This is a genomic window from Deefgea sp. CFH1-16, assembly GCF_016881365.1.
GTDB lineage: Bacteria > Pseudomonadota > Gammaproteobacteria > Burkholderiales > Chitinibacteraceae > Deefgea.
Window position 1 is genome coordinate 2,335,407 of record NZ_WLYT01000001.1, and the last position, 56,544, is coordinate 2,391,950.

The 56,544-nt window shown below is 49.0% G+C and carries 56 protein-coding genes, 5 tRNA genes and 4 pseudogenes (1 of these 65 cut by a window edge); 36 read left to right on the plus strand and 29 right to left on the minus strand.

What is annotated here, in order from left to right:
* Positions 1-203: 203 nt before the first annotated feature.
* From GKO28_RS12755 to GKO28_RS12785, 7 genes are all read left to right on the plus strand, one after another.
* Complete coding sequence (locus GKO28_RS12755; protein ID WP_182076511.1) at positions 204-1,430, plus strand: aspartate kinase; 1,227 nt, start codon at positions 204-206, stop codon at positions 1,428-1,430.
* 179 nt (positions 1,431-1,609) lie between these two features.
* A tRNA-Ser gene (locus GKO28_RS12760) sits at positions 1,610-1,701 on the plus strand.
* A 20-nt stretch (positions 1,702-1,721) separates the two neighbouring features.
* A tRNA-Arg gene (locus GKO28_RS12765) sits at positions 1,722-1,798 on the plus strand.
* 23 nt (positions 1,799-1,821) lie between these two features.
* Positions 1,822-1,897 (plus strand) — tRNA-Glu (locus GKO28_RS12770).
* A gap of 39 nt (positions 1,898-1,936) precedes the next feature.
* Positions 1,937-2,013, plus strand: a tRNA-Arg gene (locus GKO28_RS12775).
* A 68-nt stretch (positions 2,014-2,081) separates the two neighbouring features.
* A tRNA-Glu gene (locus tag GKO28_RS12780) sits at positions 2,082-2,156 on the plus strand.
* A gap of 281 nt (positions 2,157-2,437) precedes the next feature.
* Positions 2,438-2,761 (plus strand): hypothetical protein, encoded by a 324-nt coding sequence (locus tag GKO28_RS12785; protein ID WP_182076512.1) that lies wholly within the window; start codon positions 2,438-2,440, stop codon positions 2,759-2,761.
* Between the two features lie 126 nt (positions 2,762-2,887).
* Here GKO28_RS12785 and GKO28_RS12790 read toward each other — a convergent pair whose 3' ends face one another.
* The 10 genes and pseudogenes from GKO28_RS12790 to GKO28_RS12820 form a co-directional block, all read right to left on the minus strand.
* Positions 2,888-3,532 carry an NAD(P)H-binding protein gene (locus tag GKO28_RS12790; RefSeq protein ID WP_182076513.1) on the minus strand — a complete coding sequence of 215 codons (645 nt, stop codon included), beginning with the start codon at positions 3,530-3,532 and terminating at the stop codon, positions 2,888-2,890.
* Positions 3,529-4,053, minus strand: a complete 525-nt coding sequence (gene hutX, locus GKO28_RS22330; protein WP_307839010.1) for a heme utilization cystosolic carrier protein HutX — start codon at positions 4,051-4,053, stop codon at positions 3,529-3,531. The genes GKO28_RS12790 and hutX overlap by 4 nt, the downstream gene beginning before the upstream one ends.
* A gap of 17 nt (positions 4,054-4,070) precedes the next feature.
* Complete coding sequence (gene hutW / locus GKO28_RS12795; protein ID WP_307839011.1) at positions 4,071-5,336, minus strand: heme anaerobic degradation radical SAM methyltransferase ChuW/HutW; 1,266 nt, start codon at positions 5,334-5,336, stop codon at positions 4,071-4,073.
* A 227-nt stretch (positions 5,337-5,563) separates the two neighbouring features.
* Positions 5,564-6,352 carry a heme ABC transporter ATP-binding protein gene (locus GKO28_RS12800; protein ID WP_182076514.1) on the minus strand — a complete coding sequence of 263 codons (789 nt, stop codon included), beginning with the start codon at positions 6,350-6,352 and terminating at the stop codon, positions 5,564-5,566.
* Between the two features lie 8 nt (positions 6,353-6,360).
* Positions 6,361-6,867 (minus strand): iron ABC transporter permease, encoded by a 507-nt coding sequence (locus GKO28_RS20090; RefSeq protein WP_247646534.1) that lies wholly within the window; start codon positions 6,865-6,867, stop codon positions 6,361-6,363.
* A complete protein-coding gene (locus GKO28_RS20095) occupies positions 6,839-7,369 on the minus strand; it encodes an iron ABC transporter permease (protein WP_247646535.1) in 531 nt (176 codons plus the stop codon). Before GKO28_RS20095 ends, GKO28_RS20090 begins: the two co-directional genes overlap by 29 nt.
* A complete protein-coding gene (locus tag GKO28_RS12810; RefSeq protein WP_182076515.1) occupies positions 7,369-8,208 on the minus strand; it encodes a hemin ABC transporter substrate-binding protein in 840 nt (279 codons plus the stop codon). The genes GKO28_RS20095 and GKO28_RS12810 overlap by 1 nt, the downstream gene beginning before the upstream one ends.
* A 93-nt stretch (positions 8,209-8,301) precedes the next feature.
* Positions 8,302-8,762: pseudogene (locus GKO28_RS20105) on the minus strand (ChuX/HutX family heme-like substrate-binding protein).
* On the minus strand, positions 8,686-9,351 hold the full coding sequence (locus GKO28_RS20110; protein ID WP_247646536.1) for a ChuX/HutX family heme-like substrate-binding protein: 666 nt from the start codon (positions 9,349-9,351) through the stop codon (positions 8,686-8,688). The pseudogene GKO28_RS20105 and the gene GKO28_RS20110 overlap by 77 nt, the downstream one beginning before the upstream one ends.
* Positions 9,352-9,429: 78 nt before the next feature.
* On the minus strand, positions 9,430-11,580 hold the full coding sequence (locus GKO28_RS12820) for a TonB-dependent hemoglobin/transferrin/lactoferrin family receptor (protein WP_182076516.1): 2,151 nt from the start codon (positions 11,578-11,580) through the stop codon (positions 9,430-9,432).
* Between the two features lie 187 nt (positions 11,581-11,767).
* Here GKO28_RS12820 and GKO28_RS12825 point away from each other — a divergent pair, with 187 nt between their 5' ends.
* Positions 11,768-12,556 carry a ChaN family lipoprotein gene (locus GKO28_RS12825; protein ID WP_182076517.1) on the plus strand — a complete coding sequence of 263 codons (789 nt, stop codon included), beginning with the start codon at positions 11,768-11,770 and terminating at the stop codon, positions 12,554-12,556.
* A 98-nt stretch (positions 12,557-12,654) separates the two neighbouring features.
* On the opposite strand, the gene GKO28_RS12830 is transcribed toward GKO28_RS12825, so the two are convergent.
* Entirely contained in the window at positions 12,655-12,978 is a 324-nt protein-coding gene (locus GKO28_RS12830; RefSeq protein WP_182076518.1) for a hypothetical protein, read from the minus strand.
* A gap of 79 nt (positions 12,979-13,057) precedes the next feature.
* Here GKO28_RS12830 and msrB point away from each other — a divergent pair, with 79 nt between their 5' ends.
* A complete protein-coding gene (gene msrB / locus GKO28_RS12835) occupies positions 13,058-13,450 on the plus strand; it encodes a peptide-methionine (R)-S-oxide reductase MsrB (RefSeq protein WP_182076519.1) in 393 nt (130 codons plus the stop codon).
* A 143-nt stretch (positions 13,451-13,593) separates the two neighbouring features.
* On the opposite strand, the gene GKO28_RS12840 is transcribed toward msrB, so the two are convergent.
* A complete protein-coding gene (locus GKO28_RS12840; RefSeq protein ID WP_182076520.1) occupies positions 13,594-14,385 on the minus strand; it encodes a type 1 glutamine amidotransferase in 792 nt (263 codons plus the stop codon).
* A 305-nt stretch (positions 14,386-14,690) separates the two neighbouring features.
* Here GKO28_RS12840 and kdpF point away from each other — a divergent pair, with 305 nt between their 5' ends.
* From kdpF to GKO28_RS12875, 9 genes are all read left to right on the plus strand, one after another.
* Entirely contained in the window at positions 14,691-14,780 is a 90-nt protein-coding gene (kdpF, locus tag GKO28_RS12845) for a K(+)-transporting ATPase subunit F (protein WP_182076521.1), read from the plus strand.
* On the plus strand, positions 14,781-16,598 hold the full coding sequence (kdpA, locus tag GKO28_RS12850) for a potassium-transporting ATPase subunit KdpA (protein WP_182076522.1): 1,818 nt from the start codon (positions 14,781-14,783) through the stop codon (positions 16,596-16,598).
* A gap of 93 nt (positions 16,599-16,691) precedes the next feature.
* Positions 16,692-18,752, plus strand: a complete 2,061-nt coding sequence (gene kdpB, locus GKO28_RS12855) for a potassium-transporting ATPase subunit KdpB (RefSeq protein ID WP_182076523.1) — start codon at positions 16,692-16,694, stop codon at positions 18,750-18,752.
* A gap of 341 nt (positions 18,753-19,093) precedes the next feature.
* Positions 19,094-19,696: a potassium-transporting ATPase subunit KdpC gene (kdpC, locus tag GKO28_RS12860; RefSeq protein WP_374220729.1), complete on the plus strand. Its 603-nt coding sequence runs from the start codon at positions 19,094-19,096 to the stop codon at positions 19,694-19,696.
* Between the two features lie 74 nt (positions 19,697-19,770).
* Positions 19,771-20,442, plus strand: coding sequence for a hypothetical protein (locus tag GKO28_RS20115; protein ID WP_247646537.1), 672 nt, complete (start codon positions 19,771-19,773; stop codon positions 20,440-20,442).
* Complete coding sequence (locus tag GKO28_RS21600; RefSeq protein ID WP_307839013.1) at positions 20,378-21,199, plus strand: DUF4118 domain-containing protein; 822 nt, start codon at positions 20,378-20,380, stop codon at positions 21,197-21,199. Before GKO28_RS20115 ends, GKO28_RS21600 begins: the two co-directional genes overlap by 65 nt.
* Entirely contained in the window at positions 21,174-22,466 is a 1,293-nt protein-coding gene (locus GKO28_RS21605) for an ATP-binding protein (protein ID WP_282099300.1), read from the plus strand. Before GKO28_RS21600 ends, GKO28_RS21605 begins: the two co-directional genes overlap by 26 nt.
* Positions 22,463-23,158, plus strand: coding sequence for a two-component system response regulator KdpE (gene kdpE / locus GKO28_RS12870; RefSeq protein ID WP_182076525.1), 696 nt, complete (start codon positions 22,463-22,465; stop codon positions 23,156-23,158). Before GKO28_RS21605 ends, kdpE begins: the two co-directional genes overlap by 4 nt.
* A 277-nt stretch (positions 23,159-23,435) precedes the next feature.
* Positions 23,436-24,068 (plus strand): hypothetical protein, encoded by a 633-nt coding sequence (locus tag GKO28_RS12875; protein WP_182076526.1) that lies wholly within the window; start codon positions 23,436-23,438, stop codon positions 24,066-24,068.
* Between the two features lie 128 nt (positions 24,069-24,196).
* Here the strand turns inward: GKO28_RS12875 and aroA are convergent, their stop codons facing one another.
* The 6 genes and pseudogenes from aroA to GKO28_RS12905 all read right to left on the minus strand — a co-directional run bounded on the left by aroA (position 24,197) and on the right by GKO28_RS12905 (position 29,191).
* Complete coding sequence (aroA, locus tag GKO28_RS12880) at positions 24,197-25,486, minus strand: 3-phosphoshikimate 1-carboxyvinyltransferase (protein WP_182076527.1); 1,290 nt, start codon at positions 25,484-25,486, stop codon at positions 24,197-24,199.
* Positions 25,487-25,714: 228 nt separating this feature from the next.
* Complete coding sequence (waaF, locus tag GKO28_RS12885) at positions 25,715-26,725, minus strand: lipopolysaccharide heptosyltransferase II (RefSeq protein WP_203564317.1); 1,011 nt, start codon at positions 26,723-26,725, stop codon at positions 25,715-25,717.
* A 234-nt stretch (positions 26,726-26,959) separates the two neighbouring features.
* Entirely contained in the window at positions 26,960-27,157 is a 198-nt protein-coding gene (locus GKO28_RS12890) for a zinc-finger domain-containing protein (RefSeq protein ID WP_182076528.1), read from the minus strand.
* A gap of 169 nt (positions 27,158-27,326) precedes the next feature.
* Positions 27,327-28,248 (minus strand): annotated as a pseudogene (locus GKO28_RS22920) (branched-chain amino acid transaminase).
* 237 nt (positions 28,249-28,485) lie between these two features.
* Entirely contained in the window at positions 28,486-28,863 is a 378-nt protein-coding gene (locus tag GKO28_RS12900; RefSeq protein WP_182076529.1) for a hypothetical protein, read from the minus strand.
* Between the two features lie 79 nt (positions 28,864-28,942).
* Positions 28,943-29,191 carry a hypothetical protein gene (locus GKO28_RS12905; protein WP_173533408.1) on the minus strand — a complete coding sequence of 83 codons (249 nt, stop codon included), beginning with the start codon at positions 29,189-29,191 and terminating at the stop codon, positions 28,943-28,945.
* 457 nt (positions 29,192-29,648) lie between these two features.
* On the opposite strand from GKO28_RS12905, the gene GKO28_RS12910 reads away from it, so the two are divergent.
* Positions 29,649-30,572 (plus strand): Asd/ArgC dimerization domain-containing protein, encoded by a 924-nt coding sequence (locus tag GKO28_RS12910; RefSeq protein WP_173533409.1) that lies wholly within the window; start codon positions 29,649-29,651, stop codon positions 30,570-30,572.
* Between the two features lie 184 nt (positions 30,573-30,756).
* Here the strand turns inward: GKO28_RS12910 and GKO28_RS22335 are convergent, their stop codons facing one another.
* Together GKO28_RS22335 and GKO28_RS20145 are read right to left on the minus strand one after the other, a co-directional pair.
* On the minus strand, positions 30,757-31,704 hold the full coding sequence (locus GKO28_RS22335; protein ID WP_307839015.1) for a hypothetical protein: 948 nt from the start codon (positions 31,702-31,704) through the stop codon (positions 30,757-30,759).
* Entirely contained in the window at positions 31,667-32,116 is a 450-nt protein-coding gene (locus GKO28_RS20145) for a TRAM domain-containing protein (protein WP_247646540.1), read from the minus strand. The genes GKO28_RS22335 and GKO28_RS20145 overlap by 38 nt, the downstream gene beginning before the upstream one ends.
* 104 nt (positions 32,117-32,220) lie before the next feature.
* On the opposite strand from GKO28_RS20145, the gene GKO28_RS12920 reads away from it, so the two are divergent.
* On the plus strand, positions 32,221-34,803 hold the full coding sequence (locus tag GKO28_RS12920; protein ID WP_182076530.1) for an ATP-binding protein: 2,583 nt from the start codon (positions 32,221-32,223) through the stop codon (positions 34,801-34,803).
* Positions 34,804-34,861: 58 nt separating this feature from the next.
* Here the strand turns inward: GKO28_RS12920 and cysB are convergent, their stop codons facing one another.
* On the minus strand, positions 34,862-35,800 hold the full coding sequence (gene cysB / locus GKO28_RS12925; RefSeq protein WP_182076531.1) for an HTH-type transcriptional regulator CysB: 939 nt from the start codon (positions 35,798-35,800) through the stop codon (positions 34,862-34,864).
* Between the two features lie 139 nt (positions 35,801-35,939).
* On the opposite strand from cysB, the gene GKO28_RS12930 reads away from it, so the two are divergent.
* From GKO28_RS12930 to GKO28_RS12965, 8 genes are all read left to right on the plus strand, one after another.
* Entirely contained in the window at positions 35,940-36,725 is a 786-nt protein-coding gene (locus tag GKO28_RS12930) for a sulfite exporter TauE/SafE family protein (RefSeq protein ID WP_182076532.1), read from the plus strand.
* Between the two features lie 14 nt (positions 36,726-36,739).
* On the plus strand, positions 36,740-37,444 hold the full coding sequence (locus GKO28_RS12935; protein WP_182076533.1) for a phosphoadenylyl-sulfate reductase: 705 nt from the start codon (positions 36,740-36,742) through the stop codon (positions 37,442-37,444).
* Between the two features lie 308 nt (positions 37,445-37,752).
* On the plus strand, positions 37,753-38,631 hold the full coding sequence (locus GKO28_RS12940; RefSeq protein WP_182076534.1) for a BadF/BadG/BcrA/BcrD ATPase family protein: 879 nt from the start codon (positions 37,753-37,755) through the stop codon (positions 38,629-38,631).
* Between the two features lie 14 nt (positions 38,632-38,645).
* On the plus strand, positions 38,646-39,386 hold the full coding sequence (locus GKO28_RS12945; protein ID WP_182076535.1) for a GntR family transcriptional regulator: 741 nt from the start codon (positions 38,646-38,648) through the stop codon (positions 39,384-39,386).
* 702 nt (positions 39,387-40,088) lie between these two features.
* Positions 40,089-41,333 (plus strand): ABC transporter substrate-binding protein, encoded by a 1,245-nt coding sequence (locus GKO28_RS12950; protein ID WP_182076536.1) that lies wholly within the window; start codon positions 40,089-40,091, stop codon positions 41,331-41,333.
* 364 nt (positions 41,334-41,697) lie between these two features.
* Entirely contained in the window at positions 41,698-42,576 is an 879-nt protein-coding gene (locus GKO28_RS12955; protein WP_307839016.1) for a sugar ABC transporter permease, read from the plus strand.
* Positions 42,577-42,597: 21 nt separating this feature from the next.
* Entirely contained in the window at positions 42,598-43,530 is a 933-nt protein-coding gene (locus GKO28_RS12960; protein WP_182076537.1) for a carbohydrate ABC transporter permease, read from the plus strand.
* A gap of 58 nt (positions 43,531-43,588) precedes the next feature.
* Entirely contained in the window at positions 43,589-44,692 is a 1,104-nt protein-coding gene (locus GKO28_RS12965) for an ABC transporter ATP-binding protein (protein WP_182076538.1), read from the plus strand.
* A gap of 82 nt (positions 44,693-44,774) precedes the next feature.
* Here the strand turns inward: GKO28_RS12965 and GKO28_RS12970 are convergent, their stop codons facing one another.
* From GKO28_RS12970 to GKO28_RS12985, 4 genes are all read right to left on the minus strand, one after another.
* Positions 44,775-45,812 carry an NADP(H)-dependent aldo-keto reductase gene (locus tag GKO28_RS12970; protein ID WP_182076539.1) on the minus strand — a complete coding sequence of 346 codons (1,038 nt, stop codon included), beginning with the start codon at positions 45,810-45,812 and terminating at the stop codon, positions 44,775-44,777.
* A 4-nt stretch (positions 45,813-45,816) separates the two neighbouring features.
* On the minus strand, positions 45,817-46,152 hold the full coding sequence (locus GKO28_RS12975; RefSeq protein ID WP_182076540.1) for a TraB/GumN family protein: 336 nt from the start codon (positions 46,150-46,152) through the stop codon (positions 45,817-45,819).
* Positions 46,133-46,720, minus strand: coding sequence for a TraB/GumN family protein (locus GKO28_RS12980; RefSeq protein ID WP_203564141.1), 588 nt, complete (start codon positions 46,718-46,720; stop codon positions 46,133-46,135). Before GKO28_RS12980 ends, GKO28_RS12975 begins: the two co-directional genes overlap by 20 nt.
* 75 nt (positions 46,721-46,795) lie before the next feature.
* A complete protein-coding gene (locus tag GKO28_RS12985) occupies positions 46,796-47,320 on the minus strand; it encodes a hypothetical protein (RefSeq protein WP_182076542.1) in 525 nt (174 codons plus the stop codon).
* Between the two features lie 300 nt (positions 47,321-47,620).
* On the opposite strand from GKO28_RS12985, the gene GKO28_RS12990 reads away from it, so the two are divergent.
* The 8 genes and pseudogenes from GKO28_RS12990 to GKO28_RS13020 all read left to right on the plus strand — a co-directional run.
* Positions 47,621-48,274 carry a sulfate ABC transporter substrate-binding protein gene (locus GKO28_RS12990; protein WP_307839017.1) on the plus strand — a complete coding sequence of 218 codons (654 nt, stop codon included), beginning with the start codon at positions 47,621-47,623 and terminating at the stop codon, positions 48,272-48,274.
* Entirely contained in the window at positions 48,156-48,623 is a 468-nt protein-coding gene (locus tag GKO28_RS22340; protein WP_307839018.1) for a sulfate ABC transporter substrate-binding protein, read from the plus strand. Before GKO28_RS12990 ends, GKO28_RS22340 begins: the two co-directional genes overlap by 119 nt.
* Positions 48,624-48,833: 210 nt before the next feature.
* Positions 48,834-49,847 carry a sulfate ABC transporter substrate-binding protein gene (locus GKO28_RS12995; RefSeq protein ID WP_182076543.1) on the plus strand — a complete coding sequence of 338 codons (1,014 nt, stop codon included), beginning with the start codon at positions 48,834-48,836 and terminating at the stop codon, positions 49,845-49,847.
* A 301-nt stretch (positions 49,848-50,148) separates the two neighbouring features.
* A complete protein-coding gene (gene cysT, locus GKO28_RS13000; protein WP_182076544.1) occupies positions 50,149-50,973 on the plus strand; it encodes a sulfate ABC transporter permease subunit CysT in 825 nt (274 codons plus the stop codon).
* Between the two features lie 14 nt (positions 50,974-50,987).
* A complete protein-coding gene (gene cysW / locus GKO28_RS13005; RefSeq protein WP_182076545.1) occupies positions 50,988-51,857 on the plus strand; it encodes a sulfate ABC transporter permease subunit CysW in 870 nt (289 codons plus the stop codon).
* Positions 51,858-52,008: 151 nt separating this feature from the next.
* Positions 52,009-53,050, plus strand: a pseudogene (locus GKO28_RS13010) (sulfate/molybdate ABC transporter ATP-binding protein).
* 345 nt (positions 53,051-53,395) lie between these two features.
* The gene (locus GKO28_RS13015) at positions 53,396-53,824 is read left to right on the plus strand and encodes a hypothetical protein (RefSeq protein WP_182076546.1); all 429 of its coding nucleotides are present in this window, start codon (positions 53,396-53,398) and stop codon (positions 53,822-53,824) included.
* A gap of 49 nt (positions 53,825-53,873) precedes the next feature.
* Positions 53,874-54,164, plus strand: a pseudogene (locus GKO28_RS13020) (hypothetical protein); the annotation flags it as partial.
* A gap of 669 nt (positions 54,165-54,833) precedes the next feature.
* On the opposite strand, the gene GKO28_RS21610 reads toward GKO28_RS13020, so the two are convergent.
* From GKO28_RS21610 to GKO28_RS13035, 4 genes are all read right to left on the minus strand, one after another.
* Positions 54,834-55,340, minus strand: coding sequence for an ammonium transporter (locus GKO28_RS21610; protein ID WP_282099301.1), 507 nt, complete (start codon positions 55,338-55,340; stop codon positions 54,834-54,836).
* Entirely contained in the window at positions 55,261-56,031 is a 771-nt protein-coding gene (locus GKO28_RS21615; RefSeq protein ID WP_282099302.1) for an ammonium transporter, read from the minus strand. Before GKO28_RS21615 ends, GKO28_RS21610 begins: the two co-directional genes overlap by 80 nt.
* Before the next feature lie 171 nt (positions 56,032-56,202).
* Positions 56,203-56,418, minus strand: a complete 216-nt coding sequence (locus GKO28_RS22925; RefSeq protein WP_182077484.1) for a DUF3025 domain-containing protein — start codon at positions 56,416-56,418, stop codon at positions 56,203-56,205.
* Positions 56,396-56,544, minus strand: the end of a protein-coding gene (locus GKO28_RS13035) for a DUF3025 domain-containing protein (RefSeq protein ID WP_182076547.1). Its footprint extends 445 nt past the window's final position; the window shows 149 of its 594 coding nt (coding positions 446-594); its start codon lies beyond the right edge, outside the window; the stop codon is at positions 56,396-56,398. The genes GKO28_RS22925 and GKO28_RS13035 overlap by 23 nt, the downstream gene beginning before the upstream one ends.

Here is a 56,544-nt window from a genome sequence, read left to right on the forward strand (position 1 = left end):
AATAGGCGCTACCGCGAATTTAATATTTTTGCATTCTATTTTTAGTGACTGTTGTAATTAGAGCTATTTATATATTTTATTTCTGTCGCAGTTTCTCGTTTTAAATAAATTCTTCATAAATCAATTCAATTGCCACTCCCCAAGCAGGGGGGCTTCCTTTACAATTAGTCTGTTTCTTTTAATCCCGCCCTGCAGGTTGAATCATGGCATTGATCGTCCAGAAATACGGTGGCACATCGGTGGGTACGACCGACCGAATTAAAAATGTGGCTCGCCGCGTCGCCAAACATAAAGCACAAGGTCACGATATTGTTGTCGTGCTGTCTGCCATGTCTGGTGAAACCAATCGTTTGATTGGCCTCGCTAAAGAAATGCAAGTCAATCCTGATCCGCGTGAGCTCGATGTGATCGTCTCGACCGGTGAGCAGGTCACCATTGGCTTGCTGGTCATGGCTTTGAAAGACATCGGCATCGATGCGATTTCATATACTGGTGCCCAAGTGAAAATCTTGACCGATAGCGCGCATACCAAAGCACGTATTCAGCATATTGATGATGCCAATATGCGTGCTGATTTAAGTGCCGGTAAAGTGGTCGTGGTTGCAGGCTTTCAAGGTGTTGATCCTGATGGCAACATCACGACTTTGGGTCGTGGTGGTTCAGACACCACCGGTGTGGCTTTAGCTGCGGCATTAAAAGCCGATGAGTGCCAAATCTATACTGACGTGGATGGGGTTTACACCACCGACCCACGCGTGGTGCCAGAAGCGAAAAAGCTAACAACGATTACTTTTGAAGAAATGCTGGAAATGGCCAGCTTAGGTTCAAAAGTATTGCAAATTCGCTCTGTTGAATTTGCTGGTAAATATAATGTGAAATTGCGTGTGTTGTCTTCCTTCCAAGAAGAAGGAGAGGGCACGCTGATTACCTTCGAGGAAGACTCTACCGTGGAAAAACCAGTCATCTCCGGCATCGCCTTTAATCGTGACGAAGCCCGTGTCAACGTTATTGGTGTTCCTGATAAGCCCGGTATCGCTTACCAAATTTTGGGCCCAGTGGCCGATGCTAATATTGATGTCGACATGATTATCCAAAATGTCGGTCAAGACGGCACAACCGATTTCTCGTTCACGGTGCCTAAAGGTGAGCTAGCGCGCACGATTAAGGTTCTGGAAGGCGTGCAAAGCCATATCGGTGGTCAATCGGTATCGGGCGACGACAAAATCTGTAAAGTGTCTATCGTTGGTGTGGGCATGCGCTCACACGTTGGAGTGGCCTCAACCATGTTCCGTACATTGGCTGAAGAAGGCATCAATATTCAAATGATTTCGACCTCTGAAATCAAAATTTCTGTCGTTTTGGACGAGAAATACTTGGAATTGGCCGTTCGTGTATTGCATAAGGCGTTTGGTTTAGACCGTACGGTGTAATTTAAGCACTGATTTAGTGTTGCTTTTGGCTGCGCCATTTAAAAGTGTCGTTTCAGGCTAAAAAATACACTTGTTGTAAAATCAGTAGCTTACGTAGTTAATCGACATTTCATCAGAAATTTTCAAGTAGAAGTGTTGACGGAGGCCGATAGTGTGTATATTATTCGGTCTCCCTGAACGGAGATGTGGATGAGTGGCTGAAATCACCGCCCTGCTAAGGCGACATACGGGGTAACCTGTATCGAGGGTTCGAATCCCTCCGTCTCCGCCAGGATCTTTAAGTTGTACAGTGCGCCCGTAGCTCAGTTGGATAGAGTATCTGGCTACGAACCAGAGGGTCGGGCGTTCGAATCGCTCCGGGCGCACCAACACTTAAAGCGTTTTACCGAGAGTCTCCATCGTCTAGAGGCCTAGGACACTGCCCTTTCACGGCGGCGACCGGGGTTCGAATCCCCGTGGAGACGCCAACTGTCGAGTTGATGAGTTTTAAAAGTTTGAAATACAGTGCGCCCGTAGCTCAGTTGGATAGAGTATCTGGCTACGAACCAGAGGGTCGGGCGTTCGAATCGCTCCGGGCGCACCAATTTCTTACTATTGCATTAAATGCATTTTTGATCAAATTTTTTAACTTTGAACTTAAATTGCAACACAGTCCCTATAGTTTAGCGGTTAGAACACTGCCCTTTCACGGCGGCGGCCGGGGTTCGATTCCCCGTGGGGACGCCAGAATTCGAATAGAAAACGACTTAAGCGCGAGCTAAGTCGTTTTTTATTGCCTGTCACTTTGATCACCCGATGATTTCGCGCTCAGACAGAGTGAATCGATGTCTTTTGCCCGCTTTGCCTACCAATCCAATCAATTCAATCAATTCAAGCCGTGTACTCGCAAGGCAAATCTTACAATTTGATGATTTTTTGCGACGCTACGTGCTCATTCAGTCTCGTTACGCTGTCAGCTGAGTTTAAATCAGGTACATTACGCTTAAATCAAGAATAAGGATGAGACAGTGAAAAAAAATAATCTAGTGCTGGCAAGTTTGCTGTGTTTGAGTTTGATGGCTTGTGGTGAAAAGCCTGTTGCGACGCCAATTGACGCCAATTCGGTTGATCCAAAATATCAAAATCCATTATTGAATATCGATCCCGCCCAATTTAGTGCGGTGCTTGGTGAGTGTGGCAAAGTGCTCTACGCCGCTTCAGCACCGACCGATGAGACTTGTCGCAACGACGTGAAAGCCAGAGCCGCTAAGCAAGGCATTATGCTCACTGATACGCATTTGAATGAGCCTTTGGTGCATGACCGTTATCAATACAGCACGCGCGCGCAGTAAGTTTAGTGCGTACATTATTTCTCGAATTGAAAAAAGGGTGCAGTTCTGTATGAACTACACCCTTTTTTAATGCCTAAGCTCAACGCTGCGGCGAAAACGCTCGATCAGCAGCCATCCCTTAGCGGGTTATTTTTTTCCTAAAACGGTGATAATTTTTCGGCTGTTATCTGTACGTAAAGCCAGCGCTAGCAAGGCTTGCGCCGCGTCGGCGCGTGGCAAATAATCGCAGCTGTTTTGTGCGTTTGTCGCGTCATCTTCAATCACATAGTGGCCAGTGGCTACTTGATGCGTGAGCCCACCTGGGCGAACAATTAGCCAATCTAACTGGCTGCGACGTAAATGCTGTTCGGCGCGGGTTTTCGCTTGCAGCGCTTCGCCCAATGCTGCTTGCGCTGTTGGTGATAAACGTGACCATTGTTCATCGCAGCCCAAAGACGTCAGCAACACAAACCGACATGGATGACTAGCTTGCTGCGCGGCATCAATGGCGTTGAGATTGCCAATGTCGTCAACACGGCGGCCTTCAGCGTTTTTGCCGCCAAGTAGACTAATTAATAAAGGCGCCGCCGCCGCTGCAATGGCGTTTTGGCAGTCATTTAAATTAAACGCATCGCCGTGCAAAATGGTCACGCCGGCAGCAGCCAGTGCTTGGGTATCGCGACCAGCGCGTACCATGCAGGCAACGCGCAAGCCTTGGCGGCGGGCGTGTTGCACTAAATGCCAGCCAGTATTGGCCGCGCCACCAAAAATTAATAGGTCGTGTTGCTTCATTGCGCCTCGCTCTGCTGCGCGGCAAATTGGCGTAATGCATCGAGTTGATCTTGGCGCAACTCGCCAGCTTCATTACGACCAACAAAGATTTTAAACATTGGGTCGCCACTTAAATTGCAAAAAATCAGGCAAGCGGTTGGCTTATTCATAAATGGGCGCTCAATCCAATAGATGGCGCTGCATTGGCTAAAGCGTAAATGGCCGTGTAAACCGGTGCTGCCTTGCCAGTTATAAAACCCGTGACTGACTTCGCCGTAGGGGAGTGGGCCGGTAAATTCTAAAATCGCATCATTGCTATTACTGATCACCGTCAGGCTGCTGTGCCAAGCATGCATCATGTCCAATAGCGGGACAAACTGGCTGCCAGCCATTTTTTGCCACAGGGTGTTAGGTAGGCATTCGATCACGGTTTGTAGCGGGCACGCGAGGCTATCGGCCAATTGCTCTAAAACAATCCCTGGGTTTTTAGCCAGGCGGCTTTGTAGGGCGGTGATTTGTTCGGCATTTAAAGTGGGGTTCATGGTGGCTCCAGACAGCATTAAAGTAATACAGCAAGTTCGCGGGTGAGTGTTGGCGACCAGAATCGGCCAGCAATACTCAGTGCGGCGTGTTGATCATCGATATTGAGTAAGCCTGCGACTTGCCAATCATTGATTTTTTCTAGCGCAGCGGGGTAGGCGGCGAGTCGTTCGAGTGACAACACGCCACGATCAAGTTCGCCCTGAATCTGGCCGAAAATGCGTTTTTTATCGCTCACGCCGGCGATATAGCTCAAAGGTTTGCTGGTGCTGGCCAAGTAGGCAGTTAATTCGCCCTGCACTTGATAGCTCAAGCCCGAGTGGCAGCCACCCGCGCCCGAGCCAAAGGCGAGGCAGTCGTGACCGGTTTTAATCGCGTTGTTGTAGCGGTTGCGCTCGTTTTTTTGCGGATTGGCAAAATGACTATTACTCACTTGCACCCAACCGGCCGCTTGCATTTTATGCACGGCGTAGGCGTATTGACGCGCTTGTGTGGCCAAATCAGGCAAAGGCTTGAGCGCGCCTTTTGCTATCATGCGATTGATCGGCAAAGACGGAAAAGCGTTAAACGCATAAATATCCAGTCCTGAAAGCCCTAATGACAATGCCACATCCAAATCGTGCGTCCATTTCTCATCATCTTGGCCCGGTAGGCCAAGCATTAAATCGGCCACAATCACGGCATCACAGTCTTGGCATAAAGCGCGCAAATAATCCGCAGCCGCTTCACCGCTATGGTGGCGGCCTAAACGGCGGCGCAGTTGGCTATCAAAACTTTGCACGCCAATCGAGATCCGATTGGCGCCCGCCGCGAGGCAAGCGTTGACTTTGTCTCGATCAAAATGCGAAATCCGCCCTTCGATGGTGATTTCGCAATCATCAGTCAGTGGCAAATACTGTCGAGCGGCGCTTAATAGCCGCGTTAAATCGTTGGCGGATAATGCCGTTGGCGTGCCACCGCCAAAATACAGCGCTTGAATACTACCGCCAGCAGGGCGAGTGCTGGCATCTTGAGCCAGCTCGGCAATCAGGCGGTCGGTATACGGCGTGCCGTGTTTTTCTTGCCATGCATTGCGATAAAAACCGCAGAACACACAATGATTGGCACAAAATGGGATATGAAAATAGGCCAAAGCGCCGTCGCTAATGGCCGCTTGCGTGAGCGTGGCTTGCATCTGCGGCCATTGCTCAGCAGGAATCGGATTGGCACCCCACATCGGCATCAGTGCTTTGCGCTCTGTAAAAGCGTCGGGTAATACATCGTTGTTGCAGGTGAATGGCTTCATGGTTTTGGGTTTAAATGTTAATGATATTCATTATCATTTGAATTGGGTTAAATTTTTTGATTTAAATCAATTCAAATCCGATCGAGGCTGAACAATAGTGATCAACTGACTTGCGATTGTGGCAAGGCACTACTTGCTGGTTACGCTGGGTTTGGTGATCCAACGCGCTGGATGTACCGCCTCAACGAGGCGTCACGCCGTCCTTAGTGAGGTGGCGATCGGGTAGCTTAACCGTCAAATAACACCAAAGGCCGCTGTGGGTCTTGCGGATGAGCGATCACGGTGGCTGCGAGTTGATACGTTTGCTGTAAATGTTCAGGAGTTAAAACATCTTGGGGTATACCGCTGGCAATGATGTCGCCCTTGGCCAGCATGGCAATACGGCTACAGTAGCGTGCGGCCAAATTCACATCATGTAACACCGCAACCACGGCAATACCGGCCTGACGGGTGAGTTTTTGCGCCGCAGCCAAGAGGCCATGTTGATGCAATGGATCTAAACTCGATGTTGGCTCGTCCAGCAATACACAGCGATATTCTCCCGCTTGTTGCGCTGCCAAGGCTTGCACCAACACACGGGCAAATTGCACGCGCTGCTGCTCGCCACCAGATAAAGTCGGGTAGCGCCGCCCAGTGAGGTGGCTAACATCAGCCCATTGCTGCGCCGCATGCGCCACCTCGGCCACCGCACTGGGTGATAATTCGGCAAACGGATACGCGCCCATGGCAATCACTTCATCGACCGATAAATTAAACCCCAGCCCGGGATTTTGCGGCAAAACGGCACGAACACGCGCCAATTGCTGGCTGCCGAACTCACGGACATCTTGCCCGGCCCAACGTACATGGCCGTGCTGGGGCGTCAGCTCGCCCGAAAGTAAGGACAGCAGTGTGGATTTTCCTGCGCCATTGGCGCCCAAAATCGCGGTGAATTCGCCGGCAGGAACCGCCAATGACACCTGATTTAAAATCGGCCGATGGCAGCGTGCAAAAGAAACTTGATCGAGAGTTAACATAAATCAGCTTAAGACGTGCGGCTAAGTAATAGCCAAAGAAAAAACGGCCCGCCAATCAAGCTCGTGACGACGCCAATAGGGAGCTCGGCCGGTGCCACGGCGATGCGGGCGATATAGTCGGCGAGCACTAAAGCGATGGCACCGAGTAACAATGAAGCCGGTAATAAGCGCCGATGATCGGCACCCAACAGCATGCGCGCGCAATGCGGCACCACCAAGCCAACAAAACCAATGCCACCGGTGGCGGCGACTAAAGGGCCAATTAATAGCGCCACCAAAACAATCAATTTACGGCGCAGGCCTTTGATTGCAAAACCCAAATGCAAGGCTTCGCGCTCACCGAGCAGTAGCGCATTCATGGCGCGCCAATAGCGCATAATCCAGATTGAAATCAGCAATAAAAAGGGCGCAAGCATCGCCAAGCGTTGCCAGCTGGCGCCAGCTAAACTACCCATATTCCAAAAAGTCAGGCTACGTAATTGATTGTCATCGGCCAGATAAGTAAATAGCCCCATCAAGCTGCCCACAAATGGCGTTAATCGCAATCCCCGCGAGTAATAAACCGGCCATGCCGGCGTAACGCCGACCAAGGTGATACGCCAAAGCGGTGGCTAAAATACTGCCCAAAAAAGCCGCAGGCGCTAAAATCGCAAAACTACCCCCTCCCAGTACAATCGCACAGACCGCACCCAGAGAAGCGCCGGACGATATACCTATTAATCCCGGTTCAGCCAATGGATTGCGAAACAGCGCTTGCATGGTCGCCCCCGCGAGCGCCAAAACGCCGCCGGCTAAAGCGGCAAATAGCACGCGTGGCAAACGGATTTCGAGCAACACATCGCGCCAAAACTGCTGCTCATCGTTCAATTTTTGCGCCGTACTGAACAACAAACTCGGGATGGCATTGAGGGGAATTTGCACCGTACCGTGGCTAGCGGTAAAGATGAGCAAGGCGAGTAACACACCGACGGCCAACAGCCAGTGAATTGAATTGGCAAACTGAAGTCGACAGCACATTAATATTTCGCCGTGCTAATGAGTTGACGTAACGCTTCTGGCAGGCGCGGGCCAAAGCCAAGCAGTAATAAATCATCCATCACAATCACGCGTTTATTTTTGGCTGCAGGCGATTGCGCCAAGCCGGGGCGCGCCAATAAACCGGCCATTCCGCCCATGCTGCTTAAGGTGCTGGTGGTGGTGATAATCACGTCGGGGCGCAGCGCCGCCATGCCTTCGCGTGACAATGGCTTATAGCCTTGTTGCTGCGCTAACACATTGTGTAAACCGGCCAATTGCATCATCGCATCGGCGCTGGTGTTTTTGCCGGCGCCTTCAGGCTCGCCACTGCGGCTCATCAGCATTAACGCGCTGCTGGTGATTGTGCTGGCCGTCGGCTGCAATGCTTTGACTTCTTGGCTGATTTTATTGGCCAATTGCTCGCCTTGTTGCGGCTGATTGAGTGCCGCAGCGACCCCGCGAATGCGTTGCGATAAGGCCGACAGATTGGCTTGGCCGGGCAAAATAATCACTTTGATGCCCATTTTGCGTAGCTGGGCTAAGGCTTGTGGTGGCCCAGCTTGATCGGTCGCCAACACCATATCGGCCTTGCTGGCCAATATGCCTTCAACCGAAAACTGCCGGTAATAACCGACTTTAGGCAGTTGATTGGCCGCTGCTGGATACACACTGGATTGATCGACTGCGACCAAATGCTGCTCGGCGTTCAGTGCGTAAATAATTTCAGTCAGCGGGCCACCTAAACTCACCACGCGGGGTGGTTTAGCCAGAGCCAGCGCGCTGAAACTCGCAATAAAAAAGAGCAGCAAAAGGGAGGTCAAAGAATAATAAATACGCATGATATATCCAGCAGTAAACGAGTTATGGACTCAAGCTCGCTGGGTTTGGCTTGCCATAACGTGGCAGCTCAAACCCAAGTTCAGAACAGCAATTTATTGCGCTAAAGGCGTGTGGCATAAGTTTTCTAGCAAGGTGCGCCAAGCCGCCAGCTCCGGCACGCCCGGTTTTCGCACACCAAAGAACTGCACGATTAATTCTTCGCTTTCGCTATACACCTCAAGCGAAGTGACCCAACCATCGACGGTGGTTTATTCACTACCCAGCACGAAGCAATGGCGGTGGTATTGAGGTGCAGATTAAATTTCTCATCCAAAATATTGAACCAAGGGCCGGTGCGCAGCAGCTTTTTGACTGGGCCAGAGTGAATCTGCACCATGCCGCGATTGCCAACAAAACACATAATAATCGCCAACTCTGAATCGGCCGCTTGTTGCAGCATGGTTTCAACGGCATCAATCGCTACCGCTTGGGCTAAATCAGCACCCGCTGCACGTAAAGCACCTAAACGGCTGACTTGGTTTTTTGCGTAGCATCGGAAAAAATCCGTGTGTATCGGTCAATGCCAACCATGCGGCACGCAGCGCCGCAGGATCGGCGGCATCACGTGGCATTTCGTCAGCAGGGTAGGGCGCAATACTAGGCCAAGCGGGTGCGGCATCAGCAAATTTTGCGACCAAAGCTTGGTAAGCTGCGATATTGCTGTTGGCGGTCATAAAGATTTTATGCACGGCCACTCCGGCGCCATCAAAAAATTGCAGGCTGAGGCGCTCGCCATCTTGAACGGCGTAATGGCTTTGCCATGCATTAAAAAACATCCGCAAATCTAAATCCGCGCCCAGCACCAAACCGATGGCTTTTTCAGCTTCGATGTGTTCGTATTCACCATGACGCTCGTGCACGCACCATTCATTACGGCTCAAAACCATCACTTCGCCCAAAGGGGCTAAGTCGCGGAAAATAGCTTGGGCTGTGCCTTTGAGTGGAGTGGCGGTGACGCCACATTCGGCGGCAACCAGCTCAGCTTCAGTCACTTGCAGGCGCAGTGCACGATCTCTGATGCGTAATTTGGGCTCGGTTTGGCGTAATGCTTGGTCTGCGGCTTGCAGGCTGGCGGCGCGTTCGGAATAAGTCATCGCGTTCATTGGTTTTCCTTATCTATAAGCTCGAGAGCAAAATATGTTTACAACGTGAGGTTCAAAGTGGACGGTTTTGGGCGGATATTAGAATTTCCAATCGGCGCTCACACGGACATTGCGGCCGGGTTGAGTGAGCCTATCCATGTGTTCGGTGTTGGCCGCTAAACCACGGACATCGCTATCAACCCAATATTTGCGATCACCCAGATTGAAAACACCACCGGTAATCTTCAGATCTTTGCGTGGGCTCCACCAAGCGATTAAGTCCACTAAGCCATAACCCGGTGCTTGAAAGTCTGCTTCACCAGCAACTTCGTCTTGGCCTTTTACTGCGGTGAATAAGATTTGCCCGCCCCATTGCGCGTGTTGGTAGCCCAAGCCAGTAACCGCTTTGAGTGGTGCCACACTGCCCAATGGCCTATCGTTGGTCTCATTCACGCCAACAGCCCAAGCGGCGTTAGCCCAGGTATGCCAACCTTGACCGATCTGCCAGTTCATTCGCACTTCAGCCCCGTAAATACGTGCTTGGCTGATGTTTTGGTTTTGATAGGTGGTGGTGGTACCCGGCACACATTGCGCGCTACCTGGGCAAGACAAGCTCACTTGCTCAATAAAATTGTCGTATTGATTGTGGAAGGTCGCGATGCTGGCGCCTAAATCATGGTCGCCAAAGCGGCCACCCACCTCAACACCATGGCTGGTTTCGGGTTTTAAGTTTGGATTGGCAATGGCGGCATAACCCATTGGTGAAACGTAACTTCCGTTGAGCTCCATCGCGTTCGGCGCACGAAAACCCGCGCTGTATTGGGCAAATAAACGGCTGTTGTCGTTCACTTGCCATGCCGCAGCCAGCTTGGGCGATAGCGCTGAATCGCTCAGGGCCACGGCTTTACCGCCACCATGACTAAATGCGGCATCCACGTCGGGATTGAGTTGATAATTGTCGTAACGTAAACCGGGGGTGAGGGTGAATTGGCCTTGGGCAAAGCTCAATTCATTTTGCGCGTAGATACCCCATTGCGTGGTTTTGGTTTTGGGTACATCGCGCACATTGAGTGCGCTTGAGCTTGGCGTGCCGTCACGCAATTCGGTCAAATGGGTTTGGAACCATTCCGCGCCCACAGTCCAGTGTTGGCCAATATCACCCGCGATTTTTTTCTCCACCAAGCCGTTAACACCGACAGTGTCTTGGTCGTAGCTGGAAATACGGCTCCAGTTTGGGGTGTAAGTTTTGCCTTGCTGGCGCACTTGATACGATTTTTGGGTGGTGTCCATATCTTGGCGGTACACCATCGCTTGTGCCGCATCGATCCAGCCATTTTGGTTTGGTGCGGTGTATGCATAATCGAGTGATACGCGGTGGCGATTTTGTTGGTCTTCAGCGTGGCTCGATTTCACTGAGCTCATCATGGGGGCGCCGATGTCGGTATACATCAAGGTATCGACCGACTTTTGATTGGTTTCGGCGGTAAAGCCTAATTGATGACCACCATCGAGATAATGCTGCAATTTCACTAAAGCGCTGCGTTGTTCAGTATCTTGTGGGTTGGCGGTGGTGCGGCCATATTTTTGCGTGTCCACGCTACCCATGGTGGCTAATTCATGGCCACGGCGACCCGCCACTTGCACTAAACCCAAAGTATTTTCACCCATGGCAAACGCCACCGCCGCTTGCGCGCCGTAGCTTTGGTCGGCACTGGCGTAATCGGCTTTCACTTGGCCGGCAACATCGCCTCGGCCTTGTAATAAATCGGCGGGATTGGTGGTTCGCATGCCGACCACGCCGCCTAAGGCATCCGAACCATACAACGTTGACGCTGGGCCACGTAAGACTTCAATTGCCGATAACTGAGAAAAATCGACTTGGTCGCGGCCGCTATTAAGGTAAGAGCCAAAAGAGAACGCGTCCGGTAGACGAATGCCATCGACCATCATCAGTACGCGGTTACTATCCAAACCGCGGATGCTGACGCTGGATAAACCATAACGGCCATTTTGCCGGATATTCACCCCCGGCTCGGCACGCGAAAAATCACGAAAATCATCAATCATATCGTCATCGAGTACCGTTCTGGTGGTGGTGGTAATCGATGGTGGTAGCTCGCTGAGCTCTTTTTCGGTACGGGTGCCAATCACGACGATCGGGTCAAGCGCCGGAAATACTGGCTCTGCAGCAGCAAACGCATGCTGCATCGCGGCAGAAATTAGCGTCAAAGTCAAAACCGTGGCTTTCATTTTTTGTCCTTTAGCGGCCCGCAGTGCAGCGCGAATGATGCGTTTGCAAATCAGCAGAGACCAAACCAAACGTAAATAAGAATCGTTATCAATTTGTGGTCTGCATGTTAATGATATTTATTCTCATTTGCAAGTTATAATCTTTACCCCTAAAATTAACCCCTCCCTTCAATGGCACAATCAGCGAATGAAACGAATCTATCCCTTATTACTACTGAGCTTATTGGCCGCCTGTCAGTCGCCTAGTTCTTTGCAATCCGCTGCGCCGACAGATCAGCCCGTGGTGTTATTGGGCGAAGTACACGACAATGCGCAGGGCCATCAGCAGCGCTATGCATGGCTCAAAGCCCGAATTAAAGCCGGTTGGCGGGCAGCGATTGCCATGGAACAATTTGACGTTGAACGGCAAGCCGACATGGATCAAGCGCGCGCCAAGCGCCCGAAAGACGTTGATTTTCTAATTAAAAAAGCCGGTGGCGCGCGCTGGGATTGGCCTTTGTATCGACCGATTATTCAATTGGCGATGCAATATGATTTGCCCTTGTTGGCGGCCAATTTATCGCGCCAAGACGCCGCGACCTTGATGAAAAACCCGCAAGCGAGTTTAACTAGTTTGGCGGGCATGGATTTAAATGCGGCTATTGCGCCCGCCGTTTTAGCTGGGCAGCGCCAAGCAGTGCAAGTAGGGCATTGTGGAAAACTACCGCTGGCGATGGAAGAACCCATGGCGCGGGCGCAAATCGCTCGAGATCGCTTAATGGCGCAAGTGATGACACCGTATTTGTCGCAAGGCGTTGTATTGATTGCGGGTAACGGACATACCCGCCGTGATATCGGCGTAGCCCAATGGTTGCCGCAAGCGTATTCGGTGGGCTTTGTTGAATCAGAGCAAGAACATTATTTTGATGAAGTACACCCAATTCCTGCAGCGCAACGCCCAGATCCTTGCGCGACATTGCAATTAAACAAGTCGTAAATTGCCAGATTGAGCGTCAGGCGTAATTTGGGCGCGAAAGATTCGCGCCCATTTTTTATGGCTGCTCGACGCGTGCGGAATGCTGATCGAGTAGGGATTTAAATCAAGCCTTCATCATTGTCGACTAAAATATTCAGTGAATTTTTTAAGGTATTCCGCACTTTTTTACGCGAGAGTAATTTGTTTTGCGCTGGTAGCGGTAAATCGGTCAGTCGCAGTACATTTTTATCAATTAATACGTCGACCAAATCTTCAATCACGCGAATTAAATCGGTATCGAGTGAGTAAAAAACTTCGTCCGATTTCACCAAAAAACTGATTACATCAGGGTGGTTGCTATCGAGCCGTTCTTGGGTATCAGTCGAAGCGTCCACCGAAAGAGAGGTGATTTCACCTTGGGCATTTCGACGGGCATAAAACATAATGGTAGGCTCATAAGAAACATTTAAGTTTGATGTTAGCAGTTTAACCGTAGGCTGTAGATGATCTAAGGAGTAATCAATGGAAAAAGTCAGCAAAACCGATGCCGAGTGGCAGGCTCAGCTCAGCCCCGCCGCGTATTACGTGACACGACAAAGTGGCACCGAGCGCCCATTTAGCGGCCAATACGAAAAAAACCGTGCCGCAGGGCAATACCATTGCATCTGCTGTGGTGCGCTGTTGTTTGATTCAGTCGATCAATTTGATGCCGGTTGCGGTTGGCCAAGTTTCTCGCTGGCGGCCGACGAATCTGGCGTCACACGTATTGTTGATCGCAGTCACGGCATGGAGCGTGTTGAAGTGCGCTGCACACAATGCGACGCGCACTTAGGCCACGTCTTCCCCGACGGCCCAGCCCCCACCGGTGAGCGTTATTGTATTAATTCGGTGGCGCTGGATTTTGAGGCCAAGTAGGGATATGTATTTGATTGTAGATCTTTAAATTCATAGCCTACATGGCAATACGTCAATGTAAAAAAACAAAAAGCCGCACTAAATAGTGCGGCTTTTTATTGGGTTTTCGCGGGCTTTAATTTGCGATCCGCGAGAAGCAGATTTTAGCGTGTGGGCATCATGTGCCCCCAGCACGCTCCGCCATGTGGGCGTTGATGCTCGTAGATATGCTGCACAGGGATTAATCTGGCTGGTGCAATCGGGCGCAGCCATTGTTGATAGGTGTGGTTGGCAATTTGATGCAGTGCGGCGACTTTTTCATCCAGATGCTGCAAAATTCTGGCTTCACTTTGCACTGAGGCTAAATGCTGGTGCTGCTCAATTTGGGCATGATCACTCGCACACCAAGCTCGAATACTGTCTGCAGTGACTTCTAAATGCGATTGCAAGGCCAAATGCGGGCCGAGTGCAAAACCTTTATTCATGCAATGCCGACCAAATAACACGCGCTTGGCGCCGCGTGGAATCGCAAATGTTTCAAAATGCCAATGAAACAGATCTAACTCCCGTTTTGACCCCATCCAGTATTTGGCCTCGCTAAATGTAGTGACCCATACTTTGCCCCAACCAATATGCGGCACGCTATTGCGGCGCACATTGGCCCCGAGCGCGCGAGCCAACATATGCCCACCAAAACAATGCCCTAAAATCGGGCAATTTTTTTGTAATGCATCTTGCAACAAGCGATCTTCGCGACGAATCCAGCTATAGCCATCATTGGCGCTGGCGTTGGATCCTAGCAGCACAATCCCACTAAATTCACTGGCGCGAGTCGGTGGTGCATCTCCTGCATCAATGGTAAATAGGCGATAGGGAATATCGTGCTGCGCTAAAAACGTTTCTAAATAGGCTGGACCTTGGCTTAAATCATGGCGACAAATCGCAATCGGTTTCATGTTTTTTCCCTGCGCTAAAGAGAAGCTAAGCCTAGTTTTTCCTTTGAAAACACGGTGTAAATAGATCGTGCTCGAGCATTAAAAAACCATAAAAACGCCGCATCAACCCTCATTTTTATACTTTCTTTATACCGATGCGCCCTATTTTTGCATGGGCTTTAGTTTGAATTCCTTACAGTGAGCACATGGCGTTCTCGCCTTTTTGGAGGCTGTATGGTGGATTTGATTTATCTGGCAATCATGGCGGTTTTTATGCTGGCTTTAAGGGGCTTAGTGAATTTATGCGCAAAAAGTAAGGGGCAAGCATGAGCTTATTTGAATGGATAGCGGCCGGATGTGCCGTGGTGTTATTGGGCTATTTATTTTTTGCCTTGTTTAAACCGGAGCGTTTTTAAATGCTAAGTACTAACGCGGTATTGCAGTTAATCCTTTATTTGGGCGTGCTCATTGCTTTAGCTTGGCCGGTGAGTTTGCTGATCAATCGGGTGATGGCGGGGCAGATTCCGCTGTTTTTGCGCTGGCTTAGTCCGATTGAGCGTGGTTTTTATCGCTTGGCTGGGGTGAAGCCTGAGCAAGGGCAAAAATGGCAGGCTTATGCCTTGGGCTTGTTATTGTTTAATCTTTTGGGTTTTATTGCGCTGTATGTATTGCAGCGCAGCCAAGGTGGCTTGCCACTCAATCCGCAAGCGATGCTCGCGGTCTCGGCAGACTCGGCCTTTAATACGGCGATTTCTTTTGTCGCCAATACCAATTGGCAGGGTTATTCCGGCGAAGCGACGATGAGTTATTTGACGCAAATGCTCGGTTTGACAGTACAAAACTTTTTGTCTGCCGCCAGCGGGATTGCCGTAGCGATTGCCTTGATTCGCGGTTTTGCCAACCACCAAAGCCAGAGTGTGCGTACCGCTGCGCCAGCGGCGGTGAGTATTGGTAATGTGTGGGCGGATTTAACGCGCATTACGCTGTATCTATTAATGCCGATCGCCTTCGTCTTGGCGTTGTTGCTGGCTGGGCAGGGCGTGATCCAAAACTTTAAACCCTACCAAACGGTGAGCACGCTGGATGCGGTAAGCTACTCGCAAGCCAAATTGGATGCCGCAGGCCAGCCAATGCAAGACGCAGCTGGCAAGCCAGTCATGGAAACCATCAGCCAAAACAGCCAATTGATCGCGATGGGTCCCGTTGCCTCGCAAGAAGCGATCAAGATGCTCGGTACCAATGGAGGTGGTTTTTTTAATGCCAACTCCGCTCATCCGTTTGAAAATCCAACGCCGCTGAGTAATTTTTTGCAAATGTTGGCGATCTTTTTAATCCCTGCAGCGCTGTGCTTCACCTTTGGCCATAGGGTTGCCGATCATCGTCAAGGCTGGACGATTTTGGCCGCGATGACCATTTTGTTTGTCTTGGCGTATGGCGTGATTGTCAGCGCCGAACAAGTGGGTAATCCGGCCTTTGCTCATTTTGGGGTTGATCAAACCAGCAATCTAGAAGGCAAAGAAACGCGCTTTGGCATTGTGGCATCGAGCCTATTTGCCACCATTACCACCGCCGCATCATGCGGGGCGGTCAATGCCATGCACGATTCATTCACGCCCATGGGCGGCATGATCACCATGCTACTGATGCAATTGGGTGAAGTGGTGTTTGGCGGTGTGGGCTCGGGCCTTTATGGCATGTTGGTGTTTGCGATTTTGGCGGTGTTTATTGCCGGCTTAATGGTGGGACGCACCCCTGAATATCTAGGCAAAAAAATCGAAAGTTTCGAAATGAAAATGACGGCGCTGGTGATTTTAGTCACGCCTTTATTGGTGCTGTTAGGTACGGCCTTGGCTGTCAGTACCACGGCGGGACAAGCTGGGATTTTTAATCCGGGAGCGCATGGCTTTAGCGAGGTGCTGTATGCCTTATCGAGCGCGGCCAACAACAATGGCTCGGCTTTTGCCGGCTTATCGGCCAACACTCCGTTTTATAACGTGCTGTTAGGCTTAGCCATGTGGTTTGGCCGCTTTGCCGTGATTATTGCGGTGCTGGCGATGGCGGGATCTTTAGCTGCCAAGCCTCGGTTGGCGGTGAATGTTGGTACCTTGCCAACGCATGGCCCACTGTTTGTCATGCTGCTGGTTGGCGCGGTGCTCTTGGTTGGCATGCTCAATTATATTCCGGCGCTCGCTTTAGGCCCGATTGTAGAACAACTGCAAATGATAGCGCAGTAATTATAAAGGGTATTGCTGTATAGCCCTTTATATTTAAGGTTTATATGGCAATACCTAGGCTGTATTAATATTTCGCGATCAAGGATATGCAATATGACAAGCAAAACTCTTTCTTTACTCGATCCGGCGCTGATTCGGCCGGCGATTTGGGGGGCGATCACTAAGCTCTCTCCAGCGGTGCAATGGCGTAATCCAGTGATGTTGGTGGTGTATGTTGGCGCCATCCTCACGACTTTATTGCTCGGGCAAGCGCTACTCGGTCAAGGTGAAGCGCCAACTGGATTTATTGCGGCGATTACTTTATGGCTGTGGTTTACCGTGTTGTTTGCCAATTTTGCCGAAAGTTTGGCAGAAGGACGCAGCAAAGCGCAGGCCGCCAGTTTGCGCGATACCAAGAAAAACGTGATGGCGCGCCAGCTCAAAGCACCGTTACATACTGCTGCTGCCGAAATCACCGACAGCGCCAGCTTGCGAAAAGGGCAGTGGATTTTAATTAACGCCGGTGAAGTGATTCCCGCCGATGGCGAAGTGGTAGAAGGCGTCGCCTCAGTCGATGAATCGGCGATTACTGGTGAATCGGCGCCGGTGATTCGCGAAGCGGGTGGGGATTTTTCGGCGGTCACGGGGGGCACACGCGTGCTGTCCGATTGGATTGTGGTGCGGGTGACCGCCAATCCGGGCGAAGCGTTTTTGGATCGAATGATTGCGATGGTTGAAGGCGCAAAACGGCAAAAAACCCCCAATGAAATCGCGTTAACCATTTTATTGGTGGCGTTAACAATTGTGTTTTTAGTCGTCACCGTGACGTTGCTGCCGTTTTCACAGTTTAGCGTTGTCAGCAGTGGCTCGGGTTCACCGGTGTCGATTACGGTGTTGGTGGCGTTGCTGGTTTGTTTGATTCCAACGACGATTGGCGGTTTATTGTCTGCCATCGGTGTGGCGGGGATGAGCCGCATGTTGGGCGCAAATGTGATTGCCACTTCGGGGCGAGCGGTTGAAGCCGCTGGCGACGTGGATGTGTTGTTGTTGGATAAAACCGGCACCATCACTTTGGGTAATCGGCAAGCGGTGAAGTTTATTCCGGCGCCGGGTGTGGCTGAAGCGCAATTGGCCGATGCCGCCCAATTTGCCTCCTTGGCCGATGAAACCCCAGAAGGTCGCAGTGTGGTGGTGTTGGCCAAGCAATTATTTAATTTACGTGAACGCCAATTGCTCACGCACGAAGTGGAATTCATTGCCTTTAGCGCCAACACCCGCATGAGTGGGGTGAATTATGATGGGCGCGAAATTCGGAAAGGGGCGGTGGATGCGATTCGTCGTTATGTGAATGAGGCGGGCGGGCAATTCCCCGAAATCGTTGGCAAGTTGGCCGATGAGGTGGCACGTCGGGGCGCTACGCCGCTTTTGGTTTGCGAAAATCATCAAGTTTTGGGGGTGATTGAGCTGAAAGACATTGTGAAAGGTGGGATTAAAGAGCGCTTTGCCCAACTGCGAACGATGGGCATTAAAACGGTGATGATTACCGGTGACAATCCGCTGACCGCTGCTGCGATTGCTGCCGAAGCTGGGGTCGATGATTTTCTAGCCGAAGCGACACCCGAAGCCAAATTGGCCTTGATTCGTGAAAATCAAAGCGAAGGCAAATTAGTCGCGATGACGGGTGATGGAACCAACGATGCGCCCGCTTTGGCGCAAGCCGATGTGGCGGTGGCGATGAATACCGGCACACAGGCCGCCAAAGAAGCCGGCAATATGGTGGATCTGGATTCAAACCCCACCAAATTGATTGAAATCGTCGAAATCGGTAAACAAATGCTGATGACGCGCGGCGCATTGACGACGTTTTCGGTGGCCAACGACATTGCCAAATACTTTGCCATTATTCCGGCGGCCTTTGCTTTGACCTATCCGCAACTCAATACCCTCAACGTGATGGGCTTACATTCGCCCGCATCGGCGATTTTATCGGCGGTGATTTTTAATGCGCTGATTATTATCGTGCTAATCCCATTGGCACTCAAAGGCGTGCCATATCGGGCGCAAAGCGCGGCGCAATTATTGCGCAGTAACATGCTGATTTATGGTTTGGGCGGGGTGTTGGTGCCCTTTGTCGGTATTAAATTAATCGATGTATTGCTTACTAGGGTCTTTTGACGTTTGGTTTCCCGCCGCGCTGGATCGATTTTCGCGGCGAATCAAGGCGTAGTAAGTGCATAGTCATTCTATGTGAGCTTGCTACAACGTACGATACGCCGCGAAAAGCGCCCAGCCGGATTTTTATATATAACAACTCGGTTTGGCGGCTTTTGGCCTGATGCTGCGTTACAAAGCGCTGGCGTAGAATGACTACGCTGCGCACTTCGTGCCTTGCCTCAGGCCAAAATCCGCACAAACGCGGCTGGCAAACCAAATGTCAACAGACCCTCCTTAAATCTAGTCTGAGATTGAATAAAATACATGGGGTGGGTATCTGCACCCCATTTTAAAAGGACAGTATGATGCTTCAGCAATTACGCCCAGCCTTGGTTTTATTGATCGCCTTAACCTTGCTCACCGGTGGGCTGTATCCCTTATTGGTGACTGGCGCAGCGCAGGCTTTGTTTGCGCAGCAAGCGGCCGGAGATTTTATTGAACGCAATGGCCAGATCGTTGGTTCACGTTTAATTGGTCAAGCCTTTAGCGCGCCGCATTATTTTTGGTCGCGACCTTCAGCAACTGGCCCGATGGCCTATAACGCTGCCGCATCGTCAGGCTCAAATTTAGGCCCAACTAATCCAGCTTTTTTAAGCCTGGTTAAAGATCGCGTTAGCGCCATTCAAGCAGCGCATCCAACGCAGCAAGGGCCAGTTCCTTTGGACTTAGTGACGGCTTCGGCCAGTGGTTTGGATCCACACATTAGCCCCGCCGCCGCCGCGCAATATCAGGTGTCGCGTGTTGCAAAAGCTCGCAATTTAAGTGCCGAGCAAGTTCAGCACCTCGTCAAAACTTACACCCAAGGCGCACAATGGGGCCTATTTGGCGAACCGGTGGTGAATGTACTTGAACTGAATTTGGCGCTGGATCAACTCGCGCAGCCAGCAACCGTTAACGCACCGTAACCCCTTCACGACAGCGCGTTGGCCATTTGATTCGGTCCACGCGCTGCGCTGGTTTGAAACTAGGAATAGACCCAATGATGACTGAAGCCCTGCGCCGCGACCCCGATGCGCTATTGGCGCAATTGCAGCGTGACGATGTTGCGGCCACTCGTGGGCATTTAAAAATCTTTTTTGGTGCTTGTGCCGGTGTTGGCAAAACCTACGCCATGCTCGCCGCAGCACAAGCGCGCCAGCGTGAAGGGCAGGCAGTCTGGGTGGGCGTGGTTGAAACGCATGGGCGCAGCGAAACCCAAGCGCAATTGCAAGGTTTAGCGATTTTACCGCCCAAGTTGATCGAGTATCGCGGCCGGAAATTGGCCGAGTTTGACTTGGATGCGGCCTTATTGCATCCCTCGGCACTCATTTTGGTGGATGAGTTTGCGCATTCCAATGTGGCGGGTAGCCGCCATTTAAAACGCTGGCAAGACGTTGAAGAACTCTTGGCGGCGGGCATTGATGTATTTACCACGCTCAATGTTCAGCATCTAGAGCGCCTCAATGACATTGTTGGGCAGATTACCGGTGTGGTGGTGCGCGAAACCGTACCGGACCGCATGTTTGATTTAGCCAATGAAGTGACGTTGGTGGATTTGCCGCCCGAAGAATTACTCAGCCGCATGGCAGCAGGCAAGGTGTATTTGGGTGAGCAAGCTGATCGAGCCGCAGCGCATTTTTTTTCGCAAAGGCAATTTGTTGGCGCTGCGTGAATTGGCCTTACGCCGCACGGCAGATCGAGTGGATGCGCAAATGCGAGCGTATCGCGCCGATCAATCGATTCAGCCGGTTTGGCAAACGCGTGAGCGTTTATTGGTTTGTGTTGGGCCGGGTTCAGATGCGGAAAAACTGATTCGTAGCGCTTCGCGCTTAGCGGCGAGTTTGCATGCCGATTGGCTGGCGATTTATGTGGAAACGCCGGCATTACAGCGGCAAACCGAGCGGCAACGCGAGCAAATTTTATCCAGTTTGCGTTTAGCGCAAGAATTAGGCGCAGAAACCAGCGTGCTCGCTGGTACTCAATTACCTGCGACATTGCTCGCCTACGCTCAAAGCCGCAATGTCTCTAAATTAGTCGTGGGTAAATCCAGACGCAGTGGCATCTCGCGCTTATGGCGCTTGCCGTTGTTTGAGCAATTGGCGCAACAAGCCCAAGACGTCGATGTTTATGTGGTGGCGCATGAATTAAGCGACAGCCCTAGCGAGGGGCAGGGCAGCGTAATGAAAAGCTCATTTTTTAGCGAGCAAGAGGCCAAAACCGATTGGCGTGGTTATGGCTTGGCGCTAGGTGCTTGCTGTTTGACTTCCTTACTGGCCGCTGCGCTATTAAATGTCTTTGATTTAGCCAATGTGGTGATTGTGTTTTTATTGACCGTGGTGCTGGTGGCGATTCGTTGTGGCCGCGGCCCTGGCGTCGCCGCGTCGATCTTAAGCGTATTGTCGTTTGATTTCTTTTTTTGTTGCGCCTAAATGGTCATTTACGGTTGCCGATACCCAGTATTTGTTTACCTTTGCGCTGATGTTGATTGTGGCGCTGATTATTAGCCAATTGGCGGCGCGGTTGCGCTTTGAGGCGCAAGTGGCGACCTCGCGAGAGCGCCGAACTCGCGCTTTATATGAATTAGGTCGTGAATTGGCCGGCGCTTTAACCGCCGCCAGCGTGGTTGAAATTGGGGTACGGCGCTTAGCCGAATTGTTTGATGCTCAAGTGCTGATTTTATTGCCCGATGCACAAGATCAATTGCAGCCGGCGGGCAATGGGCAGGACTTTGATTTGGGCATGGCGCAATGGGTGTTTGATCATAGCGAGCCCGCAGGGCGCGGCACGCAGACTTTACCAGCTAGCAAAGCAAGGTATTTACCGCTCAAAGCGCCAATGCGCTTGCGCGGCGTATTGGGTTTAATTGCTAACGCCAATTTATTTATTGCCACCCCAGAGCAGCAGCGATTACTTGAAACCTGCGCCAGTCAGATTGCGATTTCTTTAGAGCGGGTGCATTACGTTGAAGTCGCGCAAGATGCGATTGTGGTGATGGAAAGCGAGCGACTGCGCAATAGCGTGTTATCGGCGGTGTCGCATGATTTACGCACTCCGCTGACTAGCTTAATCGGTAGCATTAGTTTGCTACAATCGGGGCAATTATCGGTTATTGAGCAAAACCAGACTGTTTTGGCCTTGCAACAAGAAGCACTACGCATGAATAGCATGGTGATTAATCTACTCGATATGGCCAAATTGCAATCGGGGGTTTCGCTCAAAATGGAATGGCAGCTGCTCGAAGAAGTCGTCGGCAGCGCTGCGCGCGAATGCCGCAATGCTTTGGCGCAGCATCAGCTGCGAGTGCAATTACCCGCTGATTTACCTTTTGTTGAATATGATGCGGTGTTGATTGAGCGGGTTTTGGTTAATTTGCTAGAAAATGCGGCTAAATATACCGCCGTAGGCAGTGAAGTGCTGATCAGCGCCCAGCTCGAGCCAGAAATGATTCGAGTGATGGTCAGCGACAATGGCGCTGGCTTACCCGCTGGTGCAGCGGAACGCTTATTTGATAAATTCACTCGCGGCGCCAGTGAATCGGCAACGCCCGGCGTGGGTTTAGGCTTGGCGATTTGTCGCGCGATTATTCAAGCGCACGGTGGCCAAATTCAGGCGCGTAATCTTAGCCCCACCGGCGCGCATTTTAGCTTTACATTACCGCGCCGCAACCCGCCCCTTATTAGCCCGGAATTAGAATGAACGAGCTGTCTGCCACCTTGGTTTTGATTGAAGACGATGCGCCGATTCGGCGTTTTTTACACACTACGCTGGCCTTGGCGGGCATGCATGTGTTTGAAGCCGAAACCGGACAGCGCGGCTTAATGGCCGTCGCCAGCCGTAAGCCGGATTTAGTGATTTTAGATTTAGGCCTGCCCGATATGGATGGGCTAGAAGTGATTCGGCAATTACGCGATTGGACTGATTTACCGATTTTGGTACTGTCTGCGCGATCACAAGAAAACGAAAAAGTCGCCGCACTGGACGCCGGTGCCGATGATTATTTAAGTAAACCCTTTGGCGTGGATGAATGTTTGGCGCGAATTCGGGTGTTATTGCGTCGGCATACTGGGCATAGCGCCAAGATTGAGCAAAATTTTGTTTTTGGTGAAGTGCGAGTCGATTTAGTACTCCGGCAAGTTTACCGCGCCGAACAAAGCATTCACTTAACCCCGATTGAATATCGGCTATTAACCACCTTAATTCGGCACGCCGGCAAAGTGATCACCCAGCGCGAATTATTACGCGAAGTCTGGGGCCCCAATCACAGCGAATCGAGCCAGTATTTGCGAGTATATATGGGGCATTTACGCCAAAAACTCGAAGTCGACCCTGCTTTACCCAAGCATTTAATCACCGAAACTGGCGTGGGCTATCGCCTTGTAGCGGGTTAGGCTGCGCTTGGCGCGTTGAATGCTCTGATTAGGTCTCGGTGGTTGAATGGCTAAACGCTCGAACAAATGCGCCTATCCGCGTGCGCAAACCCTGCGGATTTGCACACCCTACGCGATATTAAGAACGCTATTGTATTAATTCGGTGCACACTGAATTTTTAGACAGCGTAATCTTTGCCGATTGTAGGTTAAGAGCTAACTCCACTTTATAAGTAAGGTTACGCCTAATTACATGTAAATCTATGTGTCGAGTATTAAATCCAAGGAAAATAATTAGATGCTGAATGCTCCTTCTGACCTCCTGCAATTTGATCAAGAGCTCCGAGAGTTGATTGGTGTAAAACATGATGCTCGGCCCTTCTTGTGCGAAGGGCTACCATTTGGATGCCCGATATTTTTGGTTGGAATCAATCCGGGAAAAAACAGCGAGTTTTGGCCACATTGGAATGCGATAAAGGGTTGCAACAAAAGAGGATGGATGGAAGATTACTGCGCTAAACATGGGCGTTTAAGTCCCACACGAGCGCGTATTGAAAGACTCTTCAAGGCTATGGGGACACTTCGCTGTTTAGAAACGAATATTTTCCCATTTGCTTCCCCTCGGGAGTCTGATCTTGATGCGTCACTGCGTAATACACGAGTCTTTGATTTTCTTCTGAAGTCAATTCGGCCGCAGGTTATGTTTGTTCATGGAGCAACGGCGATTGAGCACCTAGTTAAGTTGACTGGTAGCAATTTACCAAAGGGCCAATTTACTACAGTCACATATCTTGGCAACACATTTGAAATTTTCGCCGGTAACCATCTTTCATATCAGTGGTCATATGCTGAGGTTGATGATCTAGGTAGGATACTGGCTGATAGGTGTAGCGAGAAGCTCACTACAACAAGATTGATTGAAGCGGTGTAATGCACTTCGGTTGTATATCTTGAATGGATGTATTTCATTGTAGATTGTAAATTTCAATGCTTGAAGTGCAATACCTCAATAAAAAAGCCGCACGAATAGTGCGGCTTTTGCATTTCGGCGTTCGGTGTTTAATCCGCGATCCGTGCCAATTCTTCAAAATACGTTGGGAAGGTTTTGGCGGTGCATTTGGGGTCGTTAATGCGAACCGGTACGCCTTTGATCGCCACCAGTGAGAAGCACATCGCCATGCGGTGATCGTCGTAGGTGTCGATTTCGGCGTTGGCGGTGAGTGCTGCGGGTGGCGTTACCGAGATCCAATCTTGGCCTTCAACTACGGTGGCACCGACTTTGCGTAGTTCGGTGGCCATGGCCGAAAGGCGGTCGGTTTCTTTGACGCGCCAGCTTTCGATATTGCGGATGGTGGTGGTGCCTTTGGCGTAGAGCGCGGCAATGGCGATGGTCATCGCGGCGTCAGGGATGTGGTTGAGATCGACGTCAATCGCGGTGAGCTGGCCGCTCGCCGGTGGTGCGGCTTCAATCCAGTTGGGTCCCCAAGTAATCACCGCGCCCATTTCTGCCAGCGTATCGGCAAAACGTTTATCGCCTTGAATGCTGGTTGAACCCACGCCTTCCACGCGCACCACGCCGCCACCGATGGCACCGGCAGCGAGGAAGTAAGACGCGCTGGATGCGTCGCCTTCAACGTGGATTTCGCCGGGGCTGGTATAACTTTGGCCGCCGGGGATGAAAAATTCGTTCCAGCTTTTACGCTCGACTTTCAGGCCAAATTTGGCCATTAAATTCAGTGTGATTTCGATATACGGTTTAGAGATCAATTCGCCGATCACATCAATCGTCATATCACGCTGGGTGAGGGGTATCGCCATCAACAGCCCAGTCAGAAACTGGCTGGAGACATTACCCTTCACGGCAATGCGATTGCTCGTCACGCTGCCGGGGCGAATTTGTAGTGGCGGAAAGCCTTCGTTGCCCAAATATTCGATATTGCAGCCCGCTTGCTGTAAGCCGGTTACCAAGTCGCCAATTGGGCGCTCGTGCATGCGTGGCACGCCAGAAAGACGGTAATCGCCGCCAGCAAACGCTAGCGCCGCCGTCAATGGGCGAAACGCCGTGCCAGCGTTACCAAGGAATAAATCGGCTTGTTTAACCGGGAATTCACCGCCACAGCCATGCACGATAAAATCACGGCTGTTGCCGATTTGCTCGATCTTGATGCCAAGCGCCGTGAGGGCTTCGAGCATGCGTTCGGTGTCGTCCGAAGCGAGTAAACCCAAGACACGGGTGCTGCCTTGGCACAATGCTGCCAGTAACAACGTGCGATTTGAAATGCTTTTTGAGCCGGGCAGGGCAACGCTGCCATTCACGCCCGCAATCGGGGCAAGATCCAGAAATTCCATCATGGTTTCCTAAAAATAACACGGTGTTAAATGGGCAGCGCTGATCGATTCGCTGGCGAGCTCAATCAGTGGCGCTGTTGTTGAAGCATCGATTTAGACTGGCTCGGTGCGCCGCGATTGAGCGCCAACAGCGGCGTTGGCTGGTACTGCTTTGCTGCAAACTAAGTTATTGGTCAAAGTTTTCGCGCAAGGCCAAGCAACGATGCACGGGCACTTTTGCCGAGCTAATTATGTTTTTAATTTATTGAGCGCGGTATACACCAGATCCGCTTCAAGTTGATTGAGGCAGTTCATATGCCCCAGTGGGCAAACGCGGGCAAAGCAGGGGCTGCATTCTAAATCAAGGGTCACAATCTTGGCCTTAATCGCCAGCGGTGGGGTAAAGCTCGGTGAGCTCGAACCAAACACCGCCACTAAAGGGCGCTGTAATGCGGCGGCCACATGCATTAAACCCGAGTCATTACACACCACACTGCTGGCGAGCGACATTAAATCAATCGCTTCGGCCAGACTGGTTTTGCCGGCTAAATCGAGGACTTGCGGCGCGAGCTGGCGAATTTCGCTGCAAATTTCTTGGTCTTTATTTGATCCCAATAGCCAAACTTGCTGGCCTTCGGCGATCAATCGATTGGCCAATGCTGCGGCGTGTACCGCAGGCCAGCGTTTGGCTGGACCGTATTCTGCACCCGGGCAAATGGCGACGATGGGCGTATCCAAACTTAAACCGAGTTTACGCACCGTGGCATCGCGCGCGTCGGCGTTGATGGTGAGTACCGGAAACGGCATGGCTTCAGTGAGCGGTACGCCCGCATCGGCACCCAGGGCGTAAAAGCGCTGCGCCATTTGCGGTAGCAAAATCGGGTCTAGCTCGCGCGCATCATTGAGTAAGCCATAGCGCATTTCACCCAACCAACCGGTGCGCTTGGCAATGCCAGCAAAAAACGGCACTAAGGCCGATTTGAGTGAGTTCGGCAGCACAATCGCTTGATGATAGCCGCGGGCTTTGATTTGTCGGGCTAAGGCCCAGCGTTCACGTAATTTGAGTTCGCCATGGGTAAATGGCGCGTCGATCAAATCGTTAATTTCGGCCATCCGCGCATGCAGCGGTCGCGTCCATGCAGGCGCGAGCACGTCGATTAGCGCATCAGGGTGGCGCGCTTTGATTCGTGCATACAGGGGCTGGGCCATAATGGCATCGCCCACCCAAGCGGGAGCGACGATGAGAATTCGTTTCAAAATTAATTTTCCTAAATACTGCGCGGTGTTAACGCGTGTCGCCGCAGCGTGGCAAAGCCCTATTTTACGACTTATCAACGACAAAAGCGGCGTATTAAGCCGCTTTATTGATCAATCTGGCTGCGGGCGGCTGCGGTTGGCGATTTGGGCTTGCTGCTTGCCGCGATCATCGCGGTTTCACTTTGAGCGTTGCCAGTGGCTTAGACGCCTTGCCATACAACTTTTATACGGGGTATATCAATGACCCTTAACAACTTCACCAGCTTTAAGGCGATACGTCGTGCCACAGTATGGGCATTGGGCGGTGCCAGTTTTGCTAACATCGAGAAACACGCGAGGATGCGAATTCCAGCTGCTCATTTCTGGCATTGGGCAATGCAGTGGCAAGTCTTTAGCCAGTACTTCGATGTCTTTTTGCGATTCTTTAACGCTCATAGTTGAACTCCGAATGAGGATTTTGTAGGGGTTAGCTCGCTGCATTGTATCTAAAAAAACGCCGAGACTCATCGGCTGTCAGCCATCGTGCAGCGGATGCGGTTAGAGCGGCGTTGTTCTTAGCGGTGGGTCTGCGGCAAAAAACCGTCAACCCACCCAACGGTGTTTATCAGCAGGCAGTGAGCCAATCGGCATGGTGGCTGTTACGGCCTTGAACGATATCAAAATAACGCTTTTGGATTTCAGTGGTGATCGGGCCACGGCTACCGCAACCAATGGTGCGGTTATCGAGTTCACGAATCGGCGTGACTTCGGCAGCCGTACCGGTAAAGAATGCTTCGTCACAGATATACACTTCATCGCGGGTGATGCGTTTTTCGATGACTTGCAGGCCCATCTCAGTGGCGATTTGGAAAATCGTATTGCGGGTAATCCCGTCCAAGCACGAGGTCAAATCTGGGGTGTACAGCTTGCCAGCACGCACGACGAAAATATTTTCGCCCGAGCCTTCAGCGACAAAACCATCCACGTCGAGCAATAGCGCTTCGTCGTAACCATCGGCCGCAGCTTCATCGTGCGCCATGATTGAATTCATGTAATTGCCGTTGGCTTTGGCTTTACACATCGTCACATTCACGTGGTGGGCGTGAAAAGCTCGACGTTTTAACGCGAATGCCTTTGGCCAAACCATCTTCACCCAAATACGCACCCCAAGGCCAAGCGGCAACGATAATGTGCACGTCTTTTTTTGGCGGCGCGATGCCGAGTTTTTCTGAGCCGTAAAACGCCATTGGGCGCATATAGCCCGATTTTAAGCCGTTTTCTTTAATCACCGCGATGTGCGCGGCGTTAATTTCTTCGCGGGTAAACGGCAAAGTCATATTCAGAATTTTGGCCGAATTAAACAGGCGATTAGTGTGATCTTGCAGGCGGAAGATCGCAGGGCCGGTACTGGTTTCGTAAGCGCGAACGCCTTCAAAAACGCCCATGCCGTAATGCAAAGTGTGGGTCAGCACATGGGTCGTGGCTTCGCGCCAAGGTACCATTTTGCCGTCATACCAAATAACGCCGTCGCGATCTGCCATTGACATCGATGCTCTCCTGCCTGAGTTCTGGGTTTCTAATAAAGACGGTGATTGTAACTTAAAAATAGGGGATTCTGCGTAGCGCCGTACACAGAGTTACACGCTGCTGGGGTATGTGTAAGATTTGTGATTTAAACCCCCGTTTTTTGCGGTGGCAATAGGCTGCTATTTGCATTAATGCCGTGGCTGCCGCGCGCGTTGGGTCACTGCAGTCAGGTCGAATTTACGGTGCTGGGTTCGGGTTTATTGCAGTGTTAAACGCGCTTGTTCTAATTTTTGCCCAGCAAGCGTGTATTGAATAATGGCGACGCTGCCAGCGAGTGCCGCAAAATCGCCCTGAGTACTGAGTTGATTGCCCCCGCTCGGTGTAAGTGCAACTCGGCGTTGTTGTTGCTGGTTTTGTAAAATCACCACCGCACTAGCGCCGCTGGTTTTGATTGGGCGGCCGTCGTGATCTTTGAGATGCAGCGTGAGTGAGTCAGGGCGGTAACTGAGTTCCAGTTGATGGCCTGCGGCAGATTCTTTGACTGTGCCGCCGTGTTCGGCTTGAATCGGGATATCGCTGTGTGCATAGAGATTGCTGCAAGCTAACAGCAGGGTAAAAAGCAGGGATTTATTCATGGTCATGATTCTTGTTGGTGGTGGCGAAGAAGGCATGCTTGAGATGAAGCAACATGCCCAAGTCTCGCGGTGGTGAAGTTTAACGATTGTTTTCGCAAAAATTATGGAAGTTTTCTGCGGTGAGTTCGAGATCATTGTCGATTAATACTTTGCTGGGGCGTACACATTGTTTTTGTTTTACGCACCATGAATAGCCTTCTTCACCCACGCAGCCATGATTGTCTTTGGCCAGTTGGGTGCGCTCGGTTGTCGCGCTGGCGCTGGCCAAACCGGCAACAAGCAGGAATCCCAAACCGAGGAGTCCGTATTTTTTAGTAGTGAATTTCATGGGTATACCTCGCTATGCGTTTATTTATAGGCTTTAAAGCTAGATACCTAATTAGATTGGCTGACTTGCTTATTGCTGGTGCTGGCTAGTTTTCGGTGTGGAATTACCTTTTGGGTTTAGCTTAGCTTATTTTGTCAGCGATTGCCAGCCTAGGGGCGGTCAATACGGGTAATAGCTTAGCGAATAAGCCGAGCCAGCGATAAAATTTGTGATTGGGCTTTGCGCTTTGCGCGGTGCATCGTACCTTGTCGCAAGCTGACTTAGAATGACGATGTGGCGCTGACTACGCTTTGCTTCACCGCGAAAATTGCGTAAGCAGTAGCGGAAAACCAAACCTCAACAAACCCTCGGTGATCTTTACTCGTTTTATCGGGCCAGACCGAGTAAAATGCGGCCTTCACCGCCCATACGATGATGTGTATGTGGCGGTTGTTTTTTTGATACTTGGAGTGGGTCTATGTCTGAAGCTATTGCAGTTGCTCTTGTTGGGGCTGATACCCCTGCATCTCAAGCATTTTTAGATGTATTGGGTGAAATGCCATTGGCTTTGACCGCACTGTATCCTTTGTCGGATGATGAAGACGCTGTCTCGGTTGAATTGCGCCATCAAAGCTTGCCGATGATTGACGTTGCTAGTTTTGATTGGAAAAAAGCCGACGCGGTGGTGTTTATTGGCGCGCCGGAATTAGCTAAACGTTATGCCCAAGCGGCGTGTGATGCCGGTGCGGCGGTGATTGATTTAACAGGTGCCACCGCCAGCAAATCGGGTAAGCCGCAGCGCGGCCAAATTGTGGGTTTGCCGCATGTGTTGACGTCAATGATGTCAGCGCCATTGGCGGCATTGCAAGCCGTGGGCGCGATTGATTTTGCTGGCGCAACAGCGATGTTGTCGGTATCTGAGGACGGCCAAGCGGCGATTGAAGCGCTGTCGATGCAAACGCGGCAATTGTTTGCGCAGCAAGAAGTGGAGCTGGCTGGTTACCCTAAGCGTTTGGCGTTTAATTTATTACCAACGGCCGATTGTGGTGAAGAAGCGCGAATTAGTGCCGAACTGATTGCCGTAGGTACGCCAGTAAACTGCATTACCGTGAGCCGTGTACCGGTGTTTTTTGGTCATGCAGTCAGCATCAATGTGTTGATGCATGACGTGGTAACGCTGGCGCAAGTTGAGGCGGCGATTCAAGCTTCGCCAGCGCTGTATTACCTCAAAGCCGACGGCGCCGCCGGCATTGCGACGCCGCAAGACGCGATTGGTGGCGACAAAGTGTGGCTCAATCAACTGCAAGTGGCGGCTGATGGTCGTTCAGTACAAATGTGGTTGGTGGCCGATAATGCGCGCTTGCCAGCGCGTGCTGCAGTGTTGCTATTGGCTTTGCTGTAACGCGGTTTTGCGGCTTGGTCGTGAAGCGAGAAGTGCAGGCAAAAGTTTCCGTGCATCGTTGCTTCGCCTTGTCGTACGTGTGTACTGTCTGCGGCCTTGCGCCTTGCGCGAAAAATTTTGCTCAGTTACTTAGCCGCTGACTTGCCGAAAAAATGCCGTTCATCTTACGATTGAACGGCATTTTTTATGGCTTCAATACTGCGCTTGCGCTGGGCTTATTCTTTTTCGAACCAAGCAATATACTTTCCACATGTGCGGTATGTGGGAACATATTAATCACACCGGCGTTTTTGAGTGTGTAGCCTTTGACATTGACCAAAATATCCGCGTCGCGCGCCAAGGTAGCTGGGCTGCATGAGACATAAACAATGCGTTTTGGGCCGTGCTCAACACTGATTGACTGGCATAAAGCCATCGCGCCATCACGTGGTGGATCGATCAGCATTTTGTCAAAGCGACCGAGCTTATCGAGCCATTCTTCGGTCATTTCAAATAAGTTAGCGATTTCGTAGCTAGTGAGGTGATCGAGTTGATTGTGGATCGCACCTTCTAGCGCGCGTTCAACCAATTGCGTACTGCCTTCCATACCCAGTACTTTGGCACCGCTACGCGCAATTGGTAGCGTGAAATTGCCTAAACCACAGAACATATCGGCAATGATTTCACCCGGTTGCGGATCGAGTAAACTCATTGCGCGCGCCACCATAACGCGATTAATTGCATAATTGACTTGGGTAAATTCAGTCGGTTTGAACGGCATTTCGATGCCAAATTCAGGCAGTGAATACGTCAGTGCTGGCGCATCCAATGGATAGAGCGGATAGGCTGAATCTGGGCCTTTCGGTTGCAACCAGATTTGCACTTGCCAGCGGTCGGCATAGGCTTTAAACAAAGCCAAATCCGCGTCGTTAATGTCGGTCATCACGCGAAACACCAGCACGGTGACGTTCTCGCCGACAGCCAGCTCGATTTGCGGCATGTCGTTGACAATCGATAGCGCGCTGATTAATTCACGCAGCGGCAATAATTGATCGGACATGGATTTGGGTAACACATGGCATTCACGCATATCGGCGATAAAGCCAGAGCGGCGCTCATGAAAGCCAACTAAGACTTGTTCTTTTTTTGCCACATAGCGGGCTGAGAGTCGGCCGCGTGAGCGATAACCCCAAGCTTGACCATAAATGGCGGGCAGCATCGATTCGGCGCTGACCTTGCCAATACGGCGTAAATTGGTCTTCGAGAATGCGCTGTTTGGCAGCCACCTGTGCGCCAAATTCCATATGTTGCATCGAACACCCACCGCAAACACCAAAGTGTGGACATTTGGGCTTAACGCGCATAAAGCTGTCATTATGAATGGTAATTGCTTGCGCGTTTTCAAAGCTTGGCTTTTTGCGATAACTACTAAACGTAATCGTCTCAAAAGGTAAGCCACCATCAATAAAAATGGTTTTACCTTCGTAGCGCGCTACGCCATGGCCTTCATGGTCAAGCGATTCAACTGTGGCAGTGGGGTTGGTTTTGGGTGCAGATGGATTCATGACGAACTAATTCAATTAGACAGTTGCATAGTATAACGCAGTCAATGCTGCGCTTGGTGCTGAGTCATACTCGGCGTGATTTTTGCTCAATATTTAGGTTGGCAATGCAATTGACGCAACTCGAATCGGTATTAAATTTACCCGCTTTATTAGAAGCTGAATCTTGGGATCAATTTGCCGCGACGCTGGTTGGCGCGGTGCGAGATTCATTTTCAGCCAAGCGTGCATATTTGATTTTGCCCAGTGACGGCGCTGAGAGCGTGGCGATTTATGCCGAGGCGGTGATCGGCCAGCGGCCTTTGGCGTTTTCTGAGCCACAGCAAGCGAAGGGCTTTTTTGGCGTGCCAGTCGATGAGTTGACTTGGCAAATGCGCGAACCGGCGGTGTCGATTCGTCCGGTTAGCTATCAAATGCAAGAAATATGGGACGTGGCTGATGAAGAAGCCGTTGCATTATCGCGCTTGATCTTGCCATTAATGAGTGGCAATAAGCTGCAAGCATTGCTTTATGTTGAGCTAAGTGATGTGGGCTTATTACAAACGTATTTAGATACCGCCTCATTTCGCATTGAATGCGAGGCTTTGGCCGAGATGCTGCAAGGGCGGGTGGCGGCATTATTGTATGGTCACAATTTAGAGCGTGACGAAATGACGCAGCGTTTGCAGCAAAGCTTGCAACGCGCCGAAGAATATCGTGAGTTATTGCAAAAACTGCATCAAGTCACGCTGCGCCTCACTCAAACCACACATTTAGATGATTTGTATCGGCAGGTGGTCATCGCCGCCATTGGTGATTTTGGGATTGATCGGGCGGCTTTATTTACCGCTGATTTGCAAACCAATGAAATGTGCGGCACCTATGGCACTGATAATAATGGTGAACTGTGTAATGAAGCGTGGTATCGCAGCCCAACGCCACAGCATCAGATTTTTCGTGATGCATTAGCGCAGCCGGGCGAAGTGATGGTGAAAGAAGACGCGGCGATTTATTACAATAAAGTGGTGGTTGGTCGGGGTTGGAATTCTTTAGTGGCACTGTATGCCGACAACACTTTACTTGGTTGGATGGCGGCGGATAATTTTTTGCATCGTCGCAGCTTGATGCCGTATCAGCGCGAAGTAATGAAGTTGTTTGCGGCGATTGTGTCGCAATTGATTCGCGCCAAACAAGTGCAAGAAGAGCTGCGTCAAGCCAATGAGCGGCTGTTATTACAAAGTGATTCTTTGGCCGTGGCGCGTGATGCGGCAGAAGCGGCCAACCGCGCCAAGTCGAATTTTTTGGCGACGATGAGCCATGAAATTCGCACGCCGCTCAATGGGATTTTGGGCTTTGTGCAGTTACTCGGTAATACTCCACTGAATGCCGAGCAGGCCGAATATGTGACCAATGTGCATAAATCGGGCGATTCATTGGTGTTGCTGGTGAATGATTTACTCGATTTTTCTAAAATTGAAGCCGGTAAACTCGAGCTGATCAAAGCGCCATTTGAATTGGCGCTGGTCATCGAAGAAGCGGCTGCCGTTTTGGCATCGCGTGCCGTTGAGGCACGACTCGATGTGCTGCTCGATATTGATCCTCAGCTGCCCGCTTGGTATTTTGGCGATGCTTTACGCTTAAAGCAGGTGTTGATTAATTTAATCTCCAATGCGATTAAATTCACCGAGCATGGCTTTGTGCGCATTGCGGCGTATTGCGATCAACAGCAGATTTGCATCGCGGTGCAAGACAGCGGCATCGGCATCGACACCGCCAGTGCTAATCAATTATTTCAACGTTTTTACCAAGCCGAATCGGGCTCAACCCGGCGCTTTAGTGGCACGGGCTTGGGATTGGCGATTTCTAAATCTTTGCTGGCCTTGATGGATGGCGATATACAGTTGCGCTCGGTGTTGGGGCAAGGGTCTGAATTTATCGTTAGCTTGCCACTGCAGCACTTGGCCAAACCGCGTGAGTTCGCCAACTATCATTTACACGGCAAAACGGTGCTCTGGTTGGGCAAAGCCGACGGTGTGGCGCGTACGGTATTGCCGTGCTTGGCGCGAGCTGGAGTTCGTTTACTCACCACGCCGCCAGAGTCGATGGAGCGCGTTGATTTATTGATGGTTGAAGAGGTGCAACTGCTGCAGTTGTGGCCTGAGTTACCGAGTTTATTACTGGGTTGGCAAATGCCCGATGTCGCGCTACGTCCGCAGCAGGCATTTTTGTGCAAAGTGGCATTGGCCGAGCACACGGTATTGCGAACGGTGGCAGAATTATTGCATTGTGTTGAGGTATCTGCTGCCAGCCCAGTGAATACACTTGCTACGGTGCAATACCGTGGCAAAGTACTCGTGGCAGAAGACAATAAAATTAATCAGCGCGTCGTGGAGGCTTTTTTAGCCAAATTGGGCTGTCAGGTGGTGCTGGCCGAAAATGGCCGTGAAGCGCTATTGGCTGCCGATGCTGAAAACTTTGATTTGGTGTTAATGGATTGGCAAATGCCAGAAATGGATGGCTTGGCAGCAACACGGATTTTACGCAGCCAAGCGCATACTCGCGCTTTGCCGATTATTGCGCTTACTGCCAATGCTTTTGAGCACAGTGAAAACGAATGTTTGGCGGCCGGCATGGATGGCTTTTTAGCCAAGCCGCTGAACTTAATTAAATTACAACACATTGTGGCGCAATATTTGCCAGCTGCGGAGTGAGGTGTCGGCTAAGCGGCGGGTGGATTGAATGATCAATCCACCAAGGTATCAGCGTTGTTTAGTTATCTTCGGCTTCACACAATAATGCCGCTTGCACCACTTGGCGGTTCAGGTGCGGGGCAAACAGCTCAATGAACTCGTAGCCATAGCCACGTAAATAAGCGTCTTTGCGTACCCCAATATGGGTGGTCGAGGGCTCAAATAAATGGCTCACATCGATCGACGTGAGTTGAGTATCTCGCTCTGGCTCATACGCCATGCTGGCCAATATGCCGATACCCAAGCCTAAAGCCACATATGTTTTAATCACATCCGAATCAATCGCGGTCAGCACAATATTTGGAATCAGGTGCTTTAATTCAAATGCGCGGTTAATTTTAGAGCGCCCGGCAAAGGCAAAGTCATAGGTAATTAAAGGCCAAGCGGCAATATCCTCTAGCGTGACTGGCCGCTGCAATGTCGTTAAAGGATGGCCATTGGGAACGACCACAATGCGATTCCACGAATAGCAATCCAGTGTGGCCAGCTCTGGGTAATGATCAATCCCTTCGGTGGCAATCGCAATATCGGCACTGCCATCGACGACCATTTCTGAGATTTGAGTTGGATTGCCTTGCTTGAGCGAGAGGCGCACTTTGGGGTAACGCTGCATAAAGGTTTGAATGGTTTTAGGCAGTGCGTAGCGCGCTTGGGTGTGGGTGGTAGCAATAATTAAGCTGCCGCCTTCAACGTTTACAAATTCTTCGCCAATTCGTTTTAGATTGCGCGATTGCATCAAAATACGCTCAGCAATGCGCAAAATTTCACGCCCCGGTGCGGTGATATCGACCACGCGTTTGCCGTTGCGAATAAAAATCTGCACGCCAAGTTCGTCTTCCAGCAAGCGGATTTGCTTGGAAATTCCCGGTTGCGAGGTATGCAGTTTTTCCGCCGCTTCTGAAACATTGAGCCCTTGCTTTGCGACTTCGACCAAATAACGGAGTTGTTGTAATTTCATAGCGTAGGACTCGTGAAAGAATTGACTGAGAATTTTTGGTTCTAAAATCCTAACATATTTGTCTAAGGTGTTATAAGTATAATTGCTATGATGCAAGGCTAAATCAATACCGCCAAGCCAGTTGGCCTTAGGATGCAAGATGGATGTTGGAGTTTTAGGCTTTGTCATTGCGGGTTTAGTCGTCGGTTTTATTGTAGGGATGACTGGCGTTGGCGGTGGTTCTTTAATGACGCCGATATTGTTATGGTTTGGTATTCCTCCCGCTGCGGCGGTGGGCACTGATTTGCTTTATGCCTCGATCACCAAGGCTGGTGGTGTTTATGTGCATCAAAAAAATAACAATATTGATTGGTCGATTACCGGTTATTTGTCTTTAGGTAGCGTACCCGCTGCGGCTTTGACTTTGCTGGTGCTGCATTATCTTCATACCGACACCAAAACATTAAATGCCGTCATTAAGCATGGCTTGGGCGTGGCTTTATTGTTTACCGCCGTGGCGATTGTGTTTAAGCAGCAAATCATCGCCTTGGCGCAGCGCCATGCCGGTGATCGATTCAAAATGAGCGGTGCCCGTTTAAATTTATTGACAGTACTGACAGGGGTGATGCTAGGGGCGATTGTGACCCTAACCTCGATTGGTGCTGGTGCTTTAGGCACAGTGGCGTTATTTCTTTTGTATCCATTAATGACCACTAAACGCTTAGTTGGCACTGAAATCGCCCATGCGGTCCCGCTGACTTTAGTCGCAGGCTTAGGGCATGCCAGTATGGGCAATATGGATTGGGGTTTATTGGCGTATTTATTAATGGGCTCTTTGCCGGGTATTTATTTGGGCAGTCATTTATCTGGCGTTATTTCTGATCGTGTTTTGCGGCCTTGCTTGGCCACCATGCTGGTATTTATTGGCTACAAACTGATATTTTAATTTTGGGGTTTATTATGGATTTTTCGCAAAAACTAGCCGAGACCATCACTTTATTAGAACGGATTGCGGCTGAATATAGTCCAGCTACATTTGCCAATTCTTTTGGCGCTGAAGATATGGTGATTACGCATTTATTAGCCAAGCAGCAAATTGCTGTGAGTCTCTTTAGTCTCGATACCGGCCGTTTACCCAGCGAAACGTATACCTTGATGCAAAAAGTGGCTGAGCAATATCCATCGCACCCAATTACTGTGTATTTCCCACAAACAGCGGCGGTTGAGCAGTATGTGAATAGCAATGGCATCAATGCATTTTATAACTCAGTTGAATTGAGAAAATCGTGCTGCCATATTCGCAAAATTGAACCTTTACAACGCGCTTTGCAAGGCAAAAAAGCCTGGATTACCGGTTTACGCCGCGAGCAATCGCCAACACGCACGGATTTAGCCCAGCAAGAGTTTGATGCGGGTAATGGATTGGAGAAATTTAATCCTTTACTTGAATGGACTGAAAAAGAAGTCTGGGCTTTTATTCGTGACCATCAAATCCCTTATAACGCGCTACACGATCAGCACGTGCCTTCAATTGGCTGTGCGCCTTGTACTCGGCCGATTGCGATGGGGGAGGATGTTCGAGCCGGACGCTGGTGGTGGGAAAACCCAGAACATAAAGAATGTGGTTTGCACGTAAAAGACAATGCCGTGAGCCTGCTCAAATAAGGGGTTGCAGATCAACCTATAAAGTAGGGCTTAAATTTTTACATACCTATTTATTTGTTTGAAAACAAACGCCCGACTTATCGGGCGTTTTTCTTGTCTGGTGTAATTGACAAGTTAGGCCGCTCTCTCTAAATTGGTATGCTTAATTCGGCGTGTTCGTAAATTAAATGTAATGTTAAAGGCGCAATTTAATTAATGTGCTGAACGAGTTTAATAGAAAAAAATATCAAGTGGTCTGCAAGTTCTAAGCTAATTCGCTCTTTTGGGGAGGGCGGCTTAGTTAATTCAACTCATATAGGATAAGAAAAATGAGCTCTATTCAGTATTTAATCGGCGTGGATGGCGGTGGTACGGGAACACGGATTTGTATCGCAGGTTTGGATGGCGTGGAAAAAGTTCGTGCTCAAGCGGGTCCTTCTGCGTTAGGGCAGGGCATCGAAAAAGCTTGGCACAATATTACCCAAGCGATTGTAGAAGGCTTTAAAGCCATCGGCGTGAATGAGCCAGACTTTGCGCAGTGCGCCGTTGGTTTTGGATTGTCAGGGGTTACGGTTAAAGCATGGGCCGACGCGTTTGCCAGTCAAAACCCAGGCTTTGCCAAAGTGGTGATTGAAACTGATGGCTACTCTACATTATTGGGGGCACATAATGGCCTGCATGGCGGCATTATTGCGATTGGAACTGGCTCGATTGGTGAGGCTTGGCTCAGTGATGGCACCCGTTTAGAAGTGGGCGGTTGGGGCTTTCCAACTTCAGATGAAGGCTCTGGCGCTTATTTAGGTTTAAAAGCGATTAACCATGTGCAGCGCCTAATGGATGGTCGTCGTCCGATGACGGCATTTGGGCAAAAACTATTGTCGATTACTGGCAATACCCGTGAACAAGTGTTCGCATGGATGGGCACAATGAAGCAAAGCGAATGCGCTTCTTTGTCGCCGATTGTGCTGGAGTTTGCCGATAGTGATGAATTTGCCAAAGCATTTGTCTTGGATGCCGGTCGCGAGATTGAAAATATCGCCAGCGCATTGCGTGCCACGGCACCTCAATTACCGATTGCGATTTGTGGCGGTGGTTTATCCGAAGCATTGCGCCCGTATATGCCAAGTGAGTTTTTAGCCAGCACATCACGGGCGCAAAAAGACTCATGTGCCGGTGCTTTAATCTTAATTGCGCGTGAATTTAAGTAATTCAGGAGTAGGGGATGCAAAATCAGAACAAGCTTTTGGTGCTCAAGCCCGATAGTGATAGTGCAACACCATTGTATTTGCAGTTTGGGCATAAGCTTGCCGCCGCGATTCATGCTGGATTTTGGAAAGCGGATGATCCCCTGCCTTCGGAGCGTACCTTTTGTGATGTGCTGGGCATTTCACGTGTCACCGCCCGTAAAGCACTCGATTTATTACTCGAGCAAGGCTTAATTATTCGTCGCCAAGGTTCTGGCACCTATATCACGCCTAAATTAGAGCAGCCACTCACTCGGTTGACTAATTTGTCGGAAATGCTCAAGCAGCGTGGCTTTCGGCCGTCATCCAAATGGCTCAAGCGTGAGCTGGCTTTAGCTGGATCAGAAGAATTGCTCAGACTTAATCTCACGCCCAATAGCCGTGTGGTGCATTTGGAACGCTTACGTTTTGCTAATGATGTAGTGATGGCGGTTGAATATACCGCTTTGCCTTATCACTATGTGCCAGAGCCAGAGCGCATTGGTGAGTCTTTATATGAATATATGCGAGAGGCCAATCTGACTGTGGTGCGCGCGATTCAAAATATTGGCGCAGTGAATGCCACTGAAGCATTGGCGCAACTCACCGGTGTACCCACTGGCACCGCGATGTTGCATCTCACGCGAGTTGGCTATTTAGAAGACGGCACGGCGATTGAGCTCACGCATTCATGGTTTCGTAGTGATTATTATGATTTTGTCGTGGAGTTATATCGCTAAAAACGCGTCACACCGGTTTTTAAAATGGCGTACGGCGCAGGTCGATACGCCATTTTTGTTGCGAGGTGTTGCGGCGATGGTACAAAAAATTACATTGGTAAATTTACACATTGCGACTTAATTTTGCCTGAACTTTGAGTAGAGGAATGTAATTTTGCGTGCTATTTGTCAGTAAGAATGTATTTTTTAACCAAGAAATACCCAAAATATACGGGATTTCCTACATTTTTTAGATTTTGCTTACGCGATATTTCCTTGTTTTGTAGCGCTTTTTCGAAAAACGAATGACGGCTAAATGTAGTCTTTAAAAAGCATTAGGGCTTTTGCCTACAGATTTTTCTTGTTGTGTTGATCTCACCGTTTTTGCCGTTGGATCAACGTCGATCCATAACGCGAAGTGGTGTCCTGACGCTCTAGTGGCGAGAATGTTCACTCATCATGCGAATTACGGTAATCTAGATTCCGTAGTGTGATCGCAGTGGCTTACGAAACTAATTCGAGTCACCGAGTGATCAAGATGGCTTGATGAAATTAAAAGTATGCAAAACGTTCATATCGAGCGTAATGCGTGAAAAGAAATTCTTTGATGTCACTTGACTTGAGATCGCCCTGAAATTTTTTTTGGTTTACTTGTTGTTGATTTGAGCCCTTTTCCTGCGACCTTGTGTTGCTCGTATTCAATGTTAAATGTTAGGAGTTGTTATGAACTTTAAACGTTCCGTTCTTGTTGGTGCAGCACTTTTCGCTGCTTCTGTTGTTACAGCTCAAGCTGCGACTAAAGTTGAATTCTGGTCTCACTCTTTGGCTCCAACTTACGATGCATACCACAAAGAAGTTGTTGCTAAATTCAACAGCTTGGACAATGGTATCGTATTGACTCAAAAGGATTTGGGTTGGGGCGCAATGAAGCCAGCTATCGTTGCTGCTGTTGCTGAAGGTAACGTACCAGGATTGGCATTGGTGCCAACAAACTGGATGGCTGAAATGTCGGGGAAATTGTTGACGCCAGTTGACGGCATCATCAACAAAGCGCAATACACTAACGCTGCTTTGGCTAACGCCACTGTTGACGGCAAAATCTACGGCTTCCCATCTTATCAAGTTACTGCCGTAATGGTATTTAACAAAGAGATGATGGCTAAAGCGGGTGTTAAGCCAGAATTCAAGTCTTTGGACGACGTATTTGCTGCAGCTAAGAAAATCAAAGCTACAACTGGCAAACCAGGTTGGGCTTCTAAACTTCAAGACGGCTTCACTGGCTGGTTCATGTTTGAAGGTTTGCCTTTGATGGCTAACGGTAAAGCGGCATTCAATAGCCCTAAACACGTCGCTTTGGTACAAAAATTTGCTGATGCATACAAAGAAGGCACCATCGTTAAAGATGTGAACCTTGACTTTGACAAGCAAATTGCTGGTTTCGCAAATGGCAACTTCGCAATGTTCGCTGAAGGCGGCCACGCAGTTAAGAAAATTAAAGATGCTAACCCAGCAGCTTACAAAGCAGCTGACGTGACTAGCTTCCCATTGGGCGATAACGGCAAATTGGCATTTGGTGGTTGGACTACAATGTACGTAGTGCCAAAAGGCCAAAAAGACATGAAAGCTGTTGGTGTTGTGGGTAACTTCATCACTGGCGAATGGGCTCAAGAGCAATTTGCTAAAGCATCTTACACTTTTGCATCAACTAAGTTGGCTAATGCTGCCGCTTCTAAAGATCCAGCTTTGAATGACATGACTGACCCAGGCAAGAAAGCATTCAAGATGGGTGGCATGGTAATCGATAAAACTCGTCACTTCATGATCAAAGATTTGCCAGCAGGTGCTGACGAAGCTGCTTTGGAAAAAGTGATGAACGACAAGATCGATGCTGCGATCCAAGGTCGTATCCCAGCTAAGCAAGCTTTGGATGAGGCTGTTGCTGCTTGGAATGCTCAATTCACTAAATGATATTTAGTTAATTAAAGAAAAGCGGTAATGCATTATGCATTACCGCTTTTTTTTGTGCGCCGCAAAATTAAATTTAAATGATTAATTATACTTTACTAATGAAGTAAATAATCGTGCACCAAAATGTTGCAGTATTATAAAAAATGCCCTGTTGTTGCGATGTCTATTTTTTGTAGTTTGTACTATAGATTTTCTAGTTACATTTGACTTGTTTAAAAAAATACAATGCAAATGTGCAAAATTTGCATTGCTTAAGTTATAATCTCTGCTCTTAATATCACCTGGGTTTGGTTAATATCAAGTCACAAAATGTGTGGATTGAGTTATTATCTACCTTGTCTGTAACGCACTGAAGAGTCGAAACGTGAAAAACTCCAATTTGTTAGCCTATTTATTCTTGGCACCTGCCTTGATCTTTATGGGTATATTTGTTTTTTGGCCTGTGGGTTTTAACACCTATTTGGCTTTTCATGACTATGAGATTGCAGGAGGAGCAACAACTTGGAATAACTTTGCCAATTTCAAGCACATCTGGGAAGATGAATTATTTCGTCAGGCTGTAAAAAATTCTTTGTTTTTCTTATTGGTTGTACCGCCAATTCAATTGTTTTCTTTACTAATTGCTAAATTAGTAAACAATAAATTACCAGGTATGACATTCTTTCGTGCGGTTTACTACATTCCTGTAATTACTGCGATTTCAATTGCTGGTGTGGTTTGGTCTTTTGTACTGAATTACGCAGGTATGTTGAATGCGATTACATCATCAATTGCACATCTTTTCCATTTCATACCGTCGACAGAAATGATTCAAACCGATTGGTTGGGTAATCCAAGCATCGCAATGTATTCAATTATGTTATTCACTTTCTGGAAAGGTTTGGGCTACTACATGGTGCTTTACCTTGCTGGTTTGCAAGGCATTCCAAGTGAAGTAGAAGAAGCCGCTATTTTGGATGGTGCAAATGCGTGGGATCGATTCTGGAAGATTACAGTGCCAATGATGAAACCAACGATCTTGCTGTGTACGATGCTGTCTACGATTGGTGCACTTAAAGTGTTCCAAGAAGTGGTGGTTTTGACGTCGGGTAAGGCTGAAACATATACCGCCCTGTTTTATGTTTATGATCAGGCGTTTAAAAACTTCAACTTCGGCGTATCGGCTGCTGCTGGCTTGGTTGTTACATTCTTTTGTGTATTGCTGGCCGCTCTTCAATTCCGCTTCTTTGGCGAAAAACAATAAGAACATAGAGGAGAGTTGTTTATGTTTAAAAATAAAGCCGTTCGCAAAGCATTAGGCCTAAGTGCACATTACAGTGGCTTAATATTATTTGCCTTTTTTACCGTGTTTCCTTTGTTGTGGGCATTGGCATTTGCGCTTTCACAAGATGGTACAACAGCCTATCGATTCCCTACTGGCTTTATGCCAACCACGGATGATGGTAGTGGGAACTATTCATTTGGCATGACGCTGATTTGGTTTCAGCGCGTCTTTACTGAAATCCCATTTGGAACATACTTCTTTAATTCGGTCGTTATTTCTGGCTTTTCAGTGATCTTTACTGCAATTATTTCATTATTGGCCGCATATCCATTAGCTCGAATGAAGTTTTTCGGTCGCAATGTGATTTTTATGGCAATTATTGGCACCTTGATGTTGCCTGGTGAAGCTGCTTTTGTGACGAACTTCATCACCGTTTCTAAGTTCGGTAATTGGATGAATGAAGTGCAAGCGTTGCTTGGCAGCCCTGATGAAACCTGGAAACGCTTAGTTGGTGTCAATAGCTACTTTGCCGTTATTGCTCCTGGTGTTGCTGGTGCATTTGGTATCTTCTTGATGAAACAAGCATTTGAAGCGGTTCCGCAAGATTTGATCGATGCCGCACGTGTTGACGGTGCAACGGAGATGCAAATTTTGTGGCGCGTAATGTTGCCTGTAACTGTACCGTCGCTTGCCGCGCTGAGTATTTTTACTTTGGTGAATTCATGGAATGACTTCATTTGGCCGTCGATTATTATGCGCTCGAAAGAAATGCAGCCATTGGCAGTTGGTGTATTTAATGATTTGACCGGTCCATTAGCGGGTTCGCAAAATACCCTGATGGCAGCCATTGTATTGACTGTTATCCCTGTATTGATTTTCTTTGCCTTCACGCAGCGCTACTTTATCTCTGGTATGGATGGCGCAGTTAAATAAGATGCTCTTGTATTGGCGCTTTACAAAATACCCAATTCAGAATTAAGGAATATTAAAAATGGCTAGCATTACTCTTAAAAATATTAAAAAGAACTACACCAAAGACGTTTGTGTGATCAAGGGTGTTGATTTAGAGATTAAAGACGGCGAATTCGTAGTATTTGTTGGTCCATCAGGCTGCGGTAAGTCAACGATGATGCGTATGATTGCAGGCTTGGAAGAGATCACTGCAGGCGAGTTGTATATCGGTGACACATTGGCGAATGACTTGCACGCATCAAAACGCGGTATCGCGATGGTGTTCCAGTCTTACGCTTTGTATCCGCACATGAGCGTGTATGACAATATGGCTTTTGCTTTGAAGCTAGCTGGCACGCCGAAACCAGAAATCGATCAACGCGTTAAAAAAGCCGCAGACATTTTGCAAATGACGCATTTGCTGGAACGTAAGCCAAAAGCTTTGTCAGGTGGTCAGCGTCAGCGTGTGGCAATTGGTCGGGCGATTGTGCGTAATCCAAAAGTATTCTTGTTGGATGAGCCATTGTCGAACTTGGATGCATCACTGCGTTTGAATATGCGTGTTGAATTGTCAAAACTGCACCAAGAACTCAAAACCACCATGCTGTATGTAACGCATGACCAAGTGGAAGCAATGACTTTGGCGGATCGTATTGTGGTGTTTAATGCCGGTATCATTCAGCAAGTGGGTAGCCCGCTTGAAATGTATGAAAACCCATCGAACTTATTTGTGGCTAGCTTTTTGGGCTCACCAAAAATGAACTTGTTTGAAGCGCAATTGGTTGGCGTTGAGCAAGATGCCGCTGTAGTTCGCTTGCCAAAAGGCATTACTGCTCGCGCAGCGGTACATCCAGGTAGCGCCAAAGTGGGCGATAAAGTGACTTTGGGGATTCGTCCAGAGCACATTGAATTGGCCGACGAAAGCGTTGCCGGTTCAATCCCAGCTAAAGTGGATTTGGTTGAACATTTGGGCGATACCGTTTTGGCTTATATTGAAATTCCAGGCGTGAATGAAATCATTTGCATGAAATTGCCAGCACATATGACCGGCCTGAAGTTTGGCGACATGGTGCGCATTGTGTTCCCAGAGAAGCACAGCATGTTGTTTGATGCTGAAGGCTTGGCATTTAAACGCAATCGTTAAGCTTGCCGGTATAAAAAAACCCGCAATGTAGATTGCGGGTTTTTTTTTATGCTCAATGCCGTTGATAACGGTTTGAAAATAATTACTGCGCCGGGCTCGGTGATTGGCGATGAATCGCTTCAATTTCGGCCAATAAGCTGTCACTTAATGTGAGTTGCGTGCTGGCAATATTTTCAGCGAGCTGCGCCATCGTGGTAGCACCAATAATGGTACTGGCCACATACCAACGGCTTTGCAGCCAAGCCAAGGCCATTTGCGCGGGACAGATTTGATGACGCTCGGCCAAAGCGGTAAAGGCGGCAATCGCGGTGGGCACTTGTGGTTTTAAATAGCGCTGACCAAAATTGGCAAAGCGCGTCATTCGACCATCCGCCTTCGCGTCGTGCAGATATTTGCCACTGAGTAAACCAAAAGCCAGTGGGCTATACGCCAACAAACTCACTTGTTCACGATGGCAAACTTCAGCCAAACCATAGTCATACGTGCGGTTGATTAGATTGTAAACATTCTGAATCGTCGCAATTCGCGGTAATTGATATTGTTCGGCCAGACGCGTGAAGGCCATCACGCCCCACGGCGTTTCATTAGAAACGCCGACATAACGGACCTTGCCCTGATCGACTAATTCTTTGAGCGCGGCTAATTGCGCGTGTAACTCAGGTGCATCGGTATATTCTTGGCTAGGCTCGTAATAAGTTTGCCCAAACATTGGCACATGCCGCGCCGGCCAGTGCAATTGATACAGGTCGATATAGTCGGTATTGAGCCGCAGCAAGCTGGCATCACAGGCTGCAAGGATATGCCCCCGTGTGAGTTGTGGGCCACCGCGTATCCACTCCATGCCGCGATTGGGACCGGCCACTTTGGTGGCGACAATCAATTGATCGCGGCGCTGCTGTTTTAGCCAAGAGCCAACATAAGACTCGGTTAAGCCTTGGGTTTTGGCATTGGCTGGCACCGGATACATCTCGGCGGTATCAATAAAATTAATCCCGTGCGAGAGCGCAAAATCCAGCTGAGCATGCGCTTGGCTTTCGGTATTTTGCTCACCAAACGTCATCGTACCTAAGCATAGGCTCGACACGGTTAAATCCGTGCCGGGTAAAGTTTTCATCTGCATAGGATTATTTCGCTGCCGAAAAAGCGCTAACGCTATAACCTGCGGCGCGTAATTTGGCGATTAAACCGTCTTTGCCAGGTAATTGGCCGGCGTTAATACCGACAAAAGAATCGCCTTTCTCAAACGGGATTTTTAAGCGCTCAACAATGATTTTATTGCGTTGATTCAATGTCTCGTTGCGCCATTGGCGATACCAAGCACGGTCAGCTTCGGGGAGCGCTAATGCTTCGATTTGCAATAGTTTTTGGATTTGATTTAAATCTTGTTTTAAATAAGCCGCAACAATTTGTTTGTAATTTTGCTCCAGCTTGGCTTCATTTTTAATCAGCGTTTTTAACAAAGGAATTTGTTTTGCTGCTGGAAATCGCTTGAAATGGCGCTAATTGCTGTTCAACGCTTTCAACCCCAAAATATTTGCGGCCATTTTCCATTGAATATTTGAGTAAACGATCATCCATCGGAATTAAATCTTTGGCTGGGCGCGGCGAAAGCAACATCATAATCGCGGCCCACGGCTTTAATTTGGCCGTTACCGATGCAGGATAGCCACGGCTTTCAATTAAAGGTAATAATTTAGCATAATCGGCCGCGCCTAAAGTTTGCGCTAAGCTCGGTTTTTCATCCAACATCGTGCGCGCCATATCCACCACTGAATTAATATCATTATGAAATTCAGTGCCAATGTATTTGGCACCACCGAGTGCAGCCATGGTTGCAGGCGTAAATTCGGCAGTTTGACCATCGGTAGTTTGAATGGTGGCTAATAACCAAGAAGAGGGGGTATTGGCTTTGTCAATTTTCCATAAAATGGCTTGTTTTTCGCCTTGGTCGGCCAATGCCGGTGGTGCCACAGTAAAACTAAGTGCGGTCATTGCGGCAAATAATGATGAGCTGAATCGAGCAAGCATTAGAGCGAACCTAGTAAAAAAAGATAGATTCTTAGTATATCGCCGTGCTGCTTATTACGCTATTTCATCAGTGATTTAATGGCTTTCTAAGTATTGTTCGGCATGTAATTGGCCATTTTTTGATTCGCGCAGGCTTAGGTTCCATTGCGCAATCGCGGGGCTGAGTTGTGCTGTATCTTCGATAGATTTAATTTTCTCGATCAAGGTGTTGGCAAAAATCCCCAGTAATGTTTTTGAACTATCAATCATCAATTGCTTAATCGCATTTAAACGCTCGATGTCTAACGGTATTGCTGTGGCTTTAGCACTGTTTTCAGTAATGCAAATGACATGGTTGGCAGCAGAGTTTTGCGGCGTCAATAAAGGAGTGGCATTTGCGTCGCGAATTAAATCTAATTGAAGTAATTGCTGAATCAATTGATCAAGTTCAATTGTCGGAAGTAATTGATTGAGTTGGGCGTAGCTTTTTTTGCCATCGATCAGAATCAGCGCTTGTCTTTGTTTGCTCAATAGTCCGTGCTGGCGCGTCGCAATTTCGTTTTCGCCTGTCGCTGTTTTGCAGTAAATGGCATTAAGTTTAGTAGTGGCGCTGCACGGCATGGTCGTCAACTTGTTTGGCGATAAATGCTCGCAGCATAATAACAATGTGTTTCATCAATAAGACGATTTGCTTTTTGTTGGTGTCAGTTTTGTTGGGTGAGCTGCGCTATGGTTGCATTAGCAGATCGTGGATTTCGATCTGAAGTAGGGTGTTTTATTATTTCACCATAATATCAAATGCTTACAAACAATTTGCATTTAATATTCCTATTTATTATTTGCAATCAACAATAAGGTATTAATGATTATATTAAAAATATGGCATGATAATTTCATATTTCCTTTGGTGGTGAATTTATCATGCAAATCAAAAAAATAGCCTTAGTTATCTTGACCTTGGCGATTGCTGTGCCAAGTTATTCCGCGAGTGTTGAGCTACTCAATGTGTCTTATGATCCGACACGAGAGCTTTATCAAGATTACAACAAATCATTTTCTGCTTACTACAAAAAGAAAACCGGCGATGATGTGACGATTAAACAATCGCACGGTGGCTCGGGTAAACAGGCGCGATCAGTGCTCGATGGCTTGGATGCCGATATTGTGACCTTGGCTTTAGCGTCAGACATTGATGTCTTGGCCGAGCATGGCAAGTTACTCAAAGCGGATTGGCAAAAGCAGTTTCCTGACAACGCATCTCCCTATACATCGACGATTTTATTTTTAGTGAAAAAGGGCAATCCCAAAGGCATTAAAGATTGGAATGATTTAATTCGTGCCGATGTGAAAGTGATTACCCCAAATCCAAAAACTTCGGGCGGGGCACGCTGGAATTATTTGGCAGCGTGGGGTTGGGCGAAAAAGAATTATGGCTCGGATGAAAAAGCGCGCGAATTTGTGCAAAAACTATTTAAAAAACGTACCGGTTTTAGATACTGGCGCACGGGGCTCAACCGTGACCTTTACGCAGCGTGGAATTGGCGATGTTTTGGTGACGTGGGAAAACGAGGCTGAATTGGTGTTTCGTGAATTAGGTCGCGATAAATTTGAAATTATTGCGCCGTCATTGTCGATTAAAGCGGAGCCGCCGGTAGCGATTGTCGATAAAAATGTGGATCGAAAAGGTAGTCGTAAAGTCGCGACTGAATACCTCAATTATTTGTATTCCAAAGAGGGGCAAGAAATCGCCGCGCAAAATTATTATCGACCGATTGATAAAGAGGTTGCGGCGAAATATGCCAAGCAATTTCCGGTGATTCAACGCTTTGATATTGATGATGTTTTTGGCGGTTGGCACAAAGCGCAAAAGCTGCATTTTGCCGATGGCGGTATCTTTGATCAAATGACCAATGCCAATAAATAAACCAATTGGTATTTGAGCCGCAGTGCTTTGGCGATGCAATATTGCCAAGCTACTGTGGCGGATTGCTGGTGGTGATATTGAGTAAGTCCTTGTTTTTATTTAAATAAAAATTTAATTTTATTAAATGGAATATAGAAATAGATTTATATTCTTTGTCGCGCTTTTGCCGAGTTGTTACAGTCGCCAGTATTCAAATTAAGGAAGCGCATCATGTCCAAATTTAAAAAAATCGTACTGGCAATTTCGCTCAGTGGTTTCAGCGCATTAAGCTGGGCCGATACCACTTTATTGAATGTGTCGTATGACGTGATGCGTGATTTTTATAAAGACTATAACCCGGTTTTCCAAAAATATTACGAAGCGAAATACAAAGATAAATTAACCATTCAACAATCGCACGGTGGTTCAAGTAAACAAGCGCGCTCGGTCATTGATGGGCTAGAAGCGGATGTGGTGACGATGAATCAAAGCACCGATATTGATGCCATTGTGGAAAAAGGCCGACAAATTAATCCGGGCTGGGAAAAGAAATACGCTGATGAAGCGGCGCCTTTTTCCAGTATGCAAGTTTTAATCGTGCGTAAAGGTAATCCCAAGGGCATTAAAGATTGGGCGGACTTGATTAAACCGAATGTGCAAGTGGTGGTGCCAAATCCGAAAACCAGTGGCAATGGTCGCTATACCTTCTTAGCCGCCGCATGGGGCGCAGCGCTCAAGCAAAATGGCGGCAATGAAGCCAAGGCGCGTGATTTTACCCGCGCGGTATTTGCCAATGTGCCGTTGCTTGATGCCGGTGGTCGTGCAGCAACGACGACCTTTATGCAGCGCCAGATGGGCGATGTATTGGTGACGTTTGAAAACGAAGCCGAAATGATTGCGCGTGAGTTTGGCCGGGGTAATTTTGAAGTCGTTTATCCATCGGTGTCGATTGATGCTGATTTGCCGGTCGCGCTGGTAGATAAAGTGGTCGATAAACGCGGCACGCGCAAAGTGGCCGATGAATATTTACGCTATCTGTGGAGCCCAGAAGGGCAAGAAGTCGCGGCACAAAACTATCTACGCCCACGCAATGCCGCCGTGGCAGCCAAATATGCCAAGCAGTTTCCAGCGATTAAATTATTTGGGGTGGCTGAATTTGGTGGTATGAAAGCCGCGCAGAAAAAATTCTTTGACGACGGTGCGATTTACGACCAAATCTCAGCGGAAATCGCCAAAAAACGTTAATGCAGGTTGATGGAAAACTTGGGTATATCAAGCTGGGCTTTGCTAGTCATTGATCAGATAGATATACCCTAATAAGGTGGCAATGTTCAGATTTGGTGTTGATTGCTTAAATCACAAGCGCTTGAGCGGATCGACTGCAGCCCCTTCCCCCTCGATGGGGGAAGGTAGGGATGGGGGGTGTTGAGCTGACAAAACACGCCGGCGGATCTCCCTCACCCTACGCCCTCTCCCATCAAGGGAGAGGGAATGCCGCGACGCTGACCATCAGCACCTAATCTGCACATTCCCATAAGGAATCACTATGAAATGGAAACAAAGTAGCGTTTTACCCGGGTTTAATTTAGCACTCGGCTATAGCGTGCTGTATTTATCGTTGATTGTATTGCTGCCATTGGCCGCTTTGATTAGTAAATCGATGGGTTTGGATTGGGCGTCGTTTTGGGCGATTGTGACCGAGCCGCGGGTGGTGGCCAGTTATAAAGTGACTTTTGGCGCTTCATTGATCGCGGCGCTGATTAATCTATTTGTCGGCTTGCTGATTGCTTGGGTGTTGGTGCGATATTCCTTTCCCGGCAAACGCTTTATCGACGCCTTGGTGGATTTGCCTTTTGCGTTGCCAACGGCGGTGGCGGGGATTGCTTTAGCTACGCTGTATGCGCCCAATGGTTTGTTGGGGGCGCCTTTAGAGCAGCTCGGCATCAAGATTGCGTTTACTCCCGCCGGTATTGTGTTGGCACTGACCTTTATCACCTTACCGTTTGTGGTGCGCACGGTGCAGCCAGTGCTCGAGGACATGGAAAAAGAGCTGGAAGAGGCCGCATCTAGCTTGGGGGCCACTCGCTGGCAGATTTTTTGCAAAGTGATTTTACCGACGATTTTTCCGGCACTGCTGACCGGATTCACGCTGGCCTTTGCTCGCGCGATTGGTGAGTTTGGTTCGGTGATTTTTATTGCGGGCAATATGCCGTTTAAATCCGAAATCACCCCTTTGATGATTATCTCCAAATTGGAGCAATACGATTATTTGGGCGCGACAGCGATTGCGGTGGTGATGCTGGTGGTTTCATTTGCATTATTACTACTGATTAATGGTTTGCAGTGGTGGATGACACGGCATCGTCGCTAGTTTAGGGGAATAAAATGGCAACACAGATTGCAAAAAGAGTAGTTACCACTGAAGCGCCTTGGGTGCGCTATACGCTGACCGGTTTGGCCTTGGTATTGATCGGCGTTATGCTGATTATCCCGTTGTTTTCAGTGTTTTTTGAAGCTTTGCATCAAGGCTGGGGTTTGTATCAAGCATCCTTAGTCGAAAGCGATGCGCTGGCGGCGATAAAACTGACGTTGATTGTGGCGGCGATTGCGCTGCCGTTAAATTTAACCTTTGGTGTGGCTGCTGCTTGGGCGATAGCGAAGTTTGAATTTAAAGGTAAAAGCCTGTTGATTACCTTAATTGACTTGCCGTTTGCCGTGTCGCCGGTGGTGGCGGGTTTGATTTATGTGCTGCTGTTTGGCGCGCAGGGTTGGTGGGGCGAGTGGCTGGCGGAACACAATATTAAGGTTATTTTTGCCGTTCCCGGCATTGTCTTGGCAACGGTGTTTGTGACGTTTCCGTTTGTGGCGCGAGAGTTGATTCCACTGATGCAAGCGCAAGGCTCAGATGAAGAGCAAGCGGCGTTGGTGCTTGGCGCAAGTGGTTGGCAAACGTTTTGGTATGTCACCTTACCCAATATTAAATGGGGCTTGCTGTACGGCGTGATTTTGGCCAATGCTCGGGCGATGGGGGAATTTGGCGCGGTATCGGTGGTGTCGGGGCATATTCGTGGCATGACCAATACCATTCCCTTGCACGTGGAGATTTTGTACAACGAATACAATTTTGTCGGTGCTTTTGCTTGCGCGTCGATTCTGGCTTTATTGGCGTTACTGACTCTGGCAATCAAAAGCTATATCGAGTGGCGTACCGAGCAGCAAGCAATCGCCGATCGTCGTTCGGCAACGCAAGCCTAAATGCAGCACCGTGTCGCCCAATTGAGCTCAATTGAACCCAATTGAAAGTCGCGGCACGGCGACGCAGCAATCGATCAAAAACCGAATAGATCAGTCACCGTATTGGTGGTCTTAGCATATCACCCTGATACGGTGGCACGAGGAATAAACCATGAGCATCGAAATTCGCAATATCGTTAAAACATTTGGCGACTTTAAAGCGCTCAATGACTTGAGCTTAAATGTTGAATCCGGAGAATTAATTGCATTGCTTGGCCCATCCGGTTGCGGCAAAACATCTTTGCTGCGGGTGATTGCCGGGCTAGAAACGCCAGACTCTGGGCAAATTTTATTTCACGGCGAAGATACCACCGATAGGCATGTGCGTGAACGCCAAGTGGGCTTTGTCTTTCAGCACTATGCCCTGTTTCGCCATATGACAGTATTTGAAAACGTGGCGTTTGGCCTACGCGTGCGCCCGAAAATCCACTCGGCCGAGCGACGCGGAAATCAAACGCAAAGTGCATGAATTACTCAATCTGGTACAGCTCGATTGGTTGGCCGATCGCTATCCTGCGCAACTCTCTGGCGGGCAAAGACAGCGCATTGCATTAGCGCGGGCTTTGGCGGTTGAACCGAAAGTCTTGCTGCTCGATGAGCCATTTGGCGCGCTCGACACCAAGGTGCGTAAAGAGTTACGCCGTTGGTTGCGCCGCCTGCACGATGAAATCAACGTCACCTCGGTGTTTGTGACCCACGATCAAGAAGAAGCGCTAGAAGTAGCAGATCGCGTAGTGGTGATGAATCAAGGCCAAATTGAGCAAATTGGTACGCCAAGCCAAGTTTACGACACGCCAGCCAGCCCCTTTGTGTACCAGTTTTTGGGCGATGTGAATTTATTTCACTCTCGCGTCCACGAAGGCTGGGCCAAGGTGGGCAGCGGTCAATTTGCCGCCGAGCCAGGCGAGCACGCCACCGTGTATGTGCGCCCGCACGAAATCGACTTGAGCCGTGTTGCCAGCCTGCATGCGATTGAAGGCACCATCACCCATATTCGTTTATTGGGCGCGACGGTGAGGCTTGAAGTGGAAGTGGCAGATCACGAAGTAGTTGAAGTCGAACTCACCCGCGAGCGGCAACTCGAAGGCGCATGGCAAGTCGCCGAAACCGTTTACCTCGTGCCACGCGAAGTCAAAATCAGCACCGCAGTTTAATGCGTTTAGCTCAGCCCAATATCAAGGTGGATATTGGGTGAGCGATGAACCTACACCCTTGCCATTAACGAAGTCATTGTCATTAGGCAATGACTTCTATTTTTTGGCCGCTCATTACGACAAACGATGGTTAATGCAACGAGACATACAGCTAAGTCGTGTGATTATCGTGGGCAAGTTAAACTGGCTATCAGTGGGCGGTGTCGGCCCAGAAAGGAAGGTGTTTGTAGCTTGGTGCCGAGCTTGCGAAGCCCAACAATCGCGGTAAACGTTGGGCTGCATTTCATTTAGCCCAACCTACGTACTGGTGCGGTAATTTCCCATTGATTTCCGAGCAATAAAAAAATGACGCTGAAAAATTACCCTTCAAGAATGTATAAATATTTAGCAAATGATCGTATCGATGTTATTAAGAATTGCATCATTCGGTATTCGTGCCTCGGTGATTTTAATGATCCTTTCGAAGGTCAACCCAATATTCAATTGTTGGTAAGTGCTGAGCAGGCGAAGTCGTTGTTTAAGACTCAGCTACTTATTGAAGCTGCACGGCAATTTCCAGAAATTCCATCTTCTGAAAAGGCTCGGATATCAAGCGGTGAGATTCTGGATTCCTTGTTTGAGAAGATCGAAAACGACGCACCAGAATTGCATGAACACATTGAGAAACAACGAAGTACCGTATTAAATAATATTTGCTCTGTCCAAAAATCCTTGGCAGCATTGTGCTTATCGGAGGTGCCAGACAGCCTTTTGATGTGGGCTTCACTATGCTGATAGCCATTCAGGTCTTGTTCTCGAATTTAACACTCATCATCCGTATTTCCATAATTCAGTTACGGAGTTGGATGAATTTAGGCAGCTGCAAAGAATACAATACCGCGAGGCTAGGCCATCTGGAAATTTAACGGACTTAGATTTTCATGATTTCTTTAACGTAAAAAGTGGTCATTGGTCTTATGAACGCGAATGGCGAATTATAAGGGCAATTGTAGATGCAGATAAAACAAACTCATGTGAACAAAATGAAGTGCACCTTTTTAATTTTCCACCTGATGCGCTGACTTCGGTAATTTTTGGGGCAAGAACACCTATTACAGTGATTGATGAGGTTTAAAAATATAGTTACCTCGCAAAGCGAACTGAATCATGTTTGTTTGAAGCAGGCTAAACCTGATGATTCCCACTTTTTACTAAGAATTGATGAGTGCGTAGGTTGGGCTAAATGAAATGCAGCCCAACGTTTACCGCGATTGTTGGGCTTCGTGCCTCAGCAGCGTAGCTCCGATAGAGCGTAGCGAAATCGGAGGGAACAGCATCATGCGTACGATTACGCTGCGCTAATCTTACCTACTCTGCTTCGTCGGAATACACCTTCCACTTTGGGACGATAGCCGATTTTAGTCTGTTTATTCAGGGTATATCTTAGCGACACCAACAAAAACAGGCCTAATCAGTGCGTAGGTTGGGCTAAATGAAATGCAGCCCAACGTTTACCGCGATTGTTGGGCTACGTGCCTCACCACGTACGGCGCAATACTGTAGGGTGCTGAAAGCTACGCGAATCGCGCCGTTGCGATGTTTATTTACGGCTAATGCGGCGCAATTCGCTGCGCTCATTGTCGCCCTACGGCAGATTTAACTCGGCGGACATCTGCCACCCACCCAACCATTTAAGCGGTGACTTTGGTGTTGCCGCATTCGCTCCGTGCCGATTTCATGCCTAAGTAAACAACTCGTTTTCTGCATGAAAGAGGCCGGATCTGGTTTTTTACTGAGTTAAAGCTTACCAATTAGTCTCGCGCTCGGGGCTGGCTGAGGTTTGGTGGATGCTTAAGTCGGCGCCGTTAAATTCTTCTTCGTCAGTCAGACGAATGCCGACGGTTTTTTTCAATACGCCATACACCAGATAGCCACCAGCAAAAGCAATCACCACGCCGAGTAGGGTGCCGACCACTTGCGCTAGGATACTCACCCCACCTATACCGCCCAAGTATGTACTGCCAAATATCCCTGCAGCAATACCCCCCCATGCACCGCAAATACCATGCAGTGGCCAGACGCCAAGCACGTCGTCGATTTTCCAGCGGTTTTGCGTCAGGGTAAATAGCCAAACAAACAGTCCACCGGCAATGCCGCCAACAACCAGCGCGCCTAATGGATGCATGATGTCGGAGCCAGCACACACTGCGACTAAGCCAGCGAGTGGGCCGTTATGAATAAAGCCCGGGTCGTTTTTGCCAACCACGGTGGCGACTAAGGTGCCGCCCACCATCGCCATGAGTGAATTCATGGCCACTAGGCCGGAAATGCCTGCGATTTTTTTGCGCGCTCATCACGTTAAAGCCAAACCAGCCGACGATCAAAATCCAGGCGCCTAAGGCTAAAAATGGGATGCTTGATGGTGGATGTGCGGCGATACGACCTTCTTTGCTGTAACGACCACGGCGCGCGCCCAGATGCAGTACCGCAGCTAGGCCAATCCAACCTCCGACCGCATGCACCACCACTGAGCCGGCAAAGTCATGAAAGGGCGCGCCAAACCAAGCTTTAAATAGATCTTGCATGCCGAAATTATTATTCCACACCATGCCTTCAAAAAAGGGATAGATAAAGCCGACCAGTAAAAAAGTCGCGGCCGATTGTGGATGAAACTTGGCGCGCTCGGCAATGCCGCCAGAAACAATCGCCGGAATGGCCGCAGCAAAAGTGAGTAAAAAGAAAAACTTAACCAGCTCAAAACCATGGTTTTGCAGCATATCGCTGGCGGGGCCAAAAAAATGCACGCCGTAGGCGATGCCGTAGCCAATAAAAAAATAAGCGATGGCCGAAACAGCAAAGTCGGTCAAAATTTTAACCAAGGCATTGACCTGATTTTTTTTGCGTACCGTGCCTAATTCCAAAAAAGCAAAGCCGGCATGCATCGCCAAAATCATAATGGCGCCTAATAAAATAAATAAAACGTCGACACTACTCGCACTCATTGCTTGCTCCCTTAGTGATCAGCTTGAAAACGGATCGGCACTAAAAGCAAGCATTATGCCATTGCCATTAAGTGATTGATTTGATGGGCTTATGGCGCTAGGCGCGGCAAAATGGTGCTCGAATGTTGGCTCTGCAGGTGCAATCAGCGTGCCGCAATGGTGCGTACGGATTTATTTTGGTGCGCTTTTTTGCCGCGCATGGCGAAAATAGCGCGTGTTGGCATAAAAGTCGGCGTCTTGCTCGGGCCACCATTGTGGAATGCCCAAATACGGCAGTGGCGGCAGTTGGCGCGGGGTTTGTAGCGCGTGTTGTTCGATTTGTTCGGCAATTCGGCGATCAAGTTCTTGGCGTTGCGCGATTAAATCAAGCGCAAAAAAAATCCGTATCTACTTGAATCGGCCAGCATTTACCGGTTAGGCCAACAAAGGGTTGCAGTAGGTTTTCCAGCGTGGCGTGGCCAAAAACAAAGGCGCTGATTTCTTGGCCCCATGCTTTGGCTTCGTCAACAAATA

What these genes read in the sequence shown, in the direction of transcription:
- GKO28_RS12755 (WP_182076511.1), top strand. Translation starts at nt 204, where the DNA reads ATGGCATTGATCGTCCAGAAATACGGTGGCACATCGGTGGGTACGACC.
- GKO28_RS12980 (WP_203564141.1), bottom strand. Translation starts at nt 46,720, where the DNA reads ATGCTTGCTCGATTCAGCTCATCATTATTTGCCGCAATGACCGCACTT.
- GKO28_RS12930 (WP_182076532.1), top strand. Translation starts at nt 35,940, where the DNA reads ATGGATGTTGGAGTTTTAGGCTTTGTCATTGCGGGTTTAGTCGTCGGT.
- msrB (WP_182076519.1), top strand. Translation starts at nt 13,058, where the DNA reads ATGGAAAAAGTCAGCAAAACCGATGCCGAGTGGCAGGCTCAGCTCAGC.
- kdpF (WP_182076521.1), top strand. Translation starts at nt 14,691, where the DNA reads ATGAGCTTATTTGAATGGATAGCGGCCGGATGTGCCGTGGTGTTATTG.
- cysT (WP_182076544.1), top strand. Translation starts at nt 50,149, where the DNA reads ATGAAATGGAAACAAAGTAGCGTTTTACCCGGGTTTAATTTAGCACTC.
- GKO28_RS12935 (WP_182076533.1), top strand. Translation starts at nt 36,740, where the DNA reads ATGGATTTTTCGCAAAAACTAGCCGAGACCATCACTTTATTAGAACGG.
- cysB (WP_182076531.1), bottom strand. Translation starts at nt 35,800, where the DNA reads ATGAAATTACAACAACTCCGTTATTTGGTCGAAGTCGCAAAGCAAGGG.
- GKO28_RS12945 (WP_182076535.1), top strand. Translation starts at nt 38,646, where the DNA reads ATGCAAAATCAGAACAAGCTTTTGGTGCTCAAGCCCGATAGTGATAGT.
- aroA (WP_182076527.1), bottom strand. Translation starts at nt 25,486, where the DNA reads ATGGAATTTCTGGATCTTGCCCCGATTGCGGGCGTGAATGGCAGCGTT.
- GKO28_RS12920 (WP_182076530.1), top strand. Translation starts at nt 32,221, where the DNA reads ATGCAATTGACGCAACTCGAATCGGTATTAAATTTACCCGCTTTATTA.
- kdpC (WP_374220729.1), top strand. Translation starts at nt 19,094, where the DNA reads ATGATGCTTCAGCAATTACGCCCAGCCTTGGTTTTATTGATCGCCTTA.
- GKO28_RS12890 (WP_182076528.1), bottom strand. Translation starts at nt 27,157, where the DNA reads ATGAGCGTTAAAGAATCGCAAAAAGACATCGAAGTACTGGCTAAAGAC.
- GKO28_RS12990 (WP_307839017.1), top strand. Translation starts at nt 47,621, where the DNA reads ATGCAAATCAAAAAAATAGCCTTAGTTATCTTGACCTTGGCGATTGCT.
- cysW (WP_182076545.1), top strand. Translation starts at nt 50,988, where the DNA reads ATGGCAACACAGATTGCAAAAAGAGTAGTTACCACTGAAGCGCCTTGG.
- GKO28_RS12875 (WP_182076526.1), top strand. Translation starts at nt 23,436, where the DNA reads ATGCTGAATGCTCCTTCTGACCTCCTGCAATTTGATCAAGAGCTCCGA.
- GKO28_RS12830 (WP_182076518.1), bottom strand. Translation starts at nt 12,978, where the DNA reads ATGTTTTATGCCCGTCGAAATGCCCAAGGTGAAATCACCTCTCTTTCG.
- GKO28_RS20110 (WP_247646536.1), bottom strand. Translation starts at nt 9,351, where the DNA reads ATGAACGCGATGACTTATTCCGAACGCGCCGCCAGCCTGCAAGCCGCA.
- GKO28_RS20090 (WP_247646534.1), bottom strand. Translation starts at nt 6,867, where the DNA reads ATGGGGCTATTTACTTATCTGGCCGATGACAATCAATTACGTAGCCTG.
- GKO28_RS12960 (WP_182076537.1), top strand. Translation starts at nt 42,598, where the DNA reads ATGTTTAAAAATAAAGCCGTTCGCAAAGCATTAGGCCTAAGTGCACAT.
- GKO28_RS12810 (WP_182076515.1), bottom strand. Translation starts at nt 8,208, where the DNA reads ATGCGTATTTATTATTCTTTGACCTCCCTTTTGCTGCTCTTTTTTATT.
- kdpA (WP_182076522.1), top strand. Translation starts at nt 14,781, where the DNA reads ATGCTAAGTACTAACGCGGTATTGCAGTTAATCCTTTATTTGGGCGTG.
- GKO28_RS12950 (WP_182076536.1), top strand. Translation starts at nt 40,089, where the DNA reads ATGAACTTTAAACGTTCCGTTCTTGTTGGTGCAGCACTTTTCGCTGCT.
- GKO28_RS12905 (WP_173533408.1), bottom strand. Translation starts at nt 29,191, where the DNA reads ATGAAATTCACTACTAAAAAATACGGACTCCTCGGTTTGGGATTCCTG.
- GKO28_RS12995 (WP_182076543.1), top strand. Translation starts at nt 48,834, where the DNA reads ATGTCCAAATTTAAAAAAATCGTACTGGCAATTTCGCTCAGTGGTTTC.
- GKO28_RS20115 (WP_247646537.1), top strand. Translation starts at nt 19,771, where the DNA reads ATGATGACTGAAGCCCTGCGCCGCGACCCCGATGCGCTATTGGCGCAA.
- GKO28_RS12970 (WP_182076539.1), bottom strand. Translation starts at nt 45,812, where the DNA reads ATGCAGATGAAAACTTTACCCGGCACGGATTTAACCGTGTCGAGCCTA.
- hutW (WP_307839011.1), bottom strand. Translation starts at nt 5,336, where the DNA reads ATGAAGCCATTCACCTGCAACAACGATGTATTACCCGACGCTTTTACA.
- GKO28_RS12825 (WP_182076517.1), top strand. Translation starts at nt 11,768, where the DNA reads ATGAAACGAATCTATCCCTTATTACTACTGAGCTTATTGGCCGCCTGT.
- GKO28_RS12840 (WP_182076520.1), bottom strand. Translation starts at nt 14,385, where the DNA reads ATGAAACCGATTGCGATTTGTCGCCATGATTTAAGCCAAGGTCCAGCC.
- GKO28_RS20095 (WP_247646535.1), bottom strand. Translation starts at nt 7,369, where the DNA reads ATGTGCTGTCGACTTCAGTTTGCCAATTCAATTCACTGGCTGTTGGCC.
- kdpE (WP_182076525.1), top strand. Translation starts at nt 22,463, where the DNA reads ATGAACGAGCTGTCTGCCACCTTGGTTTTGATTGAAGACGATGCGCCG.
- GKO28_RS12820 (WP_182076516.1), bottom strand. Translation starts at nt 11,580, where the DNA reads ATGAAAGCCACGGTTTTGACTTTGACGCTAATTTCTGCCGCGATGCAG.
- kdpB (WP_182076523.1), top strand. Translation starts at nt 16,692, where the DNA reads ATGACAAGCAAAACTCTTTCTTTACTCGATCCGGCGCTGATTCGGCCG.
- GKO28_RS12940 (WP_182076534.1), top strand. Translation starts at nt 37,753, where the DNA reads ATGAGCTCTATTCAGTATTTAATCGGCGTGGATGGCGGTGGTACGGGA.
- GKO28_RS21610 (WP_282099301.1), bottom strand. Translation starts at nt 55,340, where the DNA reads ATGAATTCACTCATGGCGATGGTGGGCGGCACCTTAGTCGCCACCGTG.
- GKO28_RS12910 (WP_173533409.1), top strand. Translation starts at nt 29,649, where the DNA reads ATGTCTGAAGCTATTGCAGTTGCTCTTGTTGGGGCTGATACCCCTGCA.
- GKO28_RS12985 (WP_182076542.1), bottom strand. Translation starts at nt 47,320, where the DNA reads ATGCCGTGCAGCGCCACTACTAAACTTAATGCCATTTACTGCAAAACA.
- GKO28_RS12900 (WP_182076529.1), bottom strand. Translation starts at nt 28,863, where the DNA reads ATGAATAAATCCCTGCTTTTTACCCTGCTGTTAGCTTGCAGCAATCTC.
- hutX (WP_307839010.1), bottom strand. Translation starts at nt 4,053, where the DNA reads ATGAACCCCACTTTAAATGCCGAACAAATCACCGCCCTACAAAGCCGC.
- GKO28_RS20145 (WP_247646540.1), bottom strand. Translation starts at nt 32,116, where the DNA reads ATGAATCCATCTGCACCCAAAACCAACCCCACTGCCACAGTTGAATCG.
- GKO28_RS12800 (WP_182076514.1), bottom strand. Translation starts at nt 6,352, where the DNA reads ATGTTAACTCTCGATCAAGTTTCTTTTGCACGCTGCCATCGGCCGATT.
- GKO28_RS13015 (WP_182076546.1), top strand. Translation starts at nt 53,396, where the DNA reads ATGACGCTGAAAAATTACCCTTCAAGAATGTATAAATATTTAGCAAAT.
- GKO28_RS21615 (WP_282099302.1), bottom strand. Translation starts at nt 56,031, where the DNA reads ATGAGTGCGAGTAGTGTCGACGTTTTATTTATTTTATTAGGCGCCATT.
- GKO28_RS12790 (WP_182076513.1), bottom strand. Translation starts at nt 3,532, where the DNA reads ATGAAGCAACACGACCTATTAATTTTTGGTGGCGCGGCCAATACTGGC.
- GKO28_RS12965 (WP_182076538.1), top strand. Translation starts at nt 43,589, where the DNA reads ATGGCTAGCATTACTCTTAAAAATATTAAAAAGAACTACACCAAAGAC.